Below are 55,072 nucleotides of genomic sequence, written 5' to 3'. Positions count from 1 at the left end.
CCGATGCGATGGACGCGCTCAACGCCCCGCCAGCGAGAGCGGCCGCATGTCCTGCCAGTTCGCCTCGATGTAGGCGCTGCACGCGGCGCGGTCGGTGGTGGGCAGGGCCACGCGCCAGCCGGCGGGCACGGCGATGAAGGCGGGCCACAGCGAGTGCTGGCCCTCGTCGTTGACCAGCACCTGGAAGCTGGCGTTTTTGTCGTCGAAGGGATTGGTCATGGCGGTTCTTTCGATGGGATGCGAAGGGGCCGGCGCTCAGGCCGCTTCGAGGGATTCGACGCGCGGCAGGGCCTCGAGCGCCTGCGCGATGCCGTGCAGCGCGCGGTGGCGCGCGAACTCCTCGCGCAGGGCGTTCGCGCGTTCGCGGTAGCCGGGGGTGGCGAGCAGCTTGCGCACCGCATCGCCGACCTGGCGCGCGGCCGGCTGCGCGGTGCCGAGGTTGATGCCCACGCCCGACCAGGCCACGCGCGCGGCGATCTCGGGCTTCTCCTCCGAGCTGCCGGCCACCACCAGCGGCACGCCGAGGCTCAGCGCATGGTTGACCGAGCCGTAGCCGCCGTTGGTGACCATCGCATGCAGCTTGGGCAGCAGGCGGTCGTAGGGCAGGAAGGGAAGCACGCGCGCATTGGCCGGCACGTTGGCCGACAGGGCGGACGGCACCGGGCCGCCGGTGGTGGCGATCACGAGCAACTTCGGATCGCCGGCCAGTGCCTGCAGCGTGGGGCCGATCAGCTGCGCGGGATTCTGGTTGGCCAGCGTGCCCTGCGTGACCAGCACGACCGAGCGGCCGTCGTCGAGTTCGTCCCACCACGCGGGCGGCGTGAAGTCGCGGCTGGCCGGCGCGAGCAGCGGGCCGACGAAGCGCACCGAGGCCGGCAGGTCGCTGCGCGGGTATTCGAAGGACGGGCCGGTGAGCTGCAGGTAGAGGTCGGGCATGCGCACCATCGCATCGACGAAGAAGGCCGGCAGCGCGCCGGCGCCGAGGCGCCGCAGCACGGTGTCGAAGTGGCGCTGCACGTCGCCGAACATCGCCTGCTGCAGGTTGGCGTTCATCGCCTTGTTGCGCGCGCGGCCCTCGGGCGTGGAGGACGGCGGCAGCGCGGTGCCGAAGAAGGCGGTGTCGCAGCTCGACAGCGGCAGCGCCGAGATGCCGATCGCGACCACCGCGGGCCGCTCTTCGCGCGGCCCCAGCAGCAGCGGGAAGGTGCCGCAGAACATGGTGTCGACCACGATGGCGTCGGCCTCGAAGTCGTCGAGGATGGCGCGCAGGCCCGCATGCTGCGCCTCGATCGCGTCGGCGAAGAAGTGCTTGAGGCCGAAGCACAGCTGGGCATGCGGCGAGTTCAGCCGGCGGCGCTCGGGAAAGCGTTCGTCGAGATCGCGGTAGTCGCCGTCGATGGCGCGCGCGAAGGGCGTGAAGCTCGCGCCGGTCGCCTCGGCCTGCGCCCTGAACTGGCTCGCGGTGTGCACCCGCACCTCGTGGCCGAGGCCCGTGAGGTGCTGGGCGATGGCCAGCATCGGCAGGACGTGGCCGGGCAGGGCGGTTGCCGCGATGAGATAGCGTGCCATGGGATGTTCCTCAGGAGGCGGTGGTTTCCAGGGCGCGGCGCGCCTTGGTGTGGATGCCGAGGTCGACGAAGTAGCGCTGCAGCAGCTCGCGGTCGACCGGGCGGATCGGCGTGCCGATCGCCTCGAGCTGCGCCTGCGTGGCCGCGCCGCACACCTGCGGCGGCGTGGCCGAGGTGTCGTAGCGATCGAGGATGGCGAGCACCGCCGCGAGGTCGCGGTCCTGCCCCACTGCGAGCCGCGCATGCGCGCGCTCGAGCCAGGGGTCGAGTCCTACCGGCTCGAGGCGCATGCCCAGCCGCTCGAACACCGGCGGGATGTCGCGCACGCGCAGCGGCGCCTGGCCCATCAGGTGGAACACCTGGCCCCACGAGGCGCGCTGCGCCGCGAGGCCGAGGATGGCGCGCGCCACGTCGTCCACCGGCGTGAGGTTCAGCGGCAGGTCCATGTCGGGGATGGCTTCCAGGTCGGCGTAGAGATGGGCCACGCGCCAGATCAGGTCGTCGGCGTTGCAGATCGCATGCGTGTGGTCGCCGGTGACCGCGCCCAGCCGGTAGATCGCGACCGGCATGCCGCGCGCCTGCGCCTCGCGCGCGATCGCGTCGCCGACCCACTTGCTCTGGCTGTAGCCGTCGACCAGGCCGCGCCACGAGTTCAGCGCCGAGCGCTCGGTGACCGTGCCCTCCTGGTTGTTGCCCTGGTCGATCACGGCCAGCGTGGAGACGTAGTGCAGCGTCTTCGCGCAGCCCTGCGCGGTCCATTCGAGCAGCGTGACCACGCTGTCGACGTTGGCCGGCTTGAGGCTGGCGTAGGGATGCAGGAAGTCGACCTGCGCGGCGCAATGGTAGAGCGCGTCGCAGCCGTCGCGCACCAGCCGCACCGCGTCGTCGTCGAGGCCCAGGCGCGGCTTGCCGAGGTCGCCCGTGACGACCTCGATGCGCGCGTCGTCCCAGATCGATTCGAGCTGGCGCGTGGCCAGCGTGCGCTTCAGCCGCAGCGCGCCGGCTTCGGGGTCGGCCGCGCGCACGTGGCAGACCACGCGGGCTTCGGTGTCGCGCAGCAGCGCGGCCAGCAGGTGGCTGCCGACGAAGCCGCTGGCGCCGGTGAGGAACACGCGTCGAGGTGCCAGCGTGGGCGCGATCGCCTGCGCCTGAACATGCGCGGGCAGCACCACCTCGCGCGACAGGTCGAGCGCCTCGGTCGTGCCCGCGTTGTCGTCGATCCAGGCGGCGAGCTCGGCGATCGAGGGCCGGTTGTAGACCTCGGCATGCGGGAAGTCCGCGCGTACCTGCTGGCGGATGCGCATGCCGAGCTGGATCGCCATCAGCGAATGGCCGCCGATCTCGAAGAAGTTGTCGTGGATGCCCACGCGTTCCAGCCGCAGCGTCTCGCGCCACAGGCCGGCCAGCAGTTCCTCGGTGGGCGTGCGCGGCGCGACGTACTGCACCGCGGCCTGCTGCTCGGGCACGGGCAGCGCCTTGCGGTCGAGCTTGCCGCTTGGTGTGAGCGGCAGCGCGGGCAGGTGCACGAAGGCCGAGGGCACCATGTAGTCGGGCAGGGCGCGCGCCATGTGGGCGCGCAGCTCGGTCGGCTGCGGATCGGCGGCGGCGACGAAGTAGGCCACCAGGCGCTTGTCGCCGGGCGTGTCCTCGCGCGCGATCACCGCGGCCTGCGTCACCTGCGGATGCTGCAGCAGCGCCGACTCGATCTCGCCGGGCTCGATGCGGTAGCCGCGGATCTTCAGCTGCTGGTCGGCGCGGCCGAGGAAATCGAGGCTGCCGTCGGCACGCCAGCGCGCGAGGTCGCCGCTGCGGTACATGCGGTTGCCGGGCGCGCCGTGCGGATCGGCCACGAAGCGCTCGGCGCTGAGCGCGGCGCGGTTCAGGTAGCCGCGCGCCACGCCGGCGCCCGCGATGTAGAGCTCGCCCGCGACGCCGGGCGGCACCGGCTGCAGCAGTTCGTCGAGCACGTACATGCGCGTGTTCCAGATCGGCTGGCCGATCGAGGGCTGGCGGCCGGCTTCCATCGGCGCGCTCATGCTCGCGCAGATGGTGATCTCGGTCGGGCCGTAGGCGTTGACCATGCGGCGACCCGGCGCCCAGCGCGCGGCCAGCTCGGCCGAGCAGGCATCGCCGCCGACCACCAGCGTCTGCAGCGCCGCGAACTCGCCGGGCGGCAGGGTCGAGAGCGCGGCCGGCGGAATCAGCGCGTGGCTCACGGCCCGGGCTTCGAGCAGCTCGGCGAGGTCGCTGCCCAGCAGCTGCTGCGCGCCCGGGACCACCAGCGCGGCGCCCGCGTGGAAGGCCATGAGCTGGTCCATCACCGAGGCATCGAAGCCGCAGGAGGAGAACTGCAGCACGCGCGAGTCGGACGTGATCGCCAGCCGCTCCTGCATGGCGGCGCCGAGGCTGGCCAGGCCCGCATGCGGCACGATCACGCCCTTGGGCAGGCCGGTGGAGCCCGAGGTGTAGATGACGTAGGCGGCCTCGCGCGGATCGGCAGGGGGCGCCGTTGGCGCGGCCTCGGACTGGGCCGCGATCGCCTCGCGCGTGTCGACGGCGTCGAGCGCGATGCAATGCGCGACGTCGGCCAGCTGCGGCAGCAGCGCCTCGTGCGTGAGCACCGCCGCGGGCGCGGCTTCCTGGAACACGAAGGCGCTGCGCGCCGCCATGTGGCTCGGATCGATCGGCAGGTAGGTGGCGCCGGCCTTGACGATCGCCAGGTGGGCCACGACCAGGTCGAGCGAGCGCGGCAGCACCGTGGCGACGATGGCGCCGGGCGCGATGCCGCGTGCGCGCAGCAACTGCGCGAGCCGGTTGGCGCGCGCGTCGAGTTCGGCATAGCCGACGGTCGCGTCGTCGAGCACCACGGCGGGTGCCTGCGGACGCTCGGCGGCATGCGTGGCCACCATGGCGGCCAGCGAGCGCGGCGCGAGTTCGCGCGGCTGGCCGCTCCATTGCGACAGCAGCCGGTGCTGTTCCTCGGCGCTCAGGATCGCGAGCTCGGCGATCGGCGCGTCGGGCGCGTCGCAGGCCTCCTCGAGCAGCCGGGCCAGCCGCGCGGCCATGGCCTCGACGGTGGCGCGCTCGAACAGGTCGCTGCTGTACTGGATGCCGCCGCCGATGCCGCCCGGCAGGCCGTCGGCGCCGCGCTGTTCGCTGAGGATGAAGGACAGGTCGAACTTCGCGGTGTCGATCTCCACCGGCTGCGGCGTGATCGACAGGCCCGGCAGGCTGAACGACAGCCGGCTGCTGTTCTGGAAGCCCAGCATCACCTGGAACAGCGGCTGGTTGGTGCGCGCGCGGCCCGCGCCGCTGCGCTGCAGCTCCACCAGGCGGTCGTACGGGAACTCCTGGTTGGCATAGGCCGCGAGGTTGGTGGCGCGCACGCGCGAAACCAGCTCGCGCAGGCTGGGCCGGCCCGAGGCGTCGGTGCGCAGCACCAGCGTGTTGACGAAGCAGCCGATCAGCTCGTCGAGCGCGTGGTCGCTGCGGCCCGCGACCGGGCTGCCGATCACGATGTCGTCGCCCGCGCCGAGCCGGCTCAAGAGGCCTGCGAGCGCGGCCTGCAGCACCATGAAGACGCTGGCCTGCCCGTCGCGCGCCAGCTGCAGGATGCGCTCGTGCACCTGCGGCGCGATCTGCAGCGGCACCACGTCGCCGCGGTAGCTCGGCGCCAGCGGGCGCGGATGGTCGGCCGGCAGCGCGAGCTGCTCGGGCAGGTCCTGCAGCGTGGCCTGCCAGAACGCGCGCTGGCGCCCGGCCATGCTCTCGGCATCGTCCTCGCTGCCCAGCAGTTCCTGCTGCCACAGCGCGTAGTCGGCGTACTGCAGCGGCAGCGGCGTCCAGCCCGGTGCCCGGCCTTCGCAGCGCGCCGCGTAGGCCACGCTGAGGTCGCGCGCCAGCGGCAGCAGCGAGGCGCCGTCGCCGGCGATGTGGTGCGTGAGCAGCAGCAGCACGTGCTCGTCGTCGGCCAGTTTGAACAGCGAGACGCGCAGCGGCGCCGTGCTGCCGAGGTCGAAGGCATGGCCCGCGGCCGCGTGCAGCTGCGCGGCGATCTCGTCCTCGCTGCTGTCGGCCTCGAGCACGGCGGGCCGCGCCTGCGCGCCGTCGAGCACCTGCTGCCACGGCAGCCCGTCCTCGTTCGGGTAGATGGTGCGCAGGCTCTCGTGGCGCTGCACCAGGTCGTGGAGCGCCGCATGCAGGGCTGCGCGGTCGAGCGTGCCCGACAGGCGCAGCGCCAGCGGCATGTTGTAGGCCGGGTTGGCGCCCTCGAGCTGGTTCATCAGCCACAGGCGGCGCTGCGCGAAGGACAGCGGGATGCGCGCCGGGCGCGGCATCGGCACCAGGCTGGGCCGCGCCACCGATTCCTGGTCGAGCAGCTCGGCGAGGCCGGCGATGGTCGAGACCTGGAACAGCGTGTCCAGCGGCAGGTCGATCATGAACTGCTGGCGGATCATCGAGACCAGCTGCACGATCATCAGCGAGTGGCCGCCGAGCTCGAAGAAGTTGTCGTGGATGCCCACGCGCTGCAGGTGCAGCGTCTCGGCCCAGAGGCCGGCCAGGATCTTCTCGGTGGGCGTGCGCGGCGCGGCATAGGGCGTGGCGGCCTGCACCTCGGGCGGCGGCAGCGCCTTGCGGTCGAGCTTGCCGCTCGGACCCAGCGGCAGCGCGGGCAGGCTCACGAAGGCCGAGGGCACCATGTAGTCGGGCAGCGCCTGCGCGAGGTGCGCGCGCAGCTCGGCCGTTTGAGGATCGGCGGACTCGACCGGCACGAGGTAGGCCACCAGGCGCTTCTCGCCGGGAGCGTCCTCGCGCGCCACCACCGCGGCCTGTGCGATCTGCGGATGCTGGAGCAGCACCGCCTCGATCTCGCCGGGTTCGATGCGCAGGCCGCGGATCTTCACCTGCTGGTCGGTGCGGCCCAGGTAGTCCAGGCTGCCGTCGGCGCGCCAGCTCGCGAGGTCGCCGGTGCGGTACATGCGGCTGCCGGGCGCGCCATGCGGATTGGCGACGAAGCGCTCGGCACTGAGCAGCGGCCGGCCCAGGTAGCCGCGCGCCAGGCCCGTGCCCGCGATGTAGAGCTCGCCGGCCACGCCGGCCGGCACTGGCTGCAGGCCGCTGTCGAGCACGTACATCTGCGTGTTCCAGATCGGCCTGCCGATCGGCACACTTTTCGGCGCGGCCTGCGAGCGTTCGCATTCCCACGCGGTGACGTCGACCGCGGCCTCGGTCGGGCCGTAGAGGTTGTGCAGCTCGGCGCCCAGGCGCTCGTGGCATTGCGCCTGCAGCGCGGGCGACAGCGCCTCGCCGCTGCAGATCACGCGGCGCAGGCTGGTGCAGCCGGCGGCCGCGGGCTCGCGCAGGAAGACCTCGAGCATCGAGGGCACGAAATGCAGCGTCGTGATGCCTTCGTCGGCGATCAGGCCCGCGAGATAGGCCGCGTCCTTGTGGCCGCCGGGCCGGGCGAGCACCAGCGTGGCGCCGTCGATCAGCGGCCAGAAGAACTCCCACACCGACACGTCGAAGCTCGAGGGCGTCTTCTGCAGCACGCGGTCGTCGGCCGCGAGGCCGTAGCGCGCCTGCATCCACAGCAGGCGGTTGACGATGGCGCGATGCGACACCACCGCGCCCTTGGGCCGGCCGGTCGAGCCCGAGGTGTAGATCACGTAGGCCGGGTGCGCGGGATCGATCGCGACTGCGAAGTTGGCCTCGTCGCAATTCGCCAGATCGGCAATCGTTTGCGCCCCATCGATCAACAGGCGCGGGGCGTCGGCGGGCAGCACCTGCGCGAGCGCCTCGGTGGTGATCAGGCACACGGGCGCAGCGTCGCCGAGCATGAAGGCGATGCGGTCGGCCGGGAAATCGGGGTCGACCGGCAGGTAGGCCGCGCCGGTCTTCAAGGTGGCGAGCAGCGCCACCATCAGTTCCATCGAACGCGGGATCGCGAGCGCCACCGTGCGCTCGGGGCCCGCGCCGCGTGCGCGCAGCAATTGCGCGAGGCGGTTGGCGCGGCGGTTGAGTTCGGCGTTGGACATCGCCTCGCCCTCGAAGCGCAGTGCGATCGCCTCGGGCCGGGCGGTGAGCTGGGCCTCGATCAGCGCGACCAGGTGCGTGTCGGGCACGGCGTGTTCGGTATCGTTCCAGCCGAACAGCAACTGCCGGCGCTCCTCGGCACCGAGCAGGTCGACATGGCCGACGGCCTGCTGCGGTTGCCGGATCACGGCATCGATGAACGCGATCAGCCGGCGCTGGTGATCGGCCAGCCCCTGCGCGGTGTGCACCGCGGGATTGGCGTCGAAGTCGATCTGCAGGTCCTGTCCGTTGCCGCGCTCGTAGAGGAAGATGCCCAGGTCCTCGGCCGTACCGTTCGAGAGGTTGCGCGGCCGCGCCGCATGGCCGGCGAAACGGAAGTCGTAGTCGAAGGGCTCGACGTTGACCACGGTGGTGAACAGCTGCCGGTTGTTGACCAGCATGTTGAGGTCGCTGCGCAGATGCTCGTAGCGGTACGACTGGTGGCGCAGCACCTGCCGCATCTGGCGGCCCACTTCGCGGATCAGTTCGGGGATCGGCAGGTCGGCGCGCATCGCGAGCCGCAGCGGCACGGCATTGGCCACCATCGCGGGCACGCGCCGCATGCGATCGTTGTGGCGCGCGGTGACCGGGATGCCGATCGCCATGTCCTCGATGCCGGTGGCGCGGTAGAGATAGGCCGCGGTGGTGGCGATCAGGATCTGCGGCAGCGTGGTGCCGAGCTCCTGCGCGATCTGCTGCAGCGCCTGCACGCTGGCCGCGGGCAGGTGCACCGTCTGGCGCAGCAGGCCGCCGATGTTGACCGAGCGCTGCGCTGCGAGGCTCAGCGGATCGGGCGCGTCGGCGAAGCGCTCGGTCCAGTACTGGCGGTCGCGCGGGAAGCGGCCCGACTCGCGGTAGGCGCGGTCTTCCTCGGCCAACTGCGACAGCGGTGCCAGGCGCGAGGCCTCGGGCACCTCGGCGGCGCCTTCGGCCATCGCGCTGTAGATGTCGGCGAAGCGCCGCGCGATCAGCCCGCCGCCGAAGCCGTCGAGCACGATGTGGTGGCTGCGGTGGTACCAGATGTGGCGCCCGGGCGCGAGGCGGATCAGCGCCGACAGCCACAGCTGGCCGTGCGCGAGGTCGATGTTGCGTTCGAAGTCCGCGCGCATCCAGCGCTCGGCCCGCGCCGCGGGATCGGCCTCGGCGCTGAGGTCGAGGTAGGGGATCTCGCCCTCGAAGCTGCTCGCCACCACCTGGCGCGGCCCCTGGCCCGCGTCGACGAAGTTGAGCCGCGTGGCCTCGACCTCCTCGGTGACGCGGCGCATGGCCGCGAGGAAGATTGCGGGGTCGATCGGGCCGTCGATATCGATGGCTTCCGCGAGGTTGAAATTGGTGTCGGGCGACGCGAACTTCGCGCCCAGCCACATCGCCATCTGACCCGAGGTGAGAGGCGCCGAACTGCTCAGGGGACCACTGCCTTGCATGCGCTGCTCCAAGTTGGACATGGGGTTGCCAACGGGGCATTGCAGGCGCGAAGCGAATTGCCAGAAGCCGCCTTCTCGCACGTCCGCAGCGGGTCGAATTGACATTCCGTTGACATTTAAAAACCAAATGTACAAGCGGTTGCAGTCACTTCGATGGCAGTTTCGAGTGCGGCAATATTTCACGCTCTCAATTGAGCAAGAAAGGTTTCCTGGGGTTTTTCGCACTGCACCCAGAAAGCCTCATTTTCGAGGCGGTTCGGCTTACTTTCAGAGGGAGAAGCAGGAGGAAAAAGTTTGTTGCGTCGCAACAACTTCAATACGCGCAGCAGGGGTATGGCAAATATGTTGGAGATGCCGGCAAGCGCATTGCGTGAATAAAAATTGCCTAATTCCCACGGAATTCCGTGGTGAATAGAAAAGTATTGCGAGGACTTTTGAGCTAATTAGGCGCGCTCTAATTCGCGCCGGTCATTCGCCGCGTCGCGCCGACCTGGACAGCGCCGCCAGCGTCTTCTTCGCGCTGTGCAACAGGCCCGCGCGCTCGGGCTTCAGGCGCGCCTTGGTGTCGCCCGGCGCGATGATCTCGAAGGCCGTCTCGGCCCCGAGCTTGGCGGCCAGTGCATCACGCGGCGCGAGGCCCTCGAAGCGCGCGTTCGAGATCACATGCACCTGCAGATGGCGATGGATGGCCTTCGACAGCTTGCGGCAGGCGGCGGTCATCGCCGCTTCGTCGGGCGTCGCCGCGCCATGCACGACAAGCACTTCCACGATGCCGTTCGCGTCCTCGCCGAGCACGAAGGCACGCACCACCGAGTCCTTGAACCTGGCGCGCAGCATCGCGCGCACCGGCTCGGCCGCCGCGAAGGACTTCAGCGCGATGCGGCGCAGCTCGCGGTGGAACACGAAGCCGCGATCGAGCGTGAAGGTTTCGGGCAGTTCCTCCTTCGCGGCATGCCGCGACAGCATGCCGCTGCCGACGAGGTGCGCGAGCGTGCCCTCCACTTCGGCTGCGTCGAGCCTGGTCTTCTGCGCCAGTTCGTTCGTGGTGAAGGGTTCCTCGGGATTTCCGTAGAGCACCTGCAGGAGCTTCTGGACGGAGGGGGACAGGAGGAAGTCTGCGGCGCTCATGGGGGCGATGGGTTCGGTGCGGGGGGAAGGCAGCGATTATGGAAGCGCCGCCCGAGGCGGCGTCATCGACGGCCCGGCGGCAAGACCCGCGCGAGAAAGCCGCCGATGTCGCGCGTGCATTGCGCGGCGCCTTCCACGCTGCGGCTGAAGCCGAAGAACAGGTGCGTCATGCCGCGATAGATCTCGAGCCGGTCCAATCGCCCGGCGGACTCGAGCGACCGCGCCATGGCCGAGGACGCGTCGAGGAACACATCGAACTGCGCCGCGGCCAGGAAGGTGGTCGGCAGCAGGCCGGGGTCCGCGAGCAGCAGGTTGGCGCGTGGATCGTTCCGGCTGGCCCCGTCGGGAAGGTAGTCGCCGAAGATGGGCGGCACGGATGCGAGGTCCGGAAACAGGCCGGCGTTGCCGTGGCGGCGCATCGAGTCGGTCGAGGTGTCCCCGTTGAACGCGCCGACGATGCCGACAGCCGCCTGCAGCCAGGGCTGGCGTCCGAGCGCGACGGCCGCCCCGAACGACACGTTGGCGCCCGCCGAGCATCCGCCGCATGCGAGCCTGTCGCCATCGATGCCCCACGCGTCGCCGCGTGCGTGCAATGCGCGAAGCAGCGATGCGGTCTGTTCGACCGCCACGGGAAAGCGGTGCTCGGGTGCATGCGCATAGTCCGCGCTCACGACGATGCCACCCCAGGCCTTGGCGATCTCGCGCATCTGCCGGTCGTTGGTCCATTCGGAGCCGGTCTTGAAACCGCCGCCGTGCAAGTAGACGAAGGCCGGCGCAAGCGCCGGTCCGTCCTCGGGCCGGTAGACCACGATCGAGACGGTGCCGCCCTCGACGGGAACGCGCACGCGCTCGATCGCGTGCATCGACGGACCGCCCTCGTTCCAGTACCGGCGGGTCAGTTCCATGCCGCGCCGAACGCCCGCGATGCCATCGCTCGGGTTGCCATGCGCCGCGGCCAGCTCGGCCGATTGGCGAAGGGCCTCGCGAAGCGCCGGATCCACGCCCGAAAGGGTCTCGTTCATGGATGCTTCTCCCCCTGCCGTCCGAGCGCATACCGGTACGGCCCCAGCAGCATCACGGCCACGCTCGCGACCACGAGGCCGATCGCGAGCCCGGCGAGCGTGGGCCCGTAGCTGCCCAGGCGGCTGTACGACAGCCCCATCAGGAACGGACCGAGGCCGGAGCCGAACATGAAGACCGCGAACAGATAGCCGTAGATCTCGCCGAAGGCGCGCATCCCGAGGTAGCGCGAGATGAAGAACGCGATCAGGTCCACCTCGGCGCCCAGGCCCAGGCCGATGCACACGGTGGCGATCAGGTAGATCGCAGGATGCGCCGGCGCATGGAGCAGCACGATGCCGATCAGCGGCATGAGGATGAAGACCAGCGCCACGTACGGACCGAAGATGCGGTCGAGCAGGAAGCCCGCGAGCAGCCGCCCGATGATGAGCGCGATGCCCGCCGCGCTGATCGCCGAGGTCGCCAGCTGCGCCGAGACGCCGCGGTCGGTGAGGATCGCCGTGATGTGCGCGATGGTCCCGCCGCAGGCCATCACGACGGCGAAGAAGACCAGGGCCAGGCACCAGAACTGCTTCGTGCGGAACGCTTCCCGCGCGCTCAGGCCCGGCGCGGCCTGCCGCGCGAGCGAGGCCGCGGGCACGGGCTCCTTCAGCAGCAGGCAGGCCGGCGGGAAGGCGACGAGCAGCACCGTGGCGCCCAGCCCGATGAAGGCGATGCGCCAGCCGTGCGCCGCGATCAGCGCCTGGGCCAGATGCGGCAGCAGGGCCGCGCCGAGGCCCACGCCCGCCATCGACAGGCCGAGCGCGAGGCCGCGATGGCGTTCGAAGGCGCCGGTCACCGCCTTGGCATAGGGCAGCGGCGACTGCGCCGCCGCGAAGACGCCGGCCACGCCGTACATGAGGATGAACTGCAGCGGCGTCTGCGGCACGACGCCGAGGGCCGCGATGGACAGCGCGAACAGCACGATCCCCGGCAGCACGACCGCGCGCACGCCATACCGGTCGACCAGCCGTCCCGCCAACGGCGTGGAGAGGCTCGTCACCACGAAGCCCACCAGGATCGCCGAGGAGATGGTCGCGCGGTCGGTGGCGAAGGCCTCCGCCAGCGGCTTGACGAACACGCTGAAGCTGAACTGGAGCAGCGGCCCGTTGCCCACCAGCGTGCCGAGCACCGCCGCGACGACCACCCACCAGGGGCTGCGCGCGCGGGACGAAAAACCGGCGCGCGCTTTCGTGATCGCATGGCCCTGTGCCGCATCGGTCATTGCCGTGCCTCCGGCGTGCCCGCGTCGGGCGTGATCAGGTCCTCGAGCGCCGCCTTGATCAGCAGCGCCGTGACGTGCGAGTAGAAGCGGCACATGGTCAAGGTGCCGCCGGCGACATAGAAACCTTCCTGGCGCGTGCGCACCCACATGTTGCGCATCTCGCCATCGGGGCCGATGCCCCAGATCGGGCCGACGCGCTCGGCGACCTCGCTGCCGAACATCGTGCGCACGGCTTCCTGCAGCGGCTGGTAGCCGGTGGCCATCACCAGCATGTCCGTGGGCATCGCATCGCCGTCGGTGAAGAGCACTTCCTTGTCCTTCACGCGCTCGATGCCCACGCCGGTCTTGAGCTTGATCTTGCGCTCGACGATCAGGTCGGACGCGCCGACGTTGAGGTAGTAACCGCTGAGGGAACGCAGCAGCTTCATGAAGAAGCCCGTGTCGTCCTCGCCGTTGTCGAGCATGAAGCCGACGCTGCGCAGGCCGTTCAGCAGTTCCTTGTCGTCCCGTGCCATCTGTTGGCTCAACGGACCGTGCAGCTGCCGGACCAGATCGAACGGGATCGCGGCGCTCATCAGGTCCGTTTCCTCGATGGGCCGCACGCCTTCGTTGGCGCGGTAGATCGCATAGGCGCGCACCGATGCGGGCTCCAGGCCGACCACCGTGGTGGAGGAGCGCTGCAGCATGGTGACTTCGGCGCCGCGCAGATGCAGGTCCTGCGCGATGTCGTGCGCACTGGTGCCGGCACCGACGACCAGCACGGACTTGCCGGCGACCTCGAGGTCGTCGGTGCTGCGGCTCGAATGCACCACCTGGCCGCCGAAGTCTTCCAGCCCGCGGATGCGCGGCACCTTGGGAACGCCGCTCGCGCCGACCGCCATCACGACCTGGCTCGGCCGCAGCGTCCGGATGGATCCGTCCGCTCGCTGCACCCGCACCGTCCAGCGCCTGGCCGTGGCGTCGTAGGTGCCACCGAGGAAGCTCGTGCGGCTCCATACGTTGAGCTCCATGCTCATCGCGTAGAACTCCATGAAGTTGGCCAGCATGTCCTTCGGAATGTAGACCGGCCAGGTCTTGGGAAAGGGAAGGTAGGGCAGGTGGTTGGTGCAGATCTCGTTGTGCAGCGTCAACGAGTGATAGCGCTTGCGCCAGTTGTCGCCCACGCGCTCGTGGCGGTCCACGATCAGCGTGGCGACATCGAGCTGCGCGAGGCGTGCGCCCAGCGCGAGGCCGGCTTGCCCGGCGCCGATGATCAGCACCTCGGGGTCCTTCTCGGCGAACTCGGCGGCGGCCTGGCGGCGGTCGAGCCAGTTGTCCACGCCGCGGCGGCCCGTGCTCTCGCGGCGACGGGTCAGAAACGGGTCTTGGGGGAAGGCTTTCAGTTCGTGGATCGTCGTGAGGAAGTTCAGTGCCTTCCAGCCGCCAGGCTGGGTCGGATCGGGCGTCAGGCGCAGGAAGCCACGCCCGTGCGCGACGCGGGTGTCGAAACGGAAGAAGGCCTCGAGGGTCTCGACACCGCCGAGCTGGCCTCGCATCGGCGCCTGCGCTTCGAGGCGGAAGTTGGCCGCGCCGCAGGCCTCGAGCGTGGACTGCAGTGCTTGCGCGATCTCGAGCGCTCCCTGTCGCGTGGCGATCTTCCAGGTGAAGCTCAGGATGTCGCGCCAGTAGCCGTCGTCACCGAACAGCCGAGCCGCGCGATGACAGTCGCGCTGTCGAAGCGCGTCGTCGAAAGTTTCGATCCATTGCTGCGCGATCTGCCTGCGCTCGCGGGAGCCGCTGTCTGGCGCGTCATGGCTCGGTGTCCCGAGTCCGGTCGATGTCTCATGCATGGGGAGCTGCTTCCTTGTCCAAGAGGCCGAGGTGGATCGCGGCCGGTTTTAATCAATGATTAAAGTATAGGTTTGGCCATGAAGCGGGGACAAGCGGCTCGCCCGCCCGGATTTTCCCTATGGAAGCCGACATCGTTTCGTGCTTTAATCATTGATTAAGAAGGCTGCATGCCCGGATTTCATGGCCACGAACACCAAGTCCCGCGCCGAAGGCGTCGAAGAAAAGAACGCGGATGTGCAGCGCAGGCTGCTCGCGGCCGCGACGCATCTGTTCATCAAGAACGGCTACCGCGGCGTGTCGATCCGGGAGATCGCGGACCGCGCGAAGACCAACTCCGCGCTGATTTCCTACTACTTCGGCGGCAAGGAAGGCCTGTTCGTGCAGGTGTTCAAGGAGGTTGCGGCGCCTTTGAACGACAAGCGCGCCGCCAACTTCGATCAGCTCGAGCAAGCGGGCAGGCTCACGGTCGAAGCGATCGTGCGGGCCTGGGTGGCGCCGATGTTCGAGGGACGTTCGCTGGCGAAGGAAAGCCCCGTCACCACGCTGTCGTTCAGCCTGAATGCCGAGCAGGGAAAGCTGTCGGAGCAGTTGATCGTCGAGATCTACGACGCCATCAATTCCCGCTTTCTCTCGATGCTCGAGGCCTGCTTGCCGGGCATTCCGCGCGAGACGCTGGTCTGGCGGCTCTTCTTCCTCGTGGGCGCGATCCTGACCGCCACGCGGCCGCATGGACGCAGCTTCAAGCGGCTCTCCCAAGGCAACGCCACGCCGCAGGACTCCAACGAGCTGATCGAGCAGCTGGTGCAGTTCGCCGCCGCGGGCTTTCGCGCGCCGGCGCTGCGCTGAACCGCGCGTAGCGCGAGCGGCTAACTCGGGAAAGCCGCTGCCAAGACCGGCTGCGGCCGCAGCCGGAAGTGGCTCAGGTGGCTCCTGCGCATCTTCTCGAGCGCATGCGGCGCCTCGGGCCAGCGGCACCAGTTCGGCCGCGGCGCGCCGAGTGTGGCCAGCCGTGCCTCGACCGACTGCTCGGTGCGCGCGCATTCGGCCTCGGCTGCGGCGAGTTCTGCCTGCAAGCCGGCGATCTCGCCCTGGTAGCGCGCCAGGGTTTCGTGCGCGCGCCGCATGCTCGCGAGCACCGCAAACGCATCGGGCGCGCTGCCCGCGAAGTAGGTGCGCGCGAACTGCCGCGGATCGGCTTCGTATTCGAGGATCTGCTGCCGGCAATGGAAGATCAGTGCCTCGCCGCGCGCGCAGGCGCAGCGGCATTCGCGCAGCCTCTCGTAGCTGCCGCGCAGCTGCAATGCCAGCTGCCGTGGCATGGCCGGGCGCCTGGCCTTCGCGGGTGCGGTCGGTGCCGCGGCGCCGAAGGCCGGCATGGAAAAGCTCATGGCATGCGTCACGCTTCGGAACTCCATCGCCCGCGGCCGGGCGCTCCAGTCAAAGGATGTTGCGCTCGATGAAGTCGGCCAGCGGCCGCACCACCTTGTTGCTGTCGCCATCGTCGGCGGTCAGGATGTCGACGTGGGTGTAGCCCTCGCTGATGTGCACCTCGAAGCCGCCCGCCACGTCGCCGAACTTGCGGTCGGCGAGGTTGGCCGCCTGCCCGGCCGGCGTGCGCGGCGTGCCGGCCACGCAGCTCGGAGCCGCGCAGGGCGCGATCGCCTCGGCGAAGCCGCGCCACACGCCAGGCACGGGCGAGAGTCCGTTCGAGCCGCCGAAGGCGATCACCGGAATGTCGATCCTGCGGGCCTGGGTCTGGTTGACGATGTCGGCGCGCCCGCGCCCGCCCTGGCTCACGGGCAGCGAGAGGGCGCCGGTGTCCAGTCCGAGGTTGGCGCCGCCGCCGGCGGCGGAGTTGCCGATCAGCAGGCCCGAGCTCGGGTAGTACCAGTCGCTGTAGGTGGTGTCGCCGAGGAACAGCGCGCGCGAGAAGCGCTTGAGATTGGTCGGCTCGAGCTCCTTGCCCCAGGCCGGCAGCGAGCCCGCGATGGTGGCCGGCATGGGACCGAAGTCGCGGAAGGCCGCGGCCGGCAGCGCCGTGTCGTTGTCGAGCCAGACGCGCACGCCGTCGGCGCGCGCATCGCCCAATGCTCCGAGCGAGATCGAATAGAAGACGGTGCGCGCGAGGTTGTCGTCGTCCATGAAGGTGCCGAGCGCCGCGCCGGCCGTGACCGGGAACGCGCGCTTGGTGAAGTCGGTGACGACGCTGTAGACGTTGTTGTCCGCGATGCCGCGCTGGTCGGTCTGCAGCAGCGCCTGCGTGCCGTTGATCGTGCCCTCGAACGCGATCTGCATGCCCGTGACCTCGGTCGAGGCGTTCACGCGCGGCGTCAGGCCCGGCACCGAGACGAAGGCCTGCACCTTGCCGGTCGCGACCGCGTCGTGCAGGCCGCCTTCCGCCGCGGCGATGACCGCGTCGAGCTGGGCATCGGTGGGCGGCGTCGCCGCCAGCGAGGCACCCGCGCCCTCGAACAGCACCAGGCCCTTGAGCTTGGCGTAGCCGGGCTGCGCGGGGCCGCTGCCCGAGAGGTTGAAGTCGGTGGCCGCGTAGCGCGCGACGAAGCCGGTGCCGGCCGAGTGGCCGCCGAGGAAGACGTTGCGGTTGCGCGCGACCGTGAGCGCCACATCGACCACCGCGTCGATGTCGATCGAATGCACCTGTGGCGTCCAGTCGGCGATGAAGGGCACGTCGGTGCTGTCGTGGAAGACCGCGCGCCGGTCGAGTCTGGGATCGAGCGGCAGGCCGAGCTCGGCGCCGTAGAGGAAGTCGAGGCCGATCTCGGCCTTGCGCTCGCGCTCGGCGATCTGCAGGCCCTTGGTGTCCTCCAGCAGCACCGAACGCCGGTCGATGCCCCAGAGCTCGACCACCTTGCCGTGGTCCTTCCACATGCGCCAGACCAGGTTCTCCGCCAGCACCAGGTAGCTGTGCGACGCGGCCAGCGTGCCGGGCACGGCGATCAGCACCGCGTCGACCGGCTTGCCTGCGTTGCCCTCGAGGCCGTAGCGCGTGTAGCGCACACGGTTCAGGTCCACCTCGGTGCCGCCGAACTGCGTGGCGAGCTTGCTCGAGGCGTCGACCTTGACGCCGGCCGTGCCAGGCGTGCGCAGGGCCTTGGCCTTGCTCGCGATCTCGTGCGTGGAGATCGAGAGCGCCTGGCCCACCGCGGCCGGCGGTGGTGGCGGCGGGGCGCTGTCCGGGGAGCCGGCACCCGTGGGCGGCGGTGCGAGCCAGAGCGCGGGATTGCCGTTGCCGCCGCCTCCGCACGAAGCGAGCACGAGGCCGAGTGCCAGCAGCGATGCGACCGGGCGCAGGCGCGGCCTGAAATTTCTGGGCATGGGGAATGTCTCCGTCTTGGTTTTCTCGAAAGACGACCCGTCCATCCGGCGGGTCCGGGTACACCCGAGGCGCGGCTCAGCCGGCGTCGAGGCGTGGGGTGCCGGGGCCCGGCACGTTGCGCACGCCGGCCTCCAGGTAGTCCATGAACTCCTGGCGCTCGCGCGCCTCGTTGCCGCGCTCCGACATCGGCATCACGCCGAAGGGCGAACGCTTGAGGTAGCTGCGGTAGGAGATGCCGTAGTACACGACGTTCATGCTGAGGATGAGCCGGTACTGGATCGTCTCGCGCGAGGTGTGCGGCAACTGCGCCTCGAGCAGTTCGACCGCGAGGCCCAGCAGCTTGCGGTGCAGCTTCGCGGACAGCCGCTGGCCGGCCTCGCCGAAGTCCCAGCCGAGCCGGCCGATGAAGCAGACCGCGTCGCGGCCGAAGGCCGGCGTCTGCAGCATCTCGATCATCGGGCCGAAGGCGGCCTCCATGATGTCGCGCACGCCGTGCGGCCGCCCGCGCAGCGCCTCCAGGCCCGCGCAGGATCGCGGCTCCAGCCAGTGCTGCAGCATCGCGGTGATCTCGCCCACCAGGCCCTCGCGGCTGCCGAAGTGGTAGTGCAACGCGGAGGCGTTGTTGGCACCGGCCGCCACCACGATGCGGCGCAGCGAGACCGCGTTCATGCCTTCGCGCGCCATCAGCTTCATGGCCTCGGCGAGCAGCCGCGCATGCGTGGTGTCGCCGGGCGCGTCGGTGTGCGGCGGGTGCTCGGCGGGCTTGGGATGGCGGCGTGCGGCGGCGGGCATGGCCGGATAATGCAAGTTGATTAATCTACCTGCATTAGTGCATACCCTCGGCCGGCCGGGGCCGCCCGGCGCGGTGTCTCACGCGTCGCGCGCGGCCTCCTCGCGCAGCCAGTCGCGAAAGGCCGCCACCTGCGGCATCGCCCCGGCCTCGGGCCGGTGCACGACGTAGTACGCCAGTGCGGGCACGCTGCCCCTGTCGCCGAAGGGGCGCACGAGGCGCCCGGCGGCGAGGTCGTCGCGCACCATCACGCTGCGGCCCAGCGCCACGCCCAGGCCATCGATCGCGGCCTGCAGCACCGCGGCCGAGTTGTTGATGCGCAGCCCGCGCGTGGCCGGCAGCGCGCCGAGCGACATGCCGTCGAACCAGCTGCGCCAGCTCGGGAAACCCGAGCGCGCGGGCAGCGAGAGGTCGTGGATGAGCGTGCGGCGCGCGAGGTCCGATGGCCGGCGCAAGCCCTTGAGCGTGGGCGCGCAGACCGGGAAGACCTGCTCGTCCATGAGCTTGGTGGCGACGAGCCCGGGCCAGTCGCCACCGCCATAGCGCACGCCGACGTCGATGTGCTCGGCGAGGAAGTCCACCGTGCGCGTGTTGGTGTCGAGCAGCAGGTCGGTGCCCGGATGGCGGGCCTGGAAGCGCTCGATGCGCGGCAGCAGCCACTTGGCCGCGAAAGCCGGGCTGAGCGTCACGGTGAGGGCGGGATTCGGCGTGGCCTCCTTGAGCCTTGCGACACCGAGGCCCAGGCGGTCGAAGCCCTCGCGGATGTCGGGCAACGCGCGCCGCGCCGCCTCGGTGGGCATGAGGCGCGCGCTGCCGCTGCTCGCGCGCACGAACAGCGGCACGCCGAGCCAGGCCTCGAGGCTGCGTACCAGCTGGCCGACCGCGGCCGGCGTCACGCTGAGTTCCTCGGCCGCCGCCGAGAAGCCCTGGTGGCGCGCCGCGGCCTCGAAGGCCTTGAGGGCGTTGAGATAGGCGGGAGTCTTCATGCCGTCGTCCTTCCGGAAAAGTTTTTCTTTGCCGCAGCGACAGATCTTCTCATTTGCCTGCGGACCATCGGCGAGGAAGACTGCGTTCACTACATCCATCCAGCAAGGACTCCCATGAACAGTTTTTCTTCCAAGGTCGCCATCGTCACCGGCGGCGGCTCCGGCATCGGCCAGGAGGTGGCCCGCCAGCTCGTGGCACAAGGTGCGCGCGTGGTGATCGGCGGGCGCGACGCCGACAAGCTCGCGCGTGCCGCAGCCGCGATCGATGCCGGCGGCGAGCGCGTGCGCGCGGTGGCCGGCGACATCGCCGACCCGGCCACCGCGCAGCGCCTCGTCGACGAAGCCACCCGCGCCTTCGGCGGCGTCCACATCCTGGTCAACAACGCCGGCATCTTCAGCCCCAAGCCCTTCCTCGAGGTCGAGGCCGCCGAGTACGACGCCTTCCTCGACACCATCCTCAAGGGCAAGTTCTTCATGGCGCAGGCCGCGGCACGCGCGATGCGCGAACGCGGCGGCGGCGCCATCGTGCAGACCGGTTCGCTGTGGGCGATCCAGGCCATCGGCGCCACGCCGTCGGCCGCCTACTCGGCGGCCAATGCGGGCGTGCACGCGCTGACGCGCAACCTCGCGATCGAACTGGCGCCGCTGAAGATCCGCATCAACACGGTGGCACCCGCGGTGGTCGAGACGCCGGTCTACAACACCTTCATGAGCGAGGCGCAGGTGCGCGAGACGCTGCCGGGCTTCAACGCCTTCCATCCGCTGGGCCGCAATGGCCAGCCGGCCGACGTGGCGCAGGCGATCCTGTTCCTGGCTTCGGACCAGGCGGCCTGGATCACGGGCACGGTGCTGCCGGTCGACGGCGGCGTGACCGCGGGCCGGATCTGATCCGAAGCGCAAGATCGGGTGTCATCCCGTTGACACCCGCGTTCGCGCTGCGTTAACCTCGCCGCCGTTCCCTTCTCCGGCAGCTTTGCCGGATTTCCTCGGCGCCCTCGCGGCGCAACCGGCAGCTTCGCTGGTTCTCCCCTCGGCAGTTCTGCCGTCCCCCTCGTGTCCGCGGTCGCCCCGCATTGCCGACGCGCCTGCGCGCGCTTCGCATGGCCTGCCCATGCGCGCGTGCCGGCGCATGCATCGGCATGGCGTCCCGGGCACGTCGATCCATCCAGACACCCCAGGAGACAGCCACCATGCACACCCCTTCTTCGCGTCCCTTCGCGCGGCTTGCCGGACTCTTCCTCGCCGCGGGCCTCGCCGCCTTCGGCACCCACGCCTTCGCCGCCGGCGAGCCCGTGCGCATCGGCGCCATCTTCGACAAGACCGGCGGCCTCAACATCTACGGCATCCAGCAGAGCCGGGCGCTGCGGCTCGCGGTCGACGAGATCAACGCGGCGGGCGGCGTGGCCGGCGCCAGGGTCGAGGTGGCCGAGGCCGACGCGCAGTCGGAGGACGCCAAGTACACGCAGTACACGACCACGCTGATCCTCAAGGACAAGGTGCAGGCGCTGTTCGCGGGCCTCACGAGCTCGAGCCGCGAGGCGATCCGCCCGATCGTGCGGCGCTCGAAGATCCCCTACTTCTATTCCTCGCTCTACGAGGGCGGCGCCTGCGACCGGCAGACCTTCGTGACCGGCGCCACGGCCTCGCAGCAGCTCAGCGTGCTCGTGAAGTGGGCGATCAAGAAGTACGGGCCCAAGGTCTACATCATGGCGCCCGACTACAACTTCGGCACCATCTCGGCGCAGTGGGTCAAGCTGTACGCCAAGGAGTTCGGTGGCGAGGTGGTCGGCGCCGACTTCCTGCCGCTCACGCTGACCGACTACTCGCCCACCATCAACAAGATCCAGCAGGCCAAACCCGACTTCGTGGTCGCGCTGCCGGTGGGCGCGAACCAGACCGGCTTCCTCGAGCAGATGGCGGCCGCGGGCCTGAAGAGCCGCGTGGGCGTGGTGTCGACCAACTACGGCGGCGGCAACCAGCAGGTGGTGGTGTCGCCGCAGGCCGGCGAGGGCATCGTGGCCGCGCTCGAATACTTCGCCTGGCTCGACACGCCGCGCAATAAGGCCTTCAAGGCCTCCTGGGAGAAGGCTTACGGCAACAAGGAGCCGGTGACCGCGGTCGCGGTCGACGTCTACAACGCGGTGCACCTGTGGGCCAAGGCTGCGAACAAGGCGAAGTCGGCCGAGCCCGCGAAGGTGATCCAGGCCTTCGAGGAGGGCGAGGGCGTGGCCTTCGACTCGCCGGCCGGCCCGGTGTCGATGCAGCCGAAGTCGCACCACGTGCGCCAGAACATCTACATCGGCGTGGGCACGAAGACGCAGAGCTTCGACATCGTCGAGACCTATGCCTCGGTGGCGCCGAAGTTCGAGGACCAGGTCTGCGACCTGGTCGCCAGGCCGCAGACGGCGCAGCACTTCACGCCCGGCGCGTCGAACTGAGCGAGGCCCCCGATGGCATGGGATCAATTGCTGACCGGCGTGCTCTCGTCGGTCGCCAGCGGCTCGGTGCTGCTGATCGCGACGCTCGGCCTGGCCGTGGTGTTCGGGCTGATGGGCGTGGTGAACCTCGCACACGGCGAATTCATCATGTTCGGCGCCTATGCGGCGCTGACCGCGGTGCGTGCCGGCGTGCCGTTTCCGCTCGCGGTGGCGCTGGCCGCGCTCGCGGCCGCGGCCTTCGGCGCGCTGGTCGAATGGCTGATCGTGCGGCGCCTGCACGGCCGGCCCTTCGACACGCTGCTGGCCATGTGGGGCCTGAGCCTCGCGCTCTACCAGAGCGCGGTGCTGCTGTTCGGTACGGTCACGCCCGGCATCGGCATGCCGGCGTCGAACGTGCGCATCGGCGACTACACGATCTCCAGCTACCTGCTGTTCCTGATCGTGGTGGCGGCGGTGCTGATCGCGGCCGTGTATGCGCTGCTCACGCGCACGAACTACGGCCTGATGGCGCGCGCCGCGATCCAGGACCCGGCCACCGCGGCCGCGATGGGCGTGCGCACGGTGCGCATCAACAACCTCACCTTCGCCCTGGGCTGCGGTCTCGCGGGCCTGGCCGGCGCGATCCTGGTGCCGGCCGTGCCGGCCACGCCCAGCATGGGCTTCGCCTTCGGCATCAAGGCCTTCCTGGCGGTGGTGGTCGCGGGCCCGGTCACGCTCGCGGGCACCATCGCCGCGGGCGGCATCCTGGGCTCGGCCGCGAGCGCGGTGGCCAGCGTCTGGTCCACCGTCGCGGGCGACGTGGTGTTCTTCGTGATCACGCTCGTGGCCCTGCGCGCCTGGCCGCAGGGCATCTCCGAGCGCTGGCGCCTGAAGCTCTGAACGGAGGCGACGCATGAACATGAGCAGAACCCTGGCGGTGCCCGCGACCGCAACCCGCACCGCCGCGCGCCGTGCGGCACCCTGGTGGCTGGCCACCGTCGCCGGCACCGTCGTGCTGGGCGCCGGGGCCTTCTTCGTCGACGAGTACCTCGCCTACCTCGCGAGCTCCTGGCTGATCTTCGGCCTGCTGGGCCTGAGCCTGGACATGGTGTGGGGCCGCGGCGGCATGCTGAGCCTCGGGCAGACGGCCTTCTTCGGCCTCGGCGGCTACGCCGGCAGCGTGGCGGCGATCAACCTCGCGAGCGTCACCGGCAACACGCTGATGTGGTCGCTGCCGGTCGGCGCGATCGTGGGCGCGGCGGCCGCCGGCGCGGTCGGCTGGCTGCTGTTCCACGGCCGCCTCGGCGCGCTGCAGGCCACCATCCTGACCTACACCGTCACCCTGCTGCTGTGGACCGGCAGCATCTCGTTCTCGGCGCGCTTCGGCGATGCGGTGGTGGGCGGCGACAACGGCCTGTCGAACATCCCGGGCATCGTGCTGGGCTTCGGGGCCGATGCGCAGGGGCTCGGGCCGCAGGGCACCTTCGCCTGCGTACTGGCGGTCTCGGCGCTGGTGCTGCTGGGCGTGCGCGCGCTGCTGCGTTCGCCCTTCGGCACCGTGGTCGACTGCGTGCGCCTCGACGGCCCCAAGACCGAGCTGCTGGGCTACGACGTGCGGCGCTGCCAGCTCGTGGTGTTCACGCTGGCCGGCGGCATCGCGGGCCTGGCCGGTGCGCTCTACGGTGCCTGGGCCAACTACCTCAACCCCTCGCTGTTCAGCGCGCAGCAGGCGCTGCTGGTGCCGATCTACGTGCTGGTGGGCGGGCTCGGCACGCTGGCCGGCCCCTTCGTGGGCGCGGTGGCGGTCGGCGGCCTGTCGTACTGGCTGGGCGGCGGCGTGGTCGGCGGGCAGACCACGCTGATCATGGGCGTGGCGCTGATCCTGCTCGTGCTGTTCCTGCGCGGCGGGCTGCTCGGCGGCCTCGGGCGGCTGCGGGCGCTGCGCGGGCCGGGCGGCGCGCAGGGCAAGGCGCGCCAGGCCAAGACCGCGATGGACGTGGACCTGGTGCGCGGCCTGCGCGAGGGCGCGGCCGTGCCGGCGCCGGTGCTCGAGATCCGCGACGGGGTCAAGCGCTTCGGCGGCGTGGTGCCCGTCAACCGCGTCACCCAGCGCTTCGCGCCGGGCCGCGTGCGCTGTCTGATCGGGCCGAACGGCGCGGGCAAGAGCTCGCTGCTGCGCTGCCTCACGGGCACGCACCTGCTCGACGCGGGCGAGATCGTGCTCGACGGGCGACCCGTCACGCGCTGGATGCCGTACCGCCGCGTGCAGGCCGGCGTGGGCATCAAGATGCAGGTGGCACAGGTGTTCGGCGAACTGAGCGTGCGCATCAACCTCTGGATCGCCGCCTACAGCCGCGACCGCGATGCCGCGGTGGCCGACCGGCTCAGCGAACGCACGCTGCGCGCGCACGGCCGCGAGGCGCTGGCCGAGCGCGACGCGGCCGACCTCTCGCATGGCGAGCAGCAATGGCTGGACCTCGGCATGGTGCTGTGCCTGCAGCCTTCGGTGGTGCTGCTCGACGAGCCGGCCGCGGGCATGACCGGCGACGAGCGCCGCGAACTCTCGCAGCTGGTGCGCGTGCTGGCCGAAACGGCGGCCGTGGTCGTGGTCGAGCACGACATGGCCTTCGTGCGCACGCTCGACGCCGAAGTGACCGTCCTGCACCGCGGCGAGGTCTTCGCCCAGGGCGACCTCGACACCCTGCGCCAGGACGAACGCATCCTGGACATCTATCTCGGGAGACAGCAGCATGTTCGAAGCCATTGAGATCGGCGGCGGCTACGGCAAGACATCGATCGTCGAGCGCGCCAGCCTGAGCGTGGGGCGCGGCGAGATCGTCGCGCTGCTGGGCCGCAACGGCGTGGGCAAGTCCACGCTGATGCGCCTGCTGGTCGGCCAGGCCACGCCCATGGGCGGCAACGCGCGGCTCGACGGCCGGCCGCTGCCCGAACGAACCGACGACCGCGCACGCTGCGGCCTGGGCTACGTGCCGCAGGGGCGCTTCGTGTTCCCGCGGCTGTCGGTCAGCGAGAACATCGCGCTGGCTGCCGTGGCCTGCGGCCATCCGCGCGCCGAGGCGATCGCGCGCGCCTTCGCCGACTTCCCGGCGCTGGTGCCCAAGGCCAACGACCTCGCGGGCCGGCTCAGCGGCGGCCAGCAGCAGATCCTCGCGATGGCGCGCGCGCTGGCCACGCGGCCGAAGCTGCTGCTGCTCGACGAGCCGACCGAGGGCGTGCAGCCCTCGATCGTCGACGAGATCGCCGAGGTGCTGCTGCGGCTGCGCCGCGACGGCCTGTCGGTGCTGGTCGCCGAGCAGGACCTGAACTTCTGCCTCTCGATCGCCGAGCGCGCCTACGTCATGGACCAGGGCCGCATCGTGCGCGAGACGCGCAAGGCCGAGCTCGAGGGCGACCGCGCGCTGTTGCAAGAACTGCTCGGCGTCTGAGCCCCCACATCCACGCACACATCCAAAGAGAGGAACGAACACCATGGACCACGAGATTTTCGAGGCGGGCGACATCGCCCTGCAATCGGGCCGCATGCTGCGCAACGCGAAGCTGGCCTACAAGACCTACGGCAAGCTCAATGCGAAGCGCGACAACGCCATCGTCTACCCGACCTGGTTCGCGAGCACGCACGCCGACAACGAATGGCTGATCGGGCCCGGCAAGGCGCTCGATCCGTCGGAGTACTTCATCGTCGTGCCGAACTCCTTCGGCAACGGCGTCTCGAGCTCGCCGAGCAACCAGCCCGCGCCCAACGACCGCGGCCGCTTCCCCAATGTGACCGTCTACGACAACGTGGTGCAGCAGCACCGGCTGGTGACCGAGCACCTGGGCATCGACACCCTGCGGCTGGTCACGGGCTGGTCGCTGGGCGCGGTGCATGCGTTCCACTGGGCCGCGCTGTACCCGGACATGGTGCAGCGGCTGCTGCCGTTCCAGGGCGCGGCGCGCGCGTCGCGCCACTTCCAGGTCTTCTTCGCGGGCGTGAAGGCCGCGCTGCAGGCCGACGCCGAATGGCGCGAGGGCTTCTACGACCGCCAGCCCGAGCGCGGCCTGCGCGCCGCCGGCCGGGTGTACGCGGGCTGGGGCTTCTCGCAGAAGTTCCTGCGCGACCGGCTCGACATCGAGGCACTGGGCTTCGCCTCGCTCGAGGACTTCCTGATCGAGTTCTGGGAAGGCTGGCTGCTGTCGAAGGATGCCAACAACCTGGTCGCGTCGCTGTGGACCGGGCAGCACGGCGACATCGCCGACAACCCGGTCTACCGGGGCGACTTCGTCGCGGCGCTGTCGGCGATCAAGGCGCGCGCCATCGTCATGCCCTCGTCGAGCGATCTCTACTTTCCGCCCGAGGATTCGGCCTTCGAGGTCGCGCACATGCCCAACGCCGAGCTGCGCGTGCTGCCTTCCGACTGGGGCCACCTGGCGGGCAAGGGCCTGCACGAACCCGACAACGCGTTCATCGACAACGCGCTGCGCGAACTGCTGGCGGCATGACCATGGCAACCGCTCCCACCAAGGCCGCCGCACCCTGGAACGCCGACAGCGTGGCCGCGCATCGCCGCGCCGCGGGTCTCGTGGCGCTCGACCCCGCGCTGTGCGGCGAGGTCGCGGCGATCCTCGAGGACCTGCACATGGGCCTGCGCGAGATGCCCGGACGTGCCTGGTTCGCGCTCGTTCCACCGTCGACGGAGACCGGTCATGTCCATCGCTGAGACCATCGACGGCGCGGGCGTGGCGCAATTGGCCGCGCTGATCCGCCGCGGCGAGCTCGGCGCGGTCGAGCTGGCCGAACGCCGGCTGGCCGACATCGAAGGCCGCGCCGCGCGTACCAACGCCTTCGTGGCCGTCGACCGCGAAGGCGCGCTGGCCCAGGCGCGCGAGGCCGACCGTGCGCTGGCGCGCGGCCTGCCCGTGGGGCCGCTGCATGGCGTGCCGATCGCGGTGAAGGACAACGTGCTCACCGCCGGCCTCGGCAGCAGCGCGGCCTCGGCCGTGCTGGCCGACGCGCCGCTGCAGGGCGAGGCACCGCTGGTCGCGCGGCTGCGCCGGGCCGGCGCCATCGTGTTGGCCAAGACCAACATGCACGAGTGGGCCTACGGCGCGACCAACAAGGGCTCGCACCATGGCGCCACGCGCAACCCCTGGGATCCGCGCGCGATCACCGGCGGCTCCAGCGGCGGCTCGGCCGCCTGCGTGGCCGACGGGCTGCTGCCGCTGGCCATCGGCACCGACACCGGCGGCTCGATCCGCATTCCCGCCGCGGCCTGCGGCATCTCGGGCATCAAGCCGGGCACCGGTCGTGTCGAAGGCGAGGGCGTGCTGCCGCTGGCCTGGAGCTTCGATGCCGCCGGGCCGATGGCGCGCAGCGCCGAGGACCTGTGGCTGGGGCTCGACGCGATGCTGCCAGGCTCGGCCAGCGATTCGTCGCGCCATGCCGCGCAGTTCCGCGAGGCGCGCGGCCGCGCCCGGCTGCGCATCGGCATGCTGGCGGGCGATGGCTTCGAGACCGCGCCCGACGTGGGCCGGGCCTTCGAGGCGGCGCTCGAGGTCTTCGGCCAGCGCGGCAGCGATCTCGTGCCCGTGGCGGTGCGCGGCATGGCGGCGGTGTTCGCGGCCTGGAAGGCCATCATGTACGCCGAGGCCAGCACTTTCCACCGTCCGCTGATGCACGACCGGGCGCAGCGCTACGCACCCGACGTGCGCGCGCTGCTGCATGCGGGCGAGAGCGTGTCGGCCGTCGACTACCTCGCGGCGCAGCAGTTCCGCGGCGCCTTCTGCGCCGCGTTCGCGCGCGACCTGGCGGGGCTCGACGCGCTCGTGCTGCCGACGCTGCCCGTGACCGCGCCGCCCTTGGCAGAATCGCGCATCGAATTCGCCGGCCGCACGACCACCGTCCAGGACGCCATGACCGCCATGCCCTGCCTCGCCAACTTCACCGGCCTGCCGGCGGTGAGCCTGCCTTGCGGCTTCGGCGACACGGGCCTGCCGGTGGGCCTCACGCTGATCGGCCATCCCGGCGGCGAGTTCGCGCTGCTCGGCCTGGCCGCGGCCTTCCAGGACGAAACCGCCTGGCACGCCATGCGGCCCGGTCATGCGACGGCGATGGGCCGCGAGGAGGGCGCGCATGTCCGATGAGATCGGCGTGGGCGTGCTGTTCGCCCAGACCGGCAACATGGCCGTGACCGAGCAGGCGCTGCTGAGCGGCACGCTGGTCGCCATCGACGAGATCAACTCGGGCGGCGGCGTGGCGGGCCGGCCCATCGTGCCGATCATCGAGGACCCGGGCCCCGATCCCGCGAGCTATCGCGACATCGCGCGCCGCATGGTGCTGCACCACCAGGTGCCAGTGATCTTCGGCTGCTGCTCGTCGGCCAGCCGCAAGGCCGTGCTGCCGGTGGTCGAGCGCCATGGCGCGGTGCTGTTCTATCCCTCGGTGTACGAGGGCTTCGAGTATTCGCCCAACGTGATCTACACCGGGCCCACGCCCGCGCAGACCATCGTGCCGCTGATCAAGTACCTGTTCGCGCACCACGGACGGCGCTTCTTCCTGGTCGGTTCCGAGTATGTGTTCGCGCGCGAGATCTCGCGCATCGCGAAGGAGTTTCTGCTCGAGAGCGCGGGCAGCGTCGCGGGCGAGACCTACCTGCCCATGGGCGCGCCCGACAGCGCCTTCGCCGAGGTGGCCGAGCGCATCGCCGCCGCGCGGCCCGACGTGGTGCTCAGCACCGTGGTGGGCGCCGACACCGCGCGGCTCTATGCCGCCTGCCATGCCATCGGCGCCACCTCGGCCGGGCACCCGATCGCGAGCCTCACCGCGAGCGAGGCCGAGATCGCTGCACTGAGCCCGGCCGCGCGGGCGGGGCATCTCACGGTCGCGCCCTATTTCGCGGGCATCGAGAGCCCGGCCAGCGCGCGCTTCACCACGCTCTACGAGAAGCGTTACGGCGCCGGCCGCCGGCCCAACATGTATGCCGAGGCCGGCTACCTGCAGGTGCACCTGTTCGCGCGCGCGGTGCCGCGCGAGGGCGCGCCCGACCCCGACCGCATCGTGCGCAGCCTCGGTGGCACGCGCCATGCTTCGGCCCAGGGCGAGGTCGAGATCGACGCCGACACCAACCACACCGCGCTCAAGGCCCGTATCGGGCGCTCGCGCGAGGATGGCGGTTTCGACCTGCTGTGGGAGGATGCGTCCATCGTCCGCCCCGATCCCTACCTCGTCGCCTACGAACGGAAGATCCTCTGATGACGCCCGATCCGATCCAGCTGCGCTCCCTGCGTGACATCCGGGTCGCCGTCATCCATCCCGACGACGAGGACGCCCGCGTGCTGTGCGAGCAGCTGCGCCGCTTCGGCTGCCGCGTCACCGCGCTGTGGCCCGAGCCGAACCACCTGCCCGAGGGCACCGAGGCCGTGTTCTTCAGCATCCAGTCGGAGCGCGACGCCGCGCATCCGTGGCTGGCCGGTTCCTCGCACGCGGTGCTGATCGCGCTGCTGGCCTACGAGAACCCGGCCGTGCTCGAGGCCGCGGCGGCCGCCAACGTGCACGGCGTGCTGCCCAAGCCGATCCGTCCCTTCGGCGTGCTCGCCACGCTGTACGTCGCGCGCATGCTGTTCCGCTACGAGGAGCGGCTGCTCAACCGCATCGCCAAGCTCGACGAGACCCTGCGCACGCGCCGCATCGTCGAGCGCGCGATGAAGATCCTCGCCACGCGCCAGGGCATCTCGGAGGACGAGGCCTACGCCATCATCCGGCGCGAGGCCATGCGCAAGCAGTTGCCGGTGTCGTCGATGGCCGAGTCGATCGTGCATGCGGAAGCGATCTACGGTTTGCCGCCCGATCGCGGCACTTCGGATCCGGCCGAGTGATGGTCCGCGCTCCTTTCGAGAGTCCGGAGCGCTTCGGACTCGATCCTTCGTTCGTGCGCGATCCTTGCGGCGGTGGCCCGTTGAGCGGCTTCAGCTTCGCCGCCAAGGAGGTGTTCGACCTCGCGGGCCACGTCACGCGCTCGGGCAATCCCGACTGGCTGCGCACGCATGCGCCGGCCGCGGCCGATGCACCCGCGGTCGCGCGCTTGCTCGAGGCCGGCGCGCGGTTGCAAGGCCGAACGCTCAGCGACGAACTCGCGTTCTCGCTCGCGGGCGAGAACCTGCACTACGGCACGCCGCTGAACCCGCGCGCGCCCGGCCGCGTGCCCGGCGGTTCGTCGAGCGGCTCGGCTTCCGCCGTGGCCGCTGGCTGCGTCGACTTCGCGCTGGGCACCGACACCTCGGGCTCGGTGCGCATCCCGGCCAGCTACTGCGGTCTGTACGGACTGCGGCCCACGCATGGCGCGATCGATGCGCGTGGCGTGACGCCGCTGGCGCCGGCCTTCGACACGGTGGGCTGGTTCGCCGTGACCGCGGCGGTGCTCGAGCGCGTGGGCGCGGTGCTGCTGCCGCCGGGCGAGATACGACCATTGCGGCGCATCGTGCCGATGGCCGATGCCTTCGACGATGCCGTGCCGGGCGTGGCCGCCGCGCTGCGTCCTGCGTTGGACCGTCTGGCATCGCTGGGCCTGGCCTTCGATGCGCCCGCGCAAGGCCTGTCGCTGGCCGCTGCGGCACAGGCCTACCGCGTGCTGCAGAGCGCCGAGGTCTGGCGCACGCATGGCGAATGGTTCGAGCGCACGCGGCCGTCGATGGCACCCGAGATCGCGGCGCGGCTGCGCGCCGTGTCGCAGGTCACGGCCCGGGAGATCGAGGCCGCGCGGCGCGAGGCCGACGCGCTGCGCGCGAGGATCGACGACCTGCTCGCGCACGACGGCGTGCTGTGCCTGCCGACCGCGCCCGACGTGGCGCCGCTGCTGGGCGCTTCGGCGCAGCCCGATACGCAGACCCGCATGCGCGTGCTGGCCCATACCTGCATCGCGGGGCTGTGCGGCTTGCCGCAGGTCAGCCTGCCGCTGGGGACGGTCGACGGGCTGCCCGTGGGGCTGGGGTTGATCGCGGGGCGGGGGAGGGATCGGGATCTGCTGGCGTTGGCGGGGCGGATCGCATCCGGCGACGGGAACAAGACGGCGACGGCTTGGTCTACATTCGGCTGAAGGAGGTCATCCATGCCAAGGACCAGGGACACGGAGATGGAGCAGTTCGAGAAAGATCTGCTGCAGTCGATCGCGGAGATGAAGCGCGGCGAGTTCGCACCTCGCACGCCACACCTCGTCTTCGTCTTCGGCACCCTGAAAGAGGGCTACCCCAATTTCGCCACCAACCGCGGCCGCCGTATCCCCGGCGACTTCGTCACGCGGGAGCGCTATCCGCTGTACCTGATGGGCGAACGCTTCTCGCCATGGCTGGTTTTCCAGCCCGGCGAAGGGGAGCGAATCGCCGGCCAATTGTTCGAGGTCGACGATGCGGCGCTGGCGGCCATGGACCTGCTCGAGCGGGTCGGCGAGGCGGATGGCTATCGGCGTGTCCCGATCGTCGTCGAAGGCGTTGGCGATGCCGGTGGACCGAAAAGGATCGTTCACGCCTACGTCAAGCCGCCGGCGCAATTCGACGTGGCGCAGGCGAGGCTGGGGCCGCTGGCGGAATACACGATGGCGCACGCCGGGCTCTACAGATCGCGCGCGGGTGCGCCCTGAGACCTGGGAGGCTGCCGTCGATGAGGCGTTGCACAGGCCTTGCCCGATGCGACCGCGCGGCCTTTGCTCCTACCAGCAACCGGGATCGGCCAGCACCGTGGTGCCATCGCTCCCCACGTTGGATTGAACGCCGAGTTGATCGAGCCTGAAGCTGTAGCAGGCGGTATCGTCGCGCTGGCCGCCGTTGGGCGTTGCCTGCGCGACGAAGCCTGTCGCGCCGCTCGCGACGCTGACGCTCAGGTCGTAGTAGCTCGATCCACCCGAATTCACGCTCGACGGCAGCGCGGCGTAGCCCAGGTCGGAGGCCTGGGCCGTGTATCTGTTGTTGATGCCGAAAAATTTCTCCTCGCGGCTGGCCAGGTCGAGGACGGCATTCTTGGCATCGACCCGCCGCGCCTTCCGGACATAGGCGCTGTAGGAAGGAAAGGCGATGGCGGCCAGGATCGCGACGATCGCGACGATGATCATCAGTTCGATCAGCGTGAAGCCCCGCGGCCTGCGTTGCCCGCGGACGAGCGGCATGCATGGGTCCTGTCGAGTCATGGCTTTCATGGTCAGCGCAGCTTGATCCAGGTCAGGCGCTTGCCCTTCACATTGCCCTGGGGGTCCACCTGAACCGTCGAGCCATCGCCGTCCCGGTTCTGCGTGACCAGGAACTTCTTCTTCTCGCCGGTCACGGTCCCCGGTGAACCCACGCCGCTCAGGCCGATGCCCGCGATCACCGCGTCGGCGGCGACATTCGCGCCGGTGGTCGCGCTCTTGAAGTAGGAGCTCGACGGTGCACCGCCCGTGTCCGGCGAGATGGCCATGGTGTAGCCGGATGCGGGTTGCTGTTCGCACGACAGCACCTGCGTCGTGGCCGGGATCGTGGTGTTCACGACGAACAGGCCGTCGACGAAGATGGGGTTGTAGACGATCTGTTCCTTCGCCCCCGTGAGCGCGAGCTTCCATCCGAATCTGGCAGTGCCGGAACCGCAGGCCGGGCGGCCTTTCCAGCACACCGCGTTCCGGGTCACGGTGCGCGCGCCGAAGATGTCGCCATTGGCGTAGGCGACATCGGACATCGTCTGTGCCGTCAGGTCCGCGTCGGTGAATCGTTGAGGCGCTGCGAGCGAGACATAGCGCCGGGAGGACTTGGCATTCCATGTGCCCATGTCCCAATCCCAGACGCCGTAGATCGACTGGCCCGCGGGTTCGGGAACCGCCGCCGCGGTCAAGGTCTGTGGAAGGATCTGTCCCGTGCCGAAACTCACGACGATGCGATCGAGGTCGTTGCCGTCCGAGCTGGCGATCACCGTGGGTCGCGTGGTGATGGGTTGGCCCGCCGGGGTGGTGAACAGCGCGGAATCTCCCGCCACCCAGCGGGCCGGATCGTTGCTCGTCAGATCGAAGCGCCAGAGATTTCCTCGCGCGTCGCCGGCATAGACATAGTCCGTGACGTGATCGCCGTCCAGATCGGCGGAGGTCAGTTGCACGATGCCGTTTCGCATGGTCACGGCCGTGCCTGCGAGTGCCGCTCCCGCGCTGGTGGGCAGGAAGCGGAAGCTCTTGCCGCCGGTGTTCTGGTCGACGGTCATCACGTAGATGCCCGCCTTGCCGGACTTGCTGTTGAGGCCGTTGCCGAAGATCACGGCCCAGTGTCCGTCGTGCAACCGACGGATGATCGGCGTTCCGTAGATGCTGCCCAGGCTGTCCCGGCACATCGATGCGATCGAGTCGCCGGTGCAGTTCAGGTTGGCCGAGTTCCACTCGCCCAGCACGATGCCGGCCGCGTTGGCTTCGGCGAAGTTGCCCGGATCGGTGATCTCCAGCGCGAAGAGCGTGCCGGTGGCGATGCTCGTCTTGTCGCCGATCACGCCGGCGGCGTTGCCGCCCGCGCCCAGGCCGCCCACCAGCCACGTATGCCATGCGCCCTGGTAGTAGAGGTCGCCCGTGCCCGGTGTAGCATCGACATAGGCGTTGTGCGCGTACTGTGTCGACGAGAAATCCAGCGCGGGCGTGCCGGCCGAATAGATGGTCTCGACGACCCGGGCCGGCATGTAGGCGAGCAGTTCGCGCCCGTCGTTGGCGGCATCCTTGTCGAAGGAGCCATCCGCCTTGTAGGCGCCGGCGCGGAAAGCGTGCATGAAGCCGTCGTTGGCGCCGGCGTAGACCACGTTGGTCCGCGCGGCATTTCCTGCCGAGAACGCGGCGTAGCTCGTGCCTTCCGGCGGCTGCGCGCTCGGATAGAGCCTGTCCTGCCACCGGCCTTCGTAGGGCGAGCTGGGCGGTCCGACCCAGGCCGGGCTCGCGTTGACGATGTCGCCCAGCACCCCGGTGCGTTTCCTGAACTTGCCCGTGGTCGGTGTCTGGATCTCGTCGCTGCGCACCCCGCGCAGATAGTTCAGTCGCGTCGAACTGGTCGCGCTCGCCGCCGATGCATCCAGCGCGGACTTCTGCGTGGCGGAGAGGCTGCCCCATTGCAGCGCGATACCGGTGCTGCCGTTCCAGCTCAGCAGGCCGCGGTTCGCCGAGGCCTGCGCATCGCCGCTGGTCTTGTTCGTGGCGCCGCATGCACCGCCCGTGAGGACGCAGCTGGCGTCCCAGTTGGCCACGGGGTTGATCGACACGATGTCGGTCGATGGATCGAGCACCAGGTTCCTGGCCGCGAGCTGGCCCCACCAGTTCTGCGGGTTGTAGTAGGCCAGGTAGACCTGCGATCCGACCTGCACCTTGGCGGATTGCTGGGCATTCAATCCCACCGAACTGGCGGACGTCCCGATCTGTGCCGCCTTGAAGCACATGATCTCGTGGACATTGCTGCCCAGTCCCGTGCCCGCGCTGAAGCCGAACCGGAAGCTGGCGGGAAGCGGACCGTTGTTGTCGGTGATCTTGTACTTGTCGAAAACCGTCTGCGAAACGCCGCCGTTGATGCTGTAGAGGAAACTGAGGAAGCCGTCCTGCGTGATTCGCACGGAGTAGGTGATCGGCCTGGCGCTGCTGCGCTTGGGCACGCTCGTGGCTTGCTGGTTGGCGATCACCTCGCCGACATCCTTGTGTGTCAGGTACGGATAGTTGTAGGTCAGCTTGGTGCTCGTGTTCCGAATCGTTCCAGTCTGGCAGGTCGTCTTGACGGCGGATTCCCGCTGGCTGGCGCTGAGGCTGGTGGGATAGTAGGCCTTGGTCGTGGCGTTCGTGGAGAGATCGGCGAAGTTCGTGCTGCCGGCGCCCCGAACGGTGATGCGCCCCGCGCCGAAGCCGGGCCCGGTGTTGGTGTTGTCGCCCGAATTGGAGAAGTTTCCGTACTCGTCGATGCCGATCCCGATGTAGCCACCGCGCACGCCGTCGTATTGCGGATTCCCGTTGGAGCAGCTGTAGCCCAGGCTGCCCCCCAGGCCGCCGATGCTGGGCGGAAGCGCGCCGTCGGCCAGAAAGAAGCTGATGCCGTCTGCACCGTGGTTGTTCAGGTTGTCGCCGCCATACGTCACGGTCTTGAAGGTGACGTCCAGGCCCTGGCTGACCGGAAAGGTGAAGTTGGAGACGACGGCGCCGGATTGGTAGTCGCCGTTCGAGCCGCTGGTCGTGTCGCCGTTGGTCAGGCGAAGCGCGCCGTTGCCCGTGCTGTCCGGCATGGCGCCGTCCTTGCCGCCGACCAGCGTGTTGCTCTTGTAGTAGACGCCTTTGTCCTTGAGGTTCTTGCAACCGGGAATCTTCGTGGCGCCGCCGGGATCCTGGTTGCCCGCCGTGAGACAGGCACCGTTGAGGCTGATCCAGTCGTACGAGGAAGAGGTCCCGCTCAACGTGTCGCTGATGACGAGTTGCGCCTGTGCCGCGTGGATGAAGGCGGCGCCCGCCAGCAGCATGGCCGGACGGACCGCGCGCTCGATGGACGTGAACCGGAATGTCTTCATAGCCCTCCCAGGTCGAGTGTCCGGGCCGATATCGCATAGGTGCTCTGCACCACGCTGATGGTCGAGGCGACGCCGCCATATGCGGCGCCGGTCACGCGGTAGATCGATTGCCTGGGGTCGGGCCCGAGGCCGAGGTAGTGGATGTACAGGCCCGGACCGCCGGCGTAGTTCACGTCGCCCGCGACACCCGCGCTGCCGGCGATCAGGCCGCCGCCGGGTTTCACGACCAGCTTCGGCGGCGCATAGCTGACCCGGTTCGCCCACGGGACCGCGGCCGGTGTTGCGAGCGCGGCCGTGCAGACGCGCATGTTGCTGGCGGTGTTGCCGTCGACGATGCCTTCGCACGCACCGCCGGCTCCCCGAAGATCCTGCGCGAGCCACCATTCGCCGTACCGGACGGCGCTTTCGGCCGCATGGAACGACCGCTCCTTCTCGAGGGTGTTGCCCGCGATCTTCTCGTGGAGCCCCGTGCTGCGGTACATCGCGACAGCCAGCAGGGTGATGACGAGAAGGATGAACAGGCAGGTCACCATCACCACGCCCGCGTGCTGGCGCCGCGAGCGCGAGGCGCGGGTTCGGGGGCGGGTCGTCGAGGACCGGGGTGGCCGGATCATGATCTGTTCATCAGGTCGATGGTCTGCACGACCGGGAAGGCCAGCGGCACGGGCTTGCCCGGCAACGACTTGGTCGTGTCGAGGAACCAGACCGACACCCGGACCGTGTGGACGCCGCCCCAGAGGCCGGCGGCCTGGACCGCCGACGCGGGCAGATAGGTATCGAGGGCACCATCGCCGTCGGTGTCCGTTCCGTAGGCCACGCTCATCCTGTCGATGTTGCCGCTCAATACCTGGGGGCTGCCGTTGCCCACGGTGCAGGTCAATTCGCTGTTCGCATTGACGGCGAAATAGTTCGAGAACACGGCGGTCTCCTGGGTCGTATTGGTGCCGCCCAGGCAATTCATCAGGCCGTCGTTGCGGGCGGTCTGGTATTGCACGGCGATGGTGTCGCCATTCGATCCCCGTCCTTTTCCGTCCCCGGTACCGACCACCGGCTGGCCGGCCTCGAAGGCGGTGCTGCCGCCGTCCTCGCGGGAGATCGTGGTTGCCGGCAAGGCAGTCGCGGCGGTGTCCTTGGTGGGATCGACGAAGTAGCCGGCCGACTGCAGGGTGGTCGTGATCAGGGTCAGCGCGAGCCGCTCGCTGTCCTGCAGTTGCGCCAGGTTGTCCTGGGCGGCGGAAGTCGCCCGCACGTTCAGGTAGATGCTCGCCACGGCCAGTACCAGGAACAACGCGATCACGATGGCGACCATCAGCTCGACGAGGCCGATGCCGGTCTGCCGCGTCGGCAGGGAAGCGGGAGAGGTGCGGCGAGTCGCGGACGCACGGTTCATCAGGGCTTGACGTGGAGGGTGTACGAACGCGTTCCGCCGGTGGCGGTGCTGTCGGAGACGGAAGCCTTCGTCGAGGCCACGTACTTCTCGACCCACTTCACCGTGATGGTGCAGGTCACCGGCTCGCCGCCGGGGCTGCAACCCACCGTGGCCTCGTAGCTTGGCAACAGGTCGTTCATGTGGATGGCCCATTGCTGCAGATCGGACAAGGCCAGCTGGGCTGCCGTGCACTGCGGCGCCGGCGGTGCCCGGTCCGCATCGCAACTCGCCGCCGTGGCGGGGGCCGTGCCGGTGCCGTTCGCGATCGAGCTTCCCTTGATCGTCACGCTCGCGGGGGCGCTGGCACTCGCCCAGTAGGCACGGTTGCCTTGCAAGGTGCCGGCCAGGCTGGCCGCCTGCAGCGCCACCACCGACCGCGAGGATGCGACGTGGGTATCGGACAGCGCCAGTGCCTGCATCTTCGCGAATCCGAAGATTCCGATCGACACCAGGAGGATCGAGATCAGCACCTCCAGCAGCGTGAAGCCGGCCTGCGCGCCTCGGCCGCGGGCCGCTTCCACGGCCCTCATGCGCAACCGCCTTCGTTCGCACGGAGAACCTTCTGGTGCCCGGCGAAGTTGATCTGCACGCAGCGGGTCGCGGAATCGTTGACCGGCGAGGTGCGCAGCGTGAGGAGCGCACTCGCGCTGGCCGGCAATCCGATCGCCAGACCATCCCTGCCATACGTGATGGCGCCAATGCCCGTGCTCGCGGTGAAGCTGTCGCTGCCCTTCCAGGCAGCCTGCACGCGCAGTACCTGCTCGTCGGTTCCGTCCTCGTCCCGTGTCCCGTTGCTGTCCGGATCCGCGAAGATGATCCATCCCGTGTTCCAGGTGGCGCGGCCGATGCACGACCTGCCGTCGGACGACGCACAGACCGTCACTGGAATGCCTTGTCGAATTGCCTCGGACCGGGCGAATTGCAGATCGCCGACAAATGCATTGATTCGTGTCGCCACGCGATTGCGCTGCAACATGTCGAGAAACGATGGCGCCGCCATCGACGCCAGGATCCCCAGCACGACAAGAACCGTCATCAATTCGATGAGCGTCACTCCGCCGCTCTTGCGGGGACCATTGCCACTGGGGCGATCGGTGCAAAGGGGCTTCGAAAGCCGGGCGCGGAGAAACAAGCGAGTCCCTCGTTCACGTCGAAGTTCAGGGACGGCATGCACCCGGACCTGTCAACAAGTAACGTCGGTAATGCCGTGTTGCGATTGTCGAGCAATGGAATCGAATTGCGCCTGAGTCGCCGGGACGGAGGTCTATTTGTTAATGCTATGTATCCAATGGCCGATGAAGCGATCGCAATGTTTTCGCCTCCGAGGCGCGCTCGGCCTGATCGCGATCGGGGTTCGAGAGGCCGGCCTGACGCCGTTCAAGCAACCGCGGCGATCGCGCGCTGCCGCGGCAGCCGCGTGAACGCGAACGCGGCCAGGAAGGCCCCGATGCCCAGCGCGAACGCGCCGATGAAGAGCCACGCGTAGCTCGAGTACGTGTCGTAGATCAGCCCGCCCAGCACGGGGCCCAGCGCCATGCCGAGGCTGCTGGCCATCGTGGTGCTCCCGATCACCGTTCCCATCATGCGCAGCGGGAAGTTGTCGCGCGCGATCACCGCGAACAGCGGCATCACGCCCGCGTAGGTGAATCCGAACAGCGCGGCCACGGTGTAGAAGCTGCCCAGCTGCCGCGCGAACACGTAGCCCAGCACCACGATCGCCTGGGCCAGCAGCGCCAGCACCAAAACGCGCGCCGCCCCGAACCGGTCGCCCAGCAGCCCGAACACGAGGCGCCCGCCCAGGCCCGCGAGCCCTTCCATGCTGTAGATCGACACGGCCGCCATCAACGGAATGCCGCAGGTGACCGCATAGCTCACGGTGTGGAAGATCGGCCCCGAGTGGGTGGCGCAGCTCAGGAAGCTGGTCAGCACCAGGATCAGGAAGGGCGGCGAGCGCAACGCCTGCGCGACGGACAGCGAGGATTCGCGCAAAGCCTCCGGTGCCGCGGCGGAGGCGGGCTGCAGCAACGCGGGCGGCCGACGCACCAGCAGGGCCAGCGGAATCATGCTGACCGCCGCCAGCGCCGCGATGAGCTGCAGCGCGCTGCGCCAGTCGTGCGTCTGGACCAGCCATGCGGCCAGCGGCGACATCGTCATCGGTGCCACGCCCATACCGGCCGACACCAGCGACACCGCCAGGCTGCGATGCGTGTCGAACCAGCCGGTCACGCAGGCCATCATCGGCGCGAAGATCGCCGCCGCGCCGATGCCGACGACCACGCCGAACAGCAGCTGGAAGGCGAACAGCGATGTCGCGAGGCTGGCCAGCGCGAGCCCGAGGGCGAGCAGCACGGCGCCCGCCAGCACCACGAGGCGCGGGCCCACGCGGTCGCTGAGGGAACCCCAGGCGATGCTGCCGAGCGCCAGCGCCACGAAGGCGAGCGTCATCGCGGTGGAGATGCCGGTGCTCGACCAGCCGGTGTCCTGCGCGATCGGCCGCAGGAACACCGGCAGCGAGAACAGCCCGCCGATCGCCACGCAGCCGAGGGCGCCGCCCGCGGCCACGATGATCCAGCGGTAGTGGGTGCGCAGTGCATCGGGCCAGGAAGTCATGGTGCGTCTTCGATGGGTTCAACGAGGCCTCAGGTTACCCCCGTGCGCGCGGTGGGGGGAGTAACAAACATGGCGCGATTGGCGACGCTAACTGTCGATGCGGATCCGATTCGCTTTCGCAATGCGCCCCCACTTCTCGAACTCGCTGCGCGAGATCGCGCCGAACTGCTCGACCGAATTGCCCACCGGCACCAGCCCCAGCTCGGTGAGCTTGCGCTGCACCTCGGGGTTGCGCAGGATCTTCACCAGTTCCTGGTTGTAGCGCGCGACGATGGGTTGGGGCGTGGCGGCCGGCACGTAGAAGCCCTGCCAGCCGTCGCCGTCGTAGCCGGGCAGCAATTCCGCCACGGCCGGCACCTCGGGCAGCAGCGCGCTGCGCCTGGGGCTCGTCACCGCGAGCGCGCGGAGCTTGCCGCTGCGCACCAGCGGGATCGCCGTGGTCGCGGGCTCGAAGGCGATCGGCATCTGGCCGGCCATCACGTCGGCCAGCGGGCTGCCCTTGTAGGGCACATGCACCATCTGCACGCCGGCCATGTTGTTCATCATCTCCATCACCACGTGCGGGCCCGAGCCCACGCCGAGCGAGCCGTAGTCGATCGAGCCCGGCTTCGCCTTGGCGCGCGCCAGCAGGTCGCGCAGGCTGGCATCGGGCTGGCCCGGGCCGGTGATCAGCACGTAGGGCACGAGCGCGACCTGCGTCACGGGCGCGAAGTCGCGGAAGGTGTCGTAGGGCAGCTTGGCGTAGACGTTGGGGTTGATCCCCATGATCGAGTTGACGGTCATGAAGAGGGTGTAGCCGTCGCCGGGACTGCGCGCCGCGACCTCGGCGCCGATGATGCCGGCCGCGCCGGCGCGGTTGTCGATGACGATCGGCTGTCCGAGCGCCTGGCCCAGCGGCTCGCTGAGGATGCGCGCCACCACGTCGGGCGATACGCCGGCCGAGAACGGCACGACGAGCTTGATCGGCTTGGCGGGCCAGCCGGCCTGCGCGAAGGCCGCGCGGCCCGTGGTGGCGGCCAGGGCCGCGAGGCCCAGGCGCTGGAGCGCGAGGCGCCGGGAACGAGAGACGGGCATGGGGAACTCCTCAGCGTGGGGCGATGCAGGTGTGATGGGGGTGGTCATTGCAGCCAGTCGCGCATGCGCTCGACCAGCAGCTCGGCCTTGACGATGTGCGGGTAGTGGCCGCCCTGCGCCTGCGCGAGATGGCGAGCCTTGGGATAGCGCGCCCGCACGCGGGCACGGGTCGCGGGCGCGATGATCGCGTCGTCCTCGCATTCGAAGACCACGGTGTTGGCGGTCGCCTGCGGTGCCGGCAGCTCGGCCGCGCCTGCCACCTGGCGCAGCCGCCCGTGGAAGTCCGAAGCGGGCAGGCCGGCATGCAGCATGTGCAGCTGCACCGCGCGCAGCAGGTCGTCGGGCCGCGCGCGCAGCGCCTGGCCCCAGCGTGCGATCACGGTGGCGCTGTCGCTGGCCGCGAGCCAGAGCGCATCGAACAGCGGATGCTGCGCCACGTCGCACCCGTCGACGAAGGTGTTGCCGAGCCACAGCGCCGCCACCTGATCAGGGAATCGCAACGCGAAGGCCTGCGCCCACCAGGCGCCGTACGACGAGGCCCAGAGCGCGACCGCGCCGGTGCGCCGTTCGCGCAGCAGCTCCTCGAGCCCGAGCGCGAGCGGCTCGGGCGCGACGCCGCCCGGGTAGGTGATGCTCAGCACGCGGCGCTCGGCGGCGAAGGCCTGCGCGATGCGCCAGGCGCTGTCGCCGTTGCCCAGCGCGCCCGGCAGCAGGACCAGCGGCGGTGGCTCGGCGATGGCCGTGTCGCCGTGCGCGCCGGTGTCGCGCAGCGACCAGGCCAAACCCCGCGTGTCGGTGAAGCGGTGCAGGGGCTGCGCGGCGACGAAGCGGCGCAGGGCCTCGGGCATCGCGGGGAGGTCTTCGGCGATCGTTGTCATGCGGTGGGCCGTCGCGTGCATCAGGCCAGCAGGCCTTCTTCGCGCAGCGTCTTCTTTGCGTCTTCGGTGAAATCCGCCTCGGGCGCGTTGCCGCCGATCACGAACATCAGGAAGTGCGTCTTGCCCGGCTCCTCGTGCGTGATGTTCTCGAAGCGGCGGTTGACGCCGGCCGGGAACGAGAAGATGTCCCACGGCCCTACGTCGAAGTACTCCTCGCGGCCGTCGAGCTCCCACGAACAGCGCCAGCGGCCCGTGAGCGGCATGAAGGTCTCGTTGGTGTCGTGGTTGTGCATCATCGGGCCCTTGCCGGGCTTCGCTTCGCAGAAGCCGAGGTTGAAGCCCTCGCTGATGCGGATGGCGGCGTTCTCGGCCGCCTGCGCGCCGACCGGCGAGACCACCTCGTCGCCGCCCTTGCCGCGCGGCGGCTGGAAGCCCACCGCGTTGTAGAGCTTGCGCTCGGCGCTCGGATGGCGGCTGTCGGGCAGCCCGCCGTCGAAACCCTTGAGGTCCTTGAAGTAGGCGACGCGCTGGCGCATCTCTTCGCGGGTGACACGGATCTGGGGAATGGCCATGGCGATCTTTCTGGCGGAGTGAATAATGGCCGCCAGTATTCGAGGCCGCGGCCGCGCGGTCCATCGAAGCCGCCGATGCCCGGCATCGCGTTCGTGATGATCCATGCGGGTTTACCCGCCCGCGCCCCGCTATCGCCCCCGATGAAGCTGCAAGACCTCGACCTGAACCTGCTGCGTGCCTTCGATGCGCTGATGCGCGAGCGGCACGTCACGCGCGCGGGCGAGCGGCTCGAGATGAGCCAGTCTTCGATGAGCGTGTCGCTCGCCAAGCTGCGCGACCTGCTGGGCGACGAGCTGCTGATGCGCGCCGGCACCGGCTGGATGCCGACCGAACTCGCGCTCATGCTGTGGCCGCGCGTGCAGGAGGCGATCGCCGCGCTCGAGCGCCTGACCGAGCCCGTGCGCTTCGACCCCGCGACCTCCACGCAGGTGTTCCGGCTCATCGTCATCGACTACATCGACCTGCTGATGATGCCCTCGGTCATGCGCCGCATCCGCCAGGAGGCGCCGGGCGTGCGGGTGCACATGCTGCAGACCAACCCGCACCACTTCGGCGAGATGATGGCGGCCGGCGAGCTCGACCTGGCGCTGACCTACTTCCCGAACGCGCCCACCTACGTCAAGGGCCGCAAGCTGTTCTCCGACCGCTTCCTGGGCCTGGCCGCGCGCTCGCACCCCGTGCATGGCGCGGCGCTCGACGTGCCTTCGTTCTGCGCGCTGCCGCACGTGACGATCGAGCCCGATGCCTCGCAGATCTACAACGTGCAGATCGATGCCGCGCTCGAGCCGCACGGCCTGCGCCGGCGCGTGCAGATGATCAAGCCGAGCTTCCTCGCGCTGCCCTTCGTGCTCGAGACCTCCGACATGGTGGCCAGCGTGCCGGCGCGACTCGCGCGCCGCATGTCGCGCATGGCCGAGGTGGAGGCTTTCGACCTGCCGCTGGACCTGCCGCTGTTCGACGTGCGCATGGTTTGGCATCCGCGCACCGACCACTCGCCGGCGCACGAGTGGCTGCGCGAGCTGATGCTGGCTTGCGCGCGCGACGCCTGAGCGATGCGGCCGGCGCCGCGTCGGCTCAGGCGGCCTCGGCGGCAGATATCGCCTCGATGCGCGCGCAGGCGAGCAGCAGCTCCGCGTCGCGGCCGCGCGGCATGCTGAAGAGCACGCTGGTGGGCAGGCCCCGGGCATCGAGGCCGCTGGGCATCGCGATGCCCGGCATGTCGAGCAGGCTGCCGACCATGCAATGCGCCAGCGCGCGTGCGTTGAGGGCCGCGTGCCGCGCGGGATCCGAGGCGTGGTCGATCGTGGGCGCGACGATGGGCGTGGTGGGGAACATGAACAGCGTTCCGGGCGCACAGGCACGCAGCGCGCGCAGCCCGCTGTCGCGCGCCGCGAGCAGCGCGAGGTAGTCGGCCGCGAGGAAGCCGCGCGCGCTTTCCAGGCGTGCGCGGATGTGCGGATCGATGCGCGCGGCCGCGGGGCCGTCGAGCAGCGCGCGATGGCGATGGAAGGCATGCGCGGCCACCACCGTGCCGTGGCGTGCCATGGCCTCGCGCGCGGCGGTCAGCGGCGTGGCGCGTCCGTGCGACACCGCGAAGCCGGAGCGGCGCAGCCGCTCGAACAACGCGAGGCACCGGGTGCGTTGCGCCGCCTCCACCGTGTCGTCCATGAAGTCGTCGAGCAGCACGATGCGCAGCGGGACCATGTCCTCGTCCGTCCGTGCGCGGGCGGCGAGCACCGCGTCGACCCGCGCGATGTCCTCCACGCTGCGCGCGAGCACGCCGAGGGTGTCGAGCAGCGGCGACAGGCCTTGCAGGCCCGCCATCGGATAGCGGCCGCGGCTCGCGCGGAATCCGCACAGGCCCGTGAAGGCGGCCGGCACGCGCACCGAGCCCGAGGTGTCGGTGCCCATGCCGACGGCGCACAGCCCGCGCGCGACCGAGGCCGCCGCGCCGCTCGAGGAGCCGCCGCACACGTGCGGCTCGGCCTGGCTGCCGAAGGGATTGGCGGGCGTGCCGAAATGCGGGTTCAGGCCCAGGCCCGAGAAGGCGAATTCGCTGAGGTTGGTCTTCCCCACGCACACCGCGCCGGCCGCGCGCAGGCGGGTCACGGCCGCTGCGTCGGCGGGGCGCGGCGCCGACGGCAGCACGCGCGAGCCGGCGGTGGTCGGCAGGCCCTCGAGGTCGAACAGGTCCTTCCACGACACGGGCACGCCATCGAGCGGGCCGAGGGCCGCGCCGCGCGCCAGGCGCGCGTCCGCCGCGGCCGCTTCGATGCGGGCGCGTTCGGCGGTCGTCGCGATGAAGACCGACTGCGCGCAGGGCAGCGCCGCGTCCGCGAGGCAGCCTTCGAGCACCTCCGATGGCCCGCGCGCGCCGCTTCGGAAATCCGCCGCGAGGCCCGCGACCGTCAGGCGCCGCATGCCATCCGTTCGCGCACGCGCCGGTTGATCTCGGCGAAGGTGCAGAAGCGCACGCCGGGCTTGCTCAGGAAGTAGTCGATCAGCCGCTCGTGCATCAGCACCGCCTGCGCGCGGCCCGACACGTCGGGATGGATGGTCATCGGGAACACCGCGAAGTCGTATTCGCGCCAGACGTAGTCGAACTGGTCGCGCCATTGCACCTCGAGGTTGCGCGCGCCCACGTAGCCCTGCGCATTGGCGAAGGACTTGATGTAGAGCAGCGCCTCCATGTCGTCGAGCTCCCAGTTGGCGGGGATCTCGAGCAGCGAGGTCTCGGTGCCGCGCTCCACCGGCCTCATCCAGCTCGCGGCGGGCTGGCCGTAGTCGATCGGCGTCCAGCGGTCGCCGCGGCGCAGGAAGTAGGCCTCGAAATCGCGGTGCATCAGGCTGTGGTCGTAGGCGATGCCGCGTTCGAGCAGGAGGTCGAGCGTGTCGGCGCTGAACTCCCACCAGGGCGCGTTGTGGCCCACGGGCGCGCGGCCGGTGAGCCCGGTGATCAGCTCGATGCAGCGGTCGAGCACGTCGGCCTGCTGCTGGCGGCTCATGGCGGTCGGGTTCTCGTGGGTGTAGCCATGCAGGCCGACCTCGTGGCCGGCCTCGACCACGGCGCGCGCCTGCGCGGGAAAGCTCTCGATCGAATGCCCGGGCATGAACCAGGTGGTGGCGATGCCGCGGCTCGCGAACAGCCGCAGCAGGCGCGGCACGCCGACCTCGCCCGCGAAGAAGCCGCGCGACACGTCGCTGGGCGAATCCTGGCCGCCATAGGAGCCGAGCCAGCCGGCCACGGCGTCGAAGTCCACGCTGTAGGCGCAGAGGATTTCCTTCTGCGTGCCGCTCATGCGCCGGCTCCCGTCACGCGGAACTGCAGGGACTTCGGCACGCAATCGGCGCCGTTGACCGGCACCTTGTCCTGCGGGCAGGCCGACATCACGACGATGCAGTCGAGGCAGGCCTCGAACACCGTGCGGTCGCCGGGCCTGGACACCGGTGGCTCCCAGCCGATCGCGCCATCGGCGGCCACGGGGTTGTTCATCCACACGTTGAAGGGCGCCGGTACCTCGGTGGTGCGAAGGCCGATGGCGCGCAGCGCCAGGCGCAGGTTGTCGCTGCAGTTGTCGTGGTAGCCGTGCACGCCCAGCGCGCGATAGCGCGGCAGGTCGCAGGCCGCGATCAGCGTGTCGTGCACGCCGGGCGAGCTGTCCTCTACCAGCCGAAGGATCGCGCGACGGCGGTTGGTGACGAGCTCGTCGCCCACGCGCGGCGTGGTGCGGCCGAGGCCGGCGCGCAGGTGCTCCATCGACAGCGCCTCGTGCAGCCCGTCGCGGCAGAAGGCCCAGAGGTCGCAGACCTGGGTGCCGTGCGTGTTGACCAGCGCCAGCCGCTGGCCGCGCCGCAGCGCGACCGCGCGGCCCTGGCGCGCGGGCAGGGTGTAGAGCCGCCCGGGCTCGGGCGTGCCGTCGGGCGAGATCGGCGTGTGCAGCGTGTCGTTCTCGCCATCGGCGTGGCCGTTGTCCGTGTAGTGGGGATTGATCCAGTCCATGCGTTTGGTCTCCGTGGTGCGTGGCGGCGAGTGTTGGCGCGCAGCACGGAGGCGACAAACGGGAATTTCTCAGCCGGGGATGAGCCCCGCTCAGCCATGGCGCGGGTGCGGGCATCACGACGAACAAATCTCAGCCCGACGCCGAGAACTCATCAGTTGTCCTCGCGGCCCGCGGCCCCGAAGCTTCGACCCCGGCCGCATCCATCGCGGCCTTCGACGAACCAAACCCCGGAGACAAGTCCATGAAGAATCCTCCTTTCGCCGTGCCCGACGGCACGAGCGCCATGCAGCCGGTGCGGCGCCGCCTGATCCGTGGCGCGGCCGCGGCCGGTGCCGCGCTGGCGTTGCCCGGCCTCGCGCAGCGTGCCTTCGCGCAGGCCAGGCCGACCGAACTCACCATGCTCGCGTGGTACGGCCATGCCGAGAAGGACGTGGTGGCCGAGTTCGAGGCGCAGCACAACGTGAAGATCCGCCCCAAGTACTACGTGGGCGGCGACAACATGCTCGCGCTGATCTCGCAGTCGCCGCCCGGCACCTACGACCTGATCCAGGCCGACGCCGAGTACGTGCAGCAGCTGGTGCGCGCGGGCCATGTCGAGCGGCTGCAGCCGGCCGACTATCCGTTCGACGATTTCTTTCCCGAGTTCCATCGCTTCCCCGGGCACTGGGACGGCGACCGGCTCTACGCGGTGATGATCCGCTTCGGCTTCCTCGGCGTGGCCTACAACACCACGGCCGTGAGCGAGAAGGAGGCGCGCAGCTACAAGGTCTATGCCGATCCCAAGTTCAAGGGCCGGGTCGGCCATTTCGACTGGCACCTGCCGAGCATCGGCCAGGCCAGCCTGCTCGACGGCCAGCGCAAGCCCTTCGACATCGATGCCGCCGCCTGGAGCCGCGTGCAGCAGCAGATGATGGGCATGCGCCGCAATGTCGGCGGCTTCTTCGACTACGGCGGGACCTTCGCCTCGCTGCGCAACGGCCAGATGGTGCTGATGGCCGGCATCGGCGACTGGATCACCGGCGTGCTCGAGAAGAACGGCGCCACCGTGCGCACCGTGCTGCCCGACGAGGGTGGGCTGCAGTGGACCGAGTCTTTCTCGATCGGCAAGGGCTCGAGGAAGGCCGAGCTGGCCCGCGCCTTCGTCCAGTACATGGCCTCGCCGCCCGGGCAGGTGCGCTCGGCCACCATGCAGGCCTATCCCGCGCTGGTGCCCAACCGCAAGGGCTGGGAGCTGCTCGCGCAGCAGCAGCCGCAGGAGGCGAAGCGCTCGCGCATGGAGCCCGGCAAGCGAAATGCGATGGACGACATCCGCGAGGGCCGCATCACCAACCGCGCGCTGCCGGTGCGCCAGTCGCTCGAGGACTGGAGCGATTTCTGGTCGCGCTACAAGAACGCCTGAGCCGGGGACGCATGCCATGAACACCCTCACTTCCACGGCGGGTCCGTCGTTGCCCGCCACGGCCCCGGCTGCTACCGCACGGCCGGAGGCGGCCCGGCGCGAGCGCGCGCGCCGGCGCCGCTTCGCGCTGCTGCATGCGCTGCCGCTGCCCGCGTGGCAGCTGGCCTTCTTCCTCGGCCCGCTGCTGTTCCTGCTGGTGCTGAGCTTCTGGACGGTGCGCGACTTCCGCATCGAGCCCGCCTTCGCGTGGATCAACTGGGAGCGCATGCTGGGCCAGCCGCATGTGTGGCAGACCTATGGGCGCACCTTCGGCTACGCGCTGCTCGCCACCGTGCTGGCGTCGCTGATCGCGTTCCCGGCCTCGTTCGCGATCGCCTTCCAGCTCTCGGAACGCCGGCGGCGGCTGTGCATGTTTCTGCTGGTGATCCCGTTCTTCACCAGCTACCTGGTGCGCGTCTATGCCTGGCAGATCTTCCTGAGCGACGAGGGCGTGATCAACGCACTGCTCGGCGCGCTGGGGCTGGGGCCGGCGCGCATGCTCAACACCGCGCTCGGCACGCAGATCGGCTACCTCACGCTCACGTTGCCGCTGGTGGTGCTGATCCAGACCATGAGCCTGCTGCTGGTCGACCGCAGCCAGGTCGAGGCGGCGCGCAACCTCGGCTGCGCGCCCTTGCGCAGCGTGTTCCAGGTCGTGATCCCGGCTGCGCGCGTGGGCCTGGTGGTGGCGGCGCTGTTCTGCTTCATCTTCGCCTTCGGCGATTTCGTCTCGCCGCTGTACCTCGGCGGCGGCACCGCGCCCACCATGAGCCTGCTGATCATCGACACCACCAAGGCCGGCCAGCAATGGCCGCGCGCCGCGGTGCTGGCCGTGCTGATGATCGCCACGCTGATGGCAGTGGCATTGGCGATGACCTCGTTCGCCTACAGGGGGCGCAAATGAGCGCCGGGCGCTGGGTGCGGCCGCTGCTCGCGGCCTACGTGGTGGCGGTGCTCGCGTTCCTGTTCGCGCCCATCGGCGCGAGCTTCGTGTTCTCGTTCAACTCCGACCGCTTCCCGACCCTGCCGCTGGGATCGTTCACGTTCGAGTGGTACGAGGCAGTGTTTGGCGACGAGCTGGTGCGCGAGGCGCTGGTCAACAGCATCGTCGTGAGCCTGGCCTCGGCCACGCTGGCCACGCTGATCGGCTTTGCCGCGGCCTACACCGACTACCGCTACCGCTTCGCCGGCCAGCGGCTGTACCTCGCGCTCGGGCTGCTGCCGCCGACCGTGCCCGCGATCATCCTCGGGCTCGCGATGCTGGCCTACCTCTCGCGCATCGGCCTGGCCGGCGGCCGCTTCTCGATCGTGATCGCGCATGTCGTGATCTGCACGCCGTTCGCGGTGGCGCTGATCCGCCTGCGGCTTTCGCAGATCGATGCCTCGCTCGAGGCCGCGGCCTGGAACCTCGGCGCCGGCCCGGGCCGCGCGCTGTGGCACGTGGTGCTGCGCTTCGCCGCGCCGGCCATGCTCGGCGCCTGGCTGCTCACCATGGCCGTGTCCTTCGACGAGTTCGCCATCGCCTGGTTCGTGGGCGGGCTCGAGGAGACGCTGCCGGTGCGCGTGCTCGGCTTCCTCCAGGGACAGGTGAGCCCGCGCATCAATGCCATCGGCACCCTGGTCTTCATCGTCAGCATCAGCCTCGTGGGCATCGCCCAGGTGCTGCTGAACCAGCGCATATCGCAGCGCATTCCATCGCGTCCACGCAAAGAGGGCACCACGCCATGACTTCCTCCCCCGTCCCCGAATCCGGCCGCGCACCGCTGGTGCAACTGAGCGGCGTTTCCAAGTCCTATGGCGGCGTGACGGCCGTGAGCGGCGTCGATCTCGAGATCGCGCGCGGCGAGTTCGTCGCGATCATGGGCCCGAGCGGCTGCGGAAAAACCACCACGTTGCGCATGCTCGCAGGGCTCGAGAACCCGAGCAGCGGCTCGATCCGGCTCAACGGCGAGGAGGTGCGCGACCTCGCGCCCTGGCAGCGCGACACGCCGATGGTGTGGCAGAGCCTGGCGCTGTTCCCGTTCCTCAGCGTGATCGAGAACGTGGAGTTCGGCCTGCGCATGCGCAAGGTGGGCCGCGCCGAGCGGCGCCGGCGCGCCACCGACTGGCTCGCGCGCCTGGGCCTGGCCGACTTCGCGCAGCGCCGCGTCGACGAACTCTCGGGCGGCCAGCGCCAGCGCGTCGCGCTCGCGCGCTCGCTGGTGACCGAGCCGCCGCTGCTGCTGCTCGACGAGCCGCTGAGCGCGCTCGACCATCACCTGTCGCTCAAGATGCAGGGGGAGCTGACCCGGCTGCAGCGCGAGCTGGGCATCGCCTTCGTCTACGTCACGCACAGCCATTCGGAGGCCTTCGCCATGGCCGACCGCGTGGTGATCATGGCCAACGGCGAGGTGGCGCAGTGCGGCGCGCCGATGGAGGTGTTCCACCGGCCGGCCTCGCGCTTCGTGGCCGAGTTCCTCGGCGGCAACAACATCTTCCAGGCCGACGTGGTCGCGCGCGACGGCTCGCGGCTCGAGCTGCGCACGCCCGAGGGCCGCTTCACCGCGGAGGCGGGCGCGCAGGGCGGCGCGGCACTCGCGGCCGGCGCGGCGATCGACCTGGTGGTGCGCGCCGACCGCATCTCGCTGACCGCGCAGCCCGGCTGGGCCACCAACGAGGTCGCGTGCACCCTGGTGGGCGAGGAGTTCATCGGCTCGACGGTCAACGGCCACCTCGAGACCTCGGGCGGCAAGCAGATCGTGGTGCAGCTCAACGCCAAGGACCTGGAGGAGATCGAGCTCGACGTGGGACGCCAGTTCTACGCCTCGTGGCATCCTGAGGACTGCCACCTGGTGCGGCGGCCGCACGCTGCCCACTGAGCAAGGGCCCGCCTGCGGGACGCACCGGATGCGCCGCGGGCCCGCCGCCGATACGATGGGGCCGCATCGGCGCCGCCCCGGCCTCGGTTTTCTTTTCACCCAGCCCGACCCGCACCATGGCCACCCGCGGCAAGCTCCCACCGCTCAATGCGCTGCGCGCCTTCGAGGCGGCCGCGCGCCACCTGAGCTTCAAGGCCGCGGCCGAGGAGCTGTGCGTGACCTCGACCGCCATCAGCCACCAGATCCGGCATCTAGAGAGCCTGGTCGGCATGCGGCTGTTCGACCGCACGCCGCGTGCCATCAGCCTCACCGAGCCCGGTCGGCGCCTGTTCCCCGTGCTGCGCGACGGCTTCGACCGGCTCGCGCAGGCGGTCGGCGAACTCAGCGAGGTCAGCCATTCGATCTCGGTCAGCGTCACGCCCGCCTTCGCCTCGAAGATCCTGATTCCGTCGCTGGCCGGGCTGCACGACGCGCATCCCGAGATCCAGCTGACCGTGGATGCCACCGAGCGCCTGGCCGACGTGGCGCGCGGCGAGGTCGACCTGGCCGTGCGTTACGGGCCGCCGGCCGATGCCGCGAGCCCCGCGCTCGCGCCCGGCCTGCGGGCCGTGCCGCTGTACACCGACCGCTACTTCGCCTGTGCCTCGCCAGCCTGGGTGGCCGGCCGCGCGCTGCCGATCGCGGCGGTGCAGCTGCCCGGCGAGCGCCTGCTCAGCTATGCGTGGAAGAACCCCGCGCTGCGCGGCCCGACTTGGCCGCGCTGGATGCAGCATGCGGCCGTGGCGAGCTTCGACGAGGGCCGCTGCGTGCTGTTCAGCGAGGAGAGCCATGCCCTGCAGGCCGCGATCGACGGCGCGGGCGTGGCGCTGGTCAGCAACCTGCTGGTGAGCCGGGACGAGGCCGCGGGCCGGTTGATTCGCATCTGCGTCGAGTCGCTCGACGGATTGCAGTACCAGTGCGTTTCGCGCGCGGACAACCCGAAGATCGAGACGCTGCGGCGGGTGGAGGGGTGGCTGGCGGGGTTGATGCCTTAGCTCGGAGGCTCCGGCGCCTGCATGCAGGTCGGAATATCGCGGTGGCCGTGAAGCACGCGCCACACATCGATGTGATCGGGATGCTCCATGTAGAAGACGACGTAGGGGAATCGATTCAGGGACCACGAGCGCAGGCCGGGCAGATTCAGGTCGTGGGCATAGCGCGTCGAGCCGGTGGCGGGATGGCGGCCGATGTGCGCGTATGCGCGCTCCAGGTCGGCGATCAAGCCGAGCGCGGCATGCTCCGCACCCTCGCCGAGGTAGTGATCGATCGCATCCTCCACATCCCGACTTGCCGATGTACGCGGGATGACCGGCTTGGCATTCATCCTTTTGCGCGTGGAGGCGGGGTCTTCTTGCGGGCGTTGCGAACCCGATCGCGCAGGCCATCGAAATAGGCTGGGTCAGCCTCGGTCGATGTCGCCGACGCGGCACCGTGGAGCAGCAGGTCGCGCAGCTGAAGCCTCTCCTGCTCCCTGCGAATGAGATCTCTCACGTACTCGCTGCTGGTGCCGTAGCCGCGCTGGAGGACTTGTTCGTCCACGAAGGATTTCATGGCATCGGGCAGCGAAATGTTCATGGTGCTCATGGGGCAAAGTCTATGAAGCTTGGCAAAATTTGGCAAGAAAGTAGCCTTGGAATGTTCCGGAACGTGTCGCAGGGCGCTGCGTGGGATTGGTCCCGCAGTGCATGCGCGCTTCGCCTACGCGAATGACGGGCGGTCGCCGTAGGTGGGCCCGGCGAGGGTGGGAGAGGCTCGAAACGATTCGATTGTTTCAAGCCCATCATCCCGCCAGCAAAGGTTCATGCCATGACGCACAACGATCCGCACACCACCAAGTCCTCGAACGAGTTGAACGGCGATGCGCTCACGCCGCTGGAGATCTCCCAAGCCGTCCTCGAAGGCGAGGAAAACCCGAACACCGCACGCGCCATCACCCCGCTGGAGCGCGCCGCCTCGGGCACGTCGGCAAAGCCCGAGCGCCAGCGCTCGGCCCTCGGCCGCGCGCTGCACAGCCCGGCCGTGGCCTGGGGTGGTGCTGCGCTCACGGGCCTGGGCCTGATCGCGGCGCTGGTCTATGCGCGCCGTTCTCCGCCCTCGCGTTGGCAAGCGCTCCAGGCGCTGCCTTCGAAGGTGCTGCCCTTCAAGGCGCGGGCGGTGAAGGCCTTGCCCTTGAAGTCGCAGCCTTTGAAGGCGCTGCGGTCGTTCAAGATCTGAGGCTGGTCGCTGGTCGCTGGTCGCTGGTCGCTGGACGCTGGACGCTGGACGCACTCAGTGCGTTCGCGGCGCAGCATGACGCAACCGGTAGTCGCGCGGCGTCATGCCGTGCCGGCGCCGGAACGCGGCCGTGAAGCGCCCGTGACACTCCCAGCCGGCCTCGGCCGCCACTGCCTGCACGCCGAGTTGCGTGTCGCGCAGCAGCCGCGCCGCGAGCGCGAGCCGTTCGTCGACGAGCAGGCCATGCACTGAAAGCCCCGCGGCCGCGCGCACCTGCGCCTGCAGCCGGGTCGTGCGCAGGCCGACGCGCCGCGCGAGTTCGTCGACCGACCAGGCGCGTGCCGGCGCCTCGCCGACCAGCGCGCGCAGCCGGCGCACCGTGGCCTCGGCGTCGTCGGCGCCTTCCTCGGCGCCCGATCGCGCGGGGCGCAGCAACTGGTCCAGGTCGAGCAGCACACAGGTCAGCAACTCGGTGGCGCGCGCATGGAACAGCGGCACGAAGGCCGGCTGGTCGGCGGGCTCGTCGCGGATGCGCGCGAGGCAGTCGCGCACGCGCGGCGTGAGCGCCGCGTTGCACAGCACGCGACCGTCGTCGCGCTCCACCAGTTCGGCCATCCGCCTTGCCGGCAGCTGCACGCCCAGCGCCTGCAGCCAGCGCGGCAGCAGCGCGCGCCGCAGCCGGAACTGCACGAAGTTGTTGCGGCAGGCGCCGGGGATGTGGATCAGGTAGCCGCCGTCGCGGTTGGGCGTGCGCAGCAGCGCGCGGTCGACGCGGAAATCGAGCGCGCGGCCCTGCGCGCTGCCGATCTGGCCCGTGACGTGGCCGGCCAGGAAGAAGGTGACCAGCAGCTCGTCGCCGGGTGGCAGCTGCACGTGCAGGTCGTCGTTGAGGCGGAAATCGAAGTACAGCGCGCTCGCACCCTCCCAGGGCGTGGTGCGCAGCCGCAGGATGCGTCCGCCGTCGCGTGGCCAGCGCACCTCGCGGCTCGCGCCGTCGTGCAGGCCCGCGAGCGCCAGCGGCCGCTCGACCGGCAGCCGGACCAGGGCCGCGTTGAAATCGTCCTCGGGCAGCGCACCCGGGGGCATGGCCGGGAGCAGCGACGGGATCGGCACAGTCTGCGAGCGGATCGGCATAGAAAACCCTGCCCTGCGGCGTTAGCGTTGCAACATTGATCGAGCGCGGAGTTTAGGTATGAATGTGCGACGTGTCTGCCGGTTTCTGGGGCTTGCGGCGGCCTCCCTGGCACTGGTGCTGCCGGCGTTGTCGGCGGCCCAGGCCGCCTGGCCCGCGCGGCCGATCCGGCTGGTGGTGCCCTTCGTGGCGGGTGGCGGCGCCGACGTGACGGCGCGGCTCATCGCAGCGAAGTTGCAGGAGCGGCTCGGCCAGCAGATCGTGGTCGACAACAAGCCCGGCGGCAACACGCTGATCGGCGCGCAGGAGCTGATGAAGGCCCAGCCCGACGGCTACACGCTGCTGTGGTCGATCGACCAGACCTTCGTGCTCAACCCCTCGCTCTACAACCGTCTGCCCTACGATCCGCGCAAGGACTTCGCGCCGGTGGCTCTCGCGATCACCTCGCCCAATGCGGTGATCGTGCGCGCCGGCGCGCCGGGCGCGGTGGCCGACGTGCACGAGCTCGTGAAGCGCGCCAAGGCGGAGCCCGGCAAGGTCAACATCGGCGCGGCGGCGATCCTGTCGCAGATGGCGCTCGAGGAGTTCAACCGCAGCGCCGGCATCCAGAGCACGCGCGTGCCCTACAAGGGCAGCGCCGAGGTTGCGCAGGCCACGGTCGCGGGCGACATCGACGCCGCCTTCGACGGTATCGCACCCTATGTGCAGTTCGCGAAGGCGGGCCGCGCGAAGATCCTGGCCTTCGCGTCGTCGCGGCGCTTCTCGGGCCAGCCCGAGGTGCCCACGCTCGAGGAGCTGGGCTACAAGGGCGTGGACTTCTCGGTCTGGTTCGGCATCGTCGGGCCCAGGGGCCTGCCGCCCGAGATCGTGGCGCGCGTGAGCGAAGGCGTGGACTGGGCGCTGCACCAGCCCGACGTGGTCGAGAAGCTGCTGGTGTTCGGCTTCGAGCCCGCGGCCCAGACCGGGCCGCAGGCGCTCGCGACGCGCATCGACGCCGACCTCGCGCGCTATGCGCCGGTGATCCGCCGGCTCGGCTTCAAGCTCGACTGAGGGCCTTCCCATCATGAAAGTCGCGGGCCTGATCGGAGGCGTCGCGTGGCCCTCCACGCTCGGCTACTACAAGCTGCTCAACGAAGGCGTGCAGCGCGAACTCGGCGGCCTGCACTCGGCGCGCTGCGTGATCGTGAGCCTGGACTTCGCCTGCATCCACGCGGCCATGGCCGCGGGCCGGCCGGCCGATGCGCGCGCGCAGATGGAGACGGCCGCGCGGCAGGCGCGCGCCGCGGGCGCCGAGCTGATCGCGATCCTCGCCAACACCGGCCATTTCGCGGCCGACGAGGTGCAGGCCGCGGCCGGCGTGCCGCTGGTGCACGTGGCGCGCGAGACCGGCGATGCCGTCGCCGCCGAGCGACCGGGCCTGCGCCGCCTGGGTGTGCTGGCCACCAGCTTCGCGCTCGACGCGCCCTTCTTC

Annotated in this window: 49 protein-coding genes (1 of these 49 running past the window's edge); 22 read left to right on the top strand and 27 right to left on the bottom strand. The window is 70.2% G+C overall.

Annotation, left to right across the window (positions count from 1 at the left end):
- Window positions 1-18: 18 nt before the first annotated feature.
- From ACEN9J_RS36600 to ACEN9J_RS36570, 7 genes are all read right to left on the bottom strand, one after another.
- The gene (locus ACEN9J_RS36600; RefSeq protein ID WP_057591017.1) at window positions 19-219 is read right to left on the bottom strand and encodes an MbtH family protein; all 201 of its coding nucleotides are present in this window, start codon (window positions 217-219) and stop codon (window positions 19-21) included.
- Window positions 220-255: 36 nt separating this feature from the next.
- Window positions 256-1,569, bottom strand: coding sequence for a glycosyltransferase (locus ACEN9J_RS36595; protein ID WP_413764824.1), 1,314 nt, complete (start codon window positions 1,567-1,569; stop codon window positions 256-258).
- A gap of 10 nt (window positions 1,570-1,579) precedes the next feature.
- Window positions 1,580-9,064, bottom strand: a complete 7,485-nt coding sequence (locus ACEN9J_RS36590; RefSeq protein WP_413765703.1) for an amino acid adenylation domain-containing protein — start codon at window positions 9,062-9,064, stop codon at window positions 1,580-1,582.
- 468 nt (window positions 9,065-9,532) lie between these two features.
- Complete coding sequence (locus ACEN9J_RS36585; protein WP_413764823.1) at window positions 9,533-10,192, bottom strand: hypothetical protein; 660 nt, start codon at window positions 10,190-10,192, stop codon at window positions 9,533-9,535.
- A 62-nt stretch (window positions 10,193-10,254) separates the two neighbouring features.
- Window positions 10,255-11,214 carry an alpha/beta hydrolase fold domain-containing protein gene (locus ACEN9J_RS36580; RefSeq protein WP_413764822.1) on the bottom strand — a complete coding sequence of 320 codons (960 nt, stop codon included), beginning with the start codon at window positions 11,212-11,214 and terminating at the stop codon, window positions 10,255-10,257.
- Complete coding sequence (locus ACEN9J_RS36575; protein WP_082321887.1) at window positions 11,211-12,476, bottom strand: MFS transporter; 1,266 nt, start codon at window positions 12,474-12,476, stop codon at window positions 11,211-11,213. Before ACEN9J_RS36575 ends, ACEN9J_RS36580 begins: the two co-directional genes overlap by 4 nt.
- Window positions 12,473-14,305: a flavin-containing monooxygenase gene (locus ACEN9J_RS36570; protein ID WP_413764821.1), complete on the bottom strand. Its 1,833-nt coding sequence runs from the start codon at window positions 14,303-14,305 to the stop codon at window positions 12,473-12,475. Before ACEN9J_RS36570 ends, ACEN9J_RS36575 begins: the two co-directional genes overlap by 4 nt.
- A 181-nt stretch (window positions 14,306-14,486) precedes the next feature.
- Between ACEN9J_RS36570 and ACEN9J_RS36565 the strand changes: the two genes are divergently transcribed.
- Window positions 14,487-15,152 carry a TetR family transcriptional regulator gene (locus tag ACEN9J_RS36565; RefSeq protein WP_413764820.1) on the top strand — a complete coding sequence of 222 codons (666 nt, stop codon included), beginning with the start codon at window positions 14,487-14,489 and terminating at the stop codon, window positions 15,150-15,152.
- Between the two features lie 20 nt (window positions 15,153-15,172).
- Here ACEN9J_RS36565 and ACEN9J_RS36560 read toward each other — a convergent pair whose 3' ends face one another.
- The 4 genes from ACEN9J_RS36560 to gcvA all read right to left on the bottom strand — a co-directional run bounded on the left by ACEN9J_RS36560 (window position 15,173) and on the right by gcvA (window position 19,419).
- Entirely contained in the window at window positions 15,173-15,694 is a 522-nt protein-coding gene (locus ACEN9J_RS36560; protein WP_413764819.1) for a hypothetical protein, read from the bottom strand.
- A 49-nt stretch (window positions 15,695-15,743) separates the two neighbouring features.
- Window positions 15,744-17,642 carry a hypothetical protein gene (locus tag ACEN9J_RS36555; protein WP_413764818.1) on the bottom strand — a complete coding sequence of 633 codons (1,899 nt, stop codon included), beginning with the start codon at window positions 17,640-17,642 and terminating at the stop codon, window positions 15,744-15,746.
- A 76-nt stretch (window positions 17,643-17,718) separates the two neighbouring features.
- The gene (locus ACEN9J_RS36550; RefSeq protein ID WP_296731597.1) at window positions 17,719-18,435 is read right to left on the bottom strand and encodes a TetR/AcrR family transcriptional regulator; all 717 of its coding nucleotides are present in this window, start codon (window positions 18,433-18,435) and stop codon (window positions 17,719-17,721) included.
- 78 nt (window positions 18,436-18,513) lie between these two features.
- Window positions 18,514-19,419: a transcriptional regulator GcvA gene (gene gcvA / locus ACEN9J_RS36545; protein ID WP_057591008.1), complete on the bottom strand. Its 906-nt coding sequence runs from the start codon at window positions 19,417-19,419 to the stop codon at window positions 18,514-18,516.
- 114 nt (window positions 19,420-19,533) lie between these two features.
- Here gcvA and ACEN9J_RS36540 point away from each other — a divergent pair, with 114 nt between their 5' ends.
- The 12 genes from ACEN9J_RS36540 to ACEN9J_RS36485 all read left to right on the top strand — a co-directional run bounded on the left by ACEN9J_RS36540 (window position 19,534) and on the right by ACEN9J_RS36485 (window position 31,465).
- Complete coding sequence (locus ACEN9J_RS36540; protein ID WP_413764817.1) at window positions 19,534-20,307, top strand: SDR family NAD(P)-dependent oxidoreductase; 774 nt, start codon at window positions 19,534-19,536, stop codon at window positions 20,305-20,307.
- Between the two features lie 302 nt (window positions 20,308-20,609).
- Window positions 20,610-21,857: an ABC transporter substrate-binding protein gene (locus tag ACEN9J_RS36535; protein WP_261206348.1), complete on the top strand. Its 1,248-nt coding sequence runs from the start codon at window positions 20,610-20,612 to the stop codon at window positions 21,855-21,857.
- 12 nt (window positions 21,858-21,869) lie between these two features.
- Window positions 21,870-22,736, top strand: coding sequence for a branched-chain amino acid ABC transporter permease (locus ACEN9J_RS36530; RefSeq protein WP_057591005.1), 867 nt, complete (start codon window positions 21,870-21,872; stop codon window positions 22,734-22,736).
- A gap of 13 nt (window positions 22,737-22,749) precedes the next feature.
- Complete coding sequence (locus ACEN9J_RS36525; RefSeq protein ID WP_413764816.1) at window positions 22,750-24,603, top strand: ABC transporter permease subunit; 1,854 nt, start codon at window positions 22,750-22,752, stop codon at window positions 24,601-24,603.
- Window positions 24,587-25,282, top strand: coding sequence for an ABC transporter ATP-binding protein (locus ACEN9J_RS36520; RefSeq protein ID WP_057591004.1), 696 nt, complete (start codon window positions 24,587-24,589; stop codon window positions 25,280-25,282). Before ACEN9J_RS36525 ends, ACEN9J_RS36520 begins: the two co-directional genes overlap by 17 nt.
- 43 nt (window positions 25,283-25,325) lie before the next feature.
- On the top strand, window positions 25,326-26,336 hold the full coding sequence (locus ACEN9J_RS36515; RefSeq protein ID WP_413764815.1) for an alpha/beta fold hydrolase: 1,011 nt from the start codon (window positions 25,326-25,328) through the stop codon (window positions 26,334-26,336).
- A gap of 2 nt (window positions 26,337-26,338) precedes the next feature.
- Window positions 26,339-26,554 carry a hypothetical protein gene (locus ACEN9J_RS36510; RefSeq protein WP_413764814.1) on the top strand — a complete coding sequence of 72 codons (216 nt, stop codon included), beginning with the start codon at window positions 26,339-26,341 and terminating at the stop codon, window positions 26,552-26,554.
- Window positions 26,541-27,977 (top strand): amidase, encoded by a 1,437-nt coding sequence (locus tag ACEN9J_RS36505; protein ID WP_413764813.1) that lies wholly within the window; start codon window positions 26,541-26,543, stop codon window positions 27,975-27,977. Before ACEN9J_RS36510 ends, ACEN9J_RS36505 begins: the two co-directional genes overlap by 14 nt.
- A complete protein-coding gene (locus ACEN9J_RS36500; RefSeq protein WP_057591000.1) occupies window positions 27,967-29,085 on the top strand; it encodes a transporter substrate-binding domain-containing protein in 1,119 nt (372 codons plus the stop codon). The genes ACEN9J_RS36505 and ACEN9J_RS36500 overlap by 11 nt, the downstream gene beginning before the upstream one ends.
- A complete protein-coding gene (locus tag ACEN9J_RS36495; protein WP_057590999.1) occupies window positions 29,085-29,708 on the top strand; it encodes an ANTAR domain-containing response regulator in 624 nt (207 codons plus the stop codon). The genes ACEN9J_RS36500 and ACEN9J_RS36495 overlap by 1 nt, the downstream gene beginning before the upstream one ends.
- An 80-nt stretch (window positions 29,709-29,788) precedes the next feature.
- The gene (locus tag ACEN9J_RS36490) at window positions 29,789-30,925 is read left to right on the top strand and encodes an amidase (RefSeq protein ID WP_413764812.1); all 1,137 of its coding nucleotides are present in this window, start codon (window positions 29,789-29,791) and stop codon (window positions 30,923-30,925) included.
- Between the two features lie 36 nt (window positions 30,926-30,961).
- Complete coding sequence (locus ACEN9J_RS36485; protein WP_413764811.1) at window positions 30,962-31,465, top strand: gamma-glutamylcyclotransferase; 504 nt, start codon at window positions 30,962-30,964, stop codon at window positions 31,463-31,465.
- Window positions 31,466-31,534: 69 nt separating this feature from the next.
- Here the strand turns inward: ACEN9J_RS36485 and ACEN9J_RS36480 are convergent, their stop codons facing one another.
- The 10 genes from ACEN9J_RS36480 to ACEN9J_RS36435 form a co-directional block, all read right to left on the bottom strand.
- Window positions 31,535-31,987: a type IV pilin protein gene (locus ACEN9J_RS36480; protein WP_413764810.1), complete on the bottom strand. Its 453-nt coding sequence runs from the start codon at window positions 31,985-31,987 to the stop codon at window positions 31,535-31,537.
- Window positions 31,988-32,019: 32 nt separating this feature from the next.
- Window positions 32,020-35,355 (bottom strand): pilus assembly protein, encoded by a 3,336-nt coding sequence (locus ACEN9J_RS36475; protein ID WP_413764809.1) that lies wholly within the window; start codon window positions 35,353-35,355, stop codon window positions 32,020-32,022.
- Entirely contained in the window at window positions 35,352-35,969 is a 618-nt protein-coding gene (locus tag ACEN9J_RS36470; RefSeq protein WP_413764808.1) for a PilX N-terminal domain-containing pilus assembly protein, read from the bottom strand. Before ACEN9J_RS36470 ends, ACEN9J_RS36475 begins: the two co-directional genes overlap by 4 nt.
- Window positions 35,966-36,745 carry a PilW family protein gene (locus ACEN9J_RS36465; protein WP_413764807.1) on the bottom strand — a complete coding sequence of 260 codons (780 nt, stop codon included), beginning with the start codon at window positions 36,743-36,745 and terminating at the stop codon, window positions 35,966-35,968. The genes ACEN9J_RS36470 and ACEN9J_RS36465 overlap by 4 nt, the downstream gene beginning before the upstream one ends.
- Window positions 36,745-37,314, bottom strand: a complete 570-nt coding sequence (gene pilV, locus ACEN9J_RS36460; RefSeq protein WP_413764806.1) for a type IV pilus modification protein PilV — start codon at window positions 37,312-37,314, stop codon at window positions 36,745-36,747. Before pilV ends, ACEN9J_RS36465 begins: the two co-directional genes overlap by 1 nt.
- The gene (locus ACEN9J_RS36455) at window positions 37,311-37,958 is read right to left on the bottom strand and encodes a GspH/FimT family pseudopilin (protein ID WP_413764805.1); all 648 of its coding nucleotides are present in this window, start codon (window positions 37,956-37,958) and stop codon (window positions 37,311-37,313) included. The genes pilV and ACEN9J_RS36455 overlap by 4 nt, the downstream gene beginning before the upstream one ends.
- A 203-nt stretch (window positions 37,959-38,161) precedes the next feature.
- Window positions 38,162-39,394, bottom strand: a complete 1,233-nt coding sequence (locus ACEN9J_RS36450) for an MFS transporter (RefSeq protein ID WP_413764804.1) — start codon at window positions 39,392-39,394, stop codon at window positions 38,162-38,164.
- Window positions 39,395-39,481: 87 nt separating this feature from the next.
- Window positions 39,482-40,468, bottom strand: a complete 987-nt coding sequence (locus tag ACEN9J_RS36445; RefSeq protein WP_413764803.1) for a Bug family tripartite tricarboxylate transporter substrate binding protein — start codon at window positions 40,466-40,468, stop codon at window positions 39,482-39,484.
- A 44-nt stretch (window positions 40,469-40,512) separates the two neighbouring features.
- Window positions 40,513-41,346: an alpha/beta fold hydrolase gene (locus ACEN9J_RS36440; RefSeq protein ID WP_413764802.1), complete on the bottom strand. Its 834-nt coding sequence runs from the start codon at window positions 41,344-41,346 to the stop codon at window positions 40,513-40,515.
- 20 nt (window positions 41,347-41,366) lie between these two features.
- Window positions 41,367-41,918, bottom strand: coding sequence for a cupin domain-containing protein (locus ACEN9J_RS36435; RefSeq protein WP_208512719.1), 552 nt, complete (start codon window positions 41,916-41,918; stop codon window positions 41,367-41,369).
- A 141-nt stretch (window positions 41,919-42,059) separates the two neighbouring features.
- On the opposite strand from ACEN9J_RS36435, the gene ACEN9J_RS36430 reads away from it, so the two are divergent.
- Window positions 42,060-42,968, top strand: coding sequence for a LysR family transcriptional regulator (locus tag ACEN9J_RS36430; RefSeq protein WP_413764801.1), 909 nt, complete (start codon window positions 42,060-42,062; stop codon window positions 42,966-42,968).
- 25 nt (window positions 42,969-42,993) lie between these two features.
- Here ACEN9J_RS36430 and ACEN9J_RS36425 read toward each other — a convergent pair whose 3' ends face one another.
- The 3 genes from ACEN9J_RS36425 to ACEN9J_RS36415 are packed head-to-tail and all read right to left on the bottom strand — an operon-like array spanning window position 42,994 to window position 45,919.
- Window positions 42,994-44,340 (bottom strand): amidase family protein, encoded by a 1,347-nt coding sequence (locus ACEN9J_RS36425; RefSeq protein WP_413764800.1) that lies wholly within the window; start codon window positions 44,338-44,340, stop codon window positions 42,994-42,996.
- On the bottom strand, window positions 44,328-45,218 hold the full coding sequence (locus ACEN9J_RS36420; protein ID WP_413764799.1) for a polysaccharide deacetylase family protein: 891 nt from the start codon (window positions 45,216-45,218) through the stop codon (window positions 44,328-44,330). The genes ACEN9J_RS36425 and ACEN9J_RS36420 overlap by 13 nt, the downstream gene beginning before the upstream one ends.
- A complete protein-coding gene (locus ACEN9J_RS36415; RefSeq protein ID WP_413764798.1) occupies window positions 45,215-45,919 on the bottom strand; it encodes a DUF1989 domain-containing protein in 705 nt (234 codons plus the stop codon). The genes ACEN9J_RS36420 and ACEN9J_RS36415 overlap by 4 nt, the downstream gene beginning before the upstream one ends.
- Window positions 45,920-46,161: 242 nt before the next feature.
- Between ACEN9J_RS36415 and ACEN9J_RS36410 the strand changes: the two genes are divergently transcribed.
- From ACEN9J_RS36410 to ACEN9J_RS36390, 5 genes are all read left to right on the top strand, one after another.
- Window positions 46,162-47,319 carry a spermidine/putrescine ABC transporter substrate-binding protein gene (locus ACEN9J_RS36410; protein ID WP_413764797.1) on the top strand — a complete coding sequence of 386 codons (1,158 nt, stop codon included), beginning with the start codon at window positions 46,162-46,164 and terminating at the stop codon, window positions 47,317-47,319.
- Window positions 47,320-47,335: 16 nt separating this feature from the next.
- Window positions 47,336-48,262, top strand: a complete 927-nt coding sequence (locus ACEN9J_RS36405; RefSeq protein ID WP_413764796.1) for an ABC transporter permease — start codon at window positions 47,336-47,338, stop codon at window positions 48,260-48,262.
- Complete coding sequence (locus tag ACEN9J_RS36400; RefSeq protein ID WP_413764795.1) at window positions 48,259-49,086, top strand: ABC transporter permease; 828 nt, start codon at window positions 48,259-48,261, stop codon at window positions 49,084-49,086. The genes ACEN9J_RS36405 and ACEN9J_RS36400 overlap by 4 nt, the downstream gene beginning before the upstream one ends.
- Window positions 49,083-50,216, top strand: a complete 1,134-nt coding sequence (locus tag ACEN9J_RS36395) for an ABC transporter ATP-binding protein (protein WP_057597196.1) — start codon at window positions 49,083-49,085, stop codon at window positions 50,214-50,216. Before ACEN9J_RS36400 ends, ACEN9J_RS36395 begins: the two co-directional genes overlap by 4 nt.
- Before the next feature lie 116 nt (window positions 50,217-50,332).
- Complete coding sequence (locus ACEN9J_RS36390; protein ID WP_413764794.1) at window positions 50,333-51,250, top strand: LysR substrate-binding domain-containing protein; 918 nt, start codon at window positions 50,333-50,335, stop codon at window positions 51,248-51,250.
- Here the strand turns inward: ACEN9J_RS36390 and ACEN9J_RS36385 are convergent.
- Complete coding sequence (locus ACEN9J_RS36385; protein ID WP_413764793.1) at window positions 51,247-51,579, bottom strand: type II toxin-antitoxin system RelE/ParE family toxin; 333 nt, start codon at window positions 51,577-51,579, stop codon at window positions 51,247-51,249. The two genes, ACEN9J_RS36390 and ACEN9J_RS36385, sit on opposite strands and share 4 nt — an antisense overlap.
- Window positions 51,576-51,839: a type II toxin-antitoxin system ParD family antitoxin gene (locus ACEN9J_RS36380; RefSeq protein ID WP_413764792.1), complete on the bottom strand. Its 264-nt coding sequence runs from the start codon at window positions 51,837-51,839 to the stop codon at window positions 51,576-51,578. Before ACEN9J_RS36380 ends, ACEN9J_RS36385 begins: the two co-directional genes overlap by 4 nt.
- Before the next feature lie 222 nt (window positions 51,840-52,061).
- Here ACEN9J_RS36380 and ACEN9J_RS36375 point away from each other — a divergent pair, with 222 nt between their 5' ends.
- Window positions 52,062-52,469, top strand: a complete 408-nt coding sequence (locus tag ACEN9J_RS36375) for a hypothetical protein (protein WP_413764791.1) — start codon at window positions 52,062-52,064, stop codon at window positions 52,467-52,469.
- 54 nt (window positions 52,470-52,523) lie between these two features.
- Here the strand turns inward: ACEN9J_RS36375 and ACEN9J_RS36370 are convergent, their stop codons facing one another.
- Complete coding sequence (locus tag ACEN9J_RS36370) at window positions 52,524-53,555, bottom strand: helix-turn-helix domain-containing protein (protein WP_413764790.1); 1,032 nt, start codon at window positions 53,553-53,555, stop codon at window positions 52,524-52,526.
- Window positions 53,556-53,661: 106 nt separating this feature from the next.
- On the opposite strand from ACEN9J_RS36370, the gene ACEN9J_RS36365 reads away from it, so the two are divergent.
- Window positions 53,662-54,651: a tripartite tricarboxylate transporter substrate binding protein gene (locus ACEN9J_RS36365; RefSeq protein ID WP_064262139.1), complete on the top strand. Its 990-nt coding sequence runs from the start codon at window positions 53,662-53,664 to the stop codon at window positions 54,649-54,651.
- Window positions 54,652-54,664: 13 nt separating this feature from the next.
- On the top strand, window positions 54,665-55,072 hold the 5' portion of the coding sequence (locus ACEN9J_RS36360; protein ID WP_413764789.1) for an aspartate/glutamate racemase family protein. Its footprint extends 294 nt past the window's final position; the window shows 408 of its 702 coding nt (coding positions 1-408); it begins with the start codon at window positions 54,665-54,667; its stop codon lies beyond the right edge, outside the window.

Origin of the sequence: Variovorax sp. Varisp41 (assembly GCF_047325085.1) — a bacterium.
Lineage (GTDB): Bacteria > Pseudomonadota > Gammaproteobacteria > Burkholderiales > Burkholderiaceae_C > Variovorax.
This window is presented reverse-complemented; position numbering and strand designations above follow the sequence as displayed.

What these genes read in the sequence shown, in the direction of transcription:
- ACEN9J_RS36365 (WP_064262139.1), top strand. Translation starts at nt 53,662, where the DNA reads ATGAATGTGCGACGTGTCTGCCGGTTTCTGGGGCTTGCGGCGGCCTCC.
- ACEN9J_RS36475 (WP_413764809.1), bottom strand. Translation starts at nt 35,355, where the DNA reads ATGAAGACATTCCGGTTCACGTCCATCGAGCGCGCGGTCCGTCCGGCC.
- ACEN9J_RS36515 (WP_413764815.1), top strand. Translation starts at nt 25,326, where the DNA reads ATGGACCACGAGATTTTCGAGGCGGGCGACATCGCCCTGCAATCGGGC.
- ACEN9J_RS36495 (WP_057590999.1), top strand. Translation starts at nt 29,085, where the DNA reads ATGACGCCCGATCCGATCCAGCTGCGCTCCCTGCGTGACATCCGGGTC.
- ACEN9J_RS36470 (WP_413764808.1), bottom strand. Translation starts at nt 35,969, where the DNA reads ATGATCCGGCCACCCCGGTCCTCGACGACCCGCCCCCGAACCCGCGCC.
- ACEN9J_RS36380 (WP_413764792.1), bottom strand. Translation starts at nt 51,839, where the DNA reads ATGAGCACCATGAACATTTCGCTGCCCGATGCCATGAAATCCTTCGTG.
- ACEN9J_RS36445 (WP_413764803.1), bottom strand. Translation starts at nt 40,468, where the DNA reads ATGCCCGTCTCTCGTTCCCGGCGCCTCGCGCTCCAGCGCCTGGGCCTC.
- ACEN9J_RS36425 (WP_413764800.1), bottom strand. Translation starts at nt 44,340, where the DNA reads ATGCGGCGCCTGACGGTCGCGGGCCTCGCGGCGGATTTCCGAAGCGGC.
- ACEN9J_RS36375 (WP_413764791.1), top strand. Translation starts at nt 52,062, where the DNA reads ATGACGCACAACGATCCGCACACCACCAAGTCCTCGAACGAGTTGAAC.
- ACEN9J_RS36570 (WP_413764821.1), bottom strand. Translation starts at nt 14,305, where the DNA reads ATGCATGAGACATCGACCGGACTCGGGACACCGAGCCATGACGCGCCA.
- ACEN9J_RS36510 (WP_413764814.1), top strand. Translation starts at nt 26,339, where the DNA reads ATGGCAACCGCTCCCACCAAGGCCGCCGCACCCTGGAACGCCGACAGC.
- ACEN9J_RS36540 (WP_413764817.1), top strand. Translation starts at nt 19,534, where the DNA reads ATGAACAGTTTTTCTTCCAAGGTCGCCATCGTCACCGGCGGCGGCTCC.
- ACEN9J_RS36500 (WP_057591000.1), top strand. Translation starts at nt 27,967, where the DNA reads ATGTCCGATGAGATCGGCGTGGGCGTGCTGTTCGCCCAGACCGGCAAC.
- ACEN9J_RS36530 (WP_057591005.1), top strand. Translation starts at nt 21,870, where the DNA reads ATGGCATGGGATCAATTGCTGACCGGCGTGCTCTCGTCGGTCGCCAGC.
- ACEN9J_RS36430 (WP_413764801.1), top strand. Translation starts at nt 42,060, where the DNA reads ATGAAGCTGCAAGACCTCGACCTGAACCTGCTGCGTGCCTTCGATGCG.
- ACEN9J_RS36550 (WP_296731597.1), bottom strand. Translation starts at nt 18,435, where the DNA reads ATGCCCGCCGCCGCACGCCGCCATCCCAAGCCCGCCGAGCACCCGCCG.
- ACEN9J_RS36575 (WP_082321887.1), bottom strand. Translation starts at nt 12,476, where the DNA reads ATGACCGATGCGGCACAGGGCCATGCGATCACGAAAGCGCGCGCCGGT.
- ACEN9J_RS36400 (WP_413764795.1), top strand. Translation starts at nt 48,259, where the DNA reads ATGAGCGCCGGGCGCTGGGTGCGGCCGCTGCTCGCGGCCTACGTGGTG.
- ACEN9J_RS36555 (WP_413764818.1), bottom strand. Translation starts at nt 17,642, where the DNA reads ATGCCCAGAAATTTCAGGCCGCGCCTGCGCCCGGTCGCATCGCTGCTG.
- ACEN9J_RS36465 (WP_413764807.1), bottom strand. Translation starts at nt 36,745, where the DNA reads ATGAACCGTGCGTCCGCGACTCGCCGCACCTCTCCCGCTTCCCTGCCG.
- ACEN9J_RS36585 (WP_413764823.1), bottom strand. Translation starts at nt 10,192, where the DNA reads ATGAGCGCCGCAGACTTCCTCCTGTCCCCCTCCGTCCAGAAGCTCCTG.
- ACEN9J_RS36410 (WP_413764797.1), top strand. Translation starts at nt 46,162, where the DNA reads ATGAAGAATCCTCCTTTCGCCGTGCCCGACGGCACGAGCGCCATGCAG.
- pilV (WP_413764806.1), bottom strand. Translation starts at nt 37,314, where the DNA reads ATGAGGGCCGTGGAAGCGGCCCGCGGCCGAGGCGCGCAGGCCGGCTTC.
- ACEN9J_RS36405 (WP_413764796.1), top strand. Translation starts at nt 47,336, where the DNA reads ATGAACACCCTCACTTCCACGGCGGGTCCGTCGTTGCCCGCCACGGCC.
- ACEN9J_RS36560 (WP_413764819.1), bottom strand. Translation starts at nt 15,694, where the DNA reads ATGAGCTTTTCCATGCCGGCCTTCGGCGCCGCGGCACCGACCGCACCC.
- ACEN9J_RS36390 (WP_413764794.1), top strand. Translation starts at nt 50,333, where the DNA reads ATGGCCACCCGCGGCAAGCTCCCACCGCTCAATGCGCTGCGCGCCTTC.
- ACEN9J_RS36520 (WP_057591004.1), top strand. Translation starts at nt 24,587, where the DNA reads ATGTTCGAAGCCATTGAGATCGGCGGCGGCTACGGCAAGACATCGATC.
- gcvA (WP_057591008.1), bottom strand. Translation starts at nt 19,419, where the DNA reads ATGAAGACTCCCGCCTATCTCAACGCCCTCAAGGCCTTCGAGGCCGCG.
- ACEN9J_RS36440 (WP_413764802.1), bottom strand. Translation starts at nt 41,346, where the DNA reads ATGACAACGATCGCCGAAGACCTCCCCGCGATGCCCGAGGCCCTGCGC.
- ACEN9J_RS36525 (WP_413764816.1), top strand. Translation starts at nt 22,750, where the DNA reads ATGAACATGAGCAGAACCCTGGCGGTGCCCGCGACCGCAACCCGCACC.
- ACEN9J_RS36480 (WP_413764810.1), bottom strand. Translation starts at nt 31,987, where the DNA reads ATGCCGCTCGTCCGCGGGCAACGCAGGCCGCGGGGCTTCACGCTGATC.
- ACEN9J_RS36505 (WP_413764813.1), top strand. Translation starts at nt 26,541, where the DNA reads ATGTCCATCGCTGAGACCATCGACGGCGCGGGCGTGGCGCAATTGGCC.
- ACEN9J_RS36595 (WP_413764824.1), bottom strand. Translation starts at nt 1,569, where the DNA reads ATGGCACGCTATCTCATCGCGGCAACCGCCCTGCCCGGCCACGTCCTG.
- ACEN9J_RS36370 (WP_413764790.1), bottom strand. Translation starts at nt 53,555, where the DNA reads ATGCCCCCGGGTGCGCTGCCCGAGGACGATTTCAACGCGGCCCTGGTC.
- ACEN9J_RS36565 (WP_413764820.1), top strand. Translation starts at nt 14,487, where the DNA reads ATGGCCACGAACACCAAGTCCCGCGCCGAAGGCGTCGAAGAAAAGAAC.
- ACEN9J_RS36590 (WP_413765703.1), bottom strand. Translation starts at nt 9,064, where the DNA reads ATGCAAGGCAGTGGTCCCCTGAGCAGTTCGGCGCCTCTCACCTCGGGT.
- ACEN9J_RS36435 (WP_208512719.1), bottom strand. Translation starts at nt 41,918, where the DNA reads ATGGCCATTCCCCAGATCCGTGTCACCCGCGAAGAGATGCGCCAGCGC.
- ACEN9J_RS36600 (WP_057591017.1), bottom strand. Translation starts at nt 219, where the DNA reads ATGACCAATCCCTTCGACGACAAAAACGCCAGCTTCCAGGTGCTGGTC.
- ACEN9J_RS36385 (WP_413764793.1), bottom strand. Translation starts at nt 51,579, where the DNA reads ATGAATGCCAAGCCGGTCATCCCGCGTACATCGGCAAGTCGGGATGTG.
- ACEN9J_RS36415 (WP_413764798.1), bottom strand. Translation starts at nt 45,919, where the DNA reads ATGGACTGGATCAATCCCCACTACACGGACAACGGCCACGCCGATGGC.
- ACEN9J_RS36420 (WP_413764799.1), bottom strand. Translation starts at nt 45,218, where the DNA reads ATGAGCGGCACGCAGAAGGAAATCCTCTGCGCCTACAGCGTGGACTTC.
- ACEN9J_RS36580 (WP_413764822.1), bottom strand. Translation starts at nt 11,214, where the DNA reads ATGAACGAGACCCTTTCGGGCGTGGATCCGGCGCTTCGCGAGGCCCTT.
- ACEN9J_RS36450 (WP_413764804.1), bottom strand. Translation starts at nt 39,394, where the DNA reads ATGACTTCCTGGCCCGATGCACTGCGCACCCACTACCGCTGGATCATC.
- ACEN9J_RS36535 (WP_261206348.1), top strand. Translation starts at nt 20,610, where the DNA reads ATGCACACCCCTTCTTCGCGTCCCTTCGCGCGGCTTGCCGGACTCTTC.
- ACEN9J_RS36485 (WP_413764811.1), top strand. Translation starts at nt 30,962, where the DNA reads ATGGAGCAGTTCGAGAAAGATCTGCTGCAGTCGATCGCGGAGATGAAG.
- ACEN9J_RS36395 (WP_057597196.1), top strand. Translation starts at nt 49,083, where the DNA reads ATGACTTCCTCCCCCGTCCCCGAATCCGGCCGCGCACCGCTGGTGCAA.